Source organism: Streptomyces sp. NPDC055966 (genome assembly GCF_042269865.1).
GTDB lineage: Bacteria > Actinomycetota > Actinomycetes > Streptomycetales > Streptomycetaceae > Streptomyces.
In genome coordinates, this window is sequence record NZ_JBHJYK010000041.1 from 1 (window position 1) to 45558 (window position 45558).

Here is a 45558-nt window from a genome sequence, read left to right on the forward strand (position 1 = left end):
TCGGCCAGTCTGACGCACATGACCACACGACCACACGGCGAAGGCCCGTGCGCCCCGCGATGGATTCACGGGGCGCACGGGCCTTTTTGCGTTCCGGCCCAGTTTGGAGACTCACACTGGTTGCTTCTCCTGCTCGGCCAGCTCCCGGAGCAGCACGCTGTACGCCTCCGGCTGCTTCTCACGCAGGATCGTCAGCCACACCCGCGCGCCCTGCACGAAGGCCGCCGGCTCCATCTTCAAGTGCAGGTGTGCGACGACAGAGAAGGCGTCGTCGTACGGCAGCCGACGGGGCTGCTCCGCCTGGCCCTGCTGGGAGCTCTCGGTGTCCTGAGCCAGTGGGGTATTAACGGCGTTAACCGTCGACGCGGACGCGGAGCCTGAAGCCGACGCATCATCGGCGGTATTAACACCGTTAACGGTGGAAGCCGCACCCCGCTCCTCACTCGCCAGCCTGCGCCGCTGCCGTGGGGCCGTGGCGGCTGCTATGGCCTTCTGCGCCTCGCCCGCCGTGGAGCGCAGCGGTCGGACAGCCCGCGTACATCACCACTGCGGTGGCCGACATCCTCGGGACGGCGCCGCGAACGTTTCGTCAGTGGGCCGCCGACCACGCCAACGCGTTCACGGAGGGTTCGTAACCTCGTCGGCAGCGACCTGCGCCCCCGGCCGCAGCCCTCAGGCCGCCGTCGCCCCGTCCCTCGCCCCCGGGATGCGCCGGGCGCTGGGCGCGTGAGGCTCAGACGGCCCGAGGCATCCGGCCCGGGGCATCGTGCGTATCGACAGGGCGCACAGCCTGCGGTCCAAGTGCGCGACTCCGAGTGGCGCCTGCTGACCCGACTGAACAGCGCAGGGTTGGAACACCGCCTCTTCACCAGTCGGCGCCGTCGGTGAGCCCCAGGGCCTGCGCGCTCTTGCCGAGTCCATCCAGATCACCCACCGCGACAACCACAAGTCCGCCCTGGCCCGTCCGGCCGCGTGACGGCCCGTTTCCGCCGCTGGGGCCACGCACCGGTCTCCTCCACCCCGGCCGCCAGAGGGCCGTCGCAGAGTTCACCGTGATGCTCACCGCCAGGAAGAAGCCGACCCCATGGACCGGTACGGGCGACGTCGCCGCCGAGCACGGGTTCATCGTCGCCTGGGGTCTGCGCGTCGTGGGGATCGAGGACCCCATCGAGGGCCACCTGTATGCGGTCGGCTTCGTCTTCCTCGGGGACCAGTGATGGGTCGGCGTCATGGAGGCCGCTGCTGCCAAGTACTGCCGAAGGCGTCTGTAACTGGACTTGCAGCATGGCCTGTTCATGCCGGGTCGCTGGTCTGGTTCGCTGTGCACGGCGGCACCGGAATCCTCTCCTCACTGTGCAGTTGGACACTTCCCACAGTGTGTTGCCGACCCTAGTTTCGTGATGGGACGCACGGGTGCGTGCGTGCAGCGAAGGGATCAGTCATGCCCGGTCGGGCTGGGGGAGTCGCGCCCAGGAACGCTCGGGTTCGGCGGCGCCAGAGTGCAGTGAGGTGGGGCATGAGCGTGGAGGGGCGTGTCGCCTGCTGGGTGAGGCCATGGGCGCGACCGCGCTGATCCTGTTCGGGGGACCGGTTGCCGTCGGAGCGGTTGCGGGGTATCTCAGCGGTGGCCGGCTGAGCAGGCTGCCGGGCGTGCGGCTGCGACGGCTGTGGCTGCTGTGGCTCGCGGCCGCCGTGCAGGTCGCGCAACTGGCCACCACCAGCCTTCCCGGCGCTTCCGGGCGCCATCTCAGGGCACCGCTGCTCGCGTTGGCCTTCGCCCTTGCGCTCCTCTGGCTGGGCGTCAACGCACGAGGCAGGAACCGGCCGTTGAAAGCGGGGGTGGGACTGGCGCTCACGGGTGCCGTTCTCAATGCTGTGCCGATCGCCGTCAACGGCCGGATGCCCTACAGCCCCTCCGCCGCGGCCGTCGCCGGGCTGCGCGCCGGATCCCAGACTGCCAAGAACGTGCCGGCCGGTCACGGCACCCGTCTGCTCGCCCTGGGCGACACCATCCCCGTTCCGCCTCTGCACGCCGTCATCAGCATCGGCGACGTGCTCCTGGCGATCGCCGCGGCTCTGCTCGTCGCAACCGCCATGCACCACCCGGCCCACACCGCTCAAGAAAGGACCCAGCCATGTCCCACGCCCTTCCCTGGCAGCGCCTGACGCTGATCGCGTTCACCCTGGCCTCGGTCGCCGTCCTCCTCTACACCCTCGGCGCCCCCGATATGACCGGCGGCTGACGGATCCGCCGGCGGACACACTCCGCCCCACCGACCTCAAGGAGTCTTCAATGCTGCGGCTTATCCCTTGGCAGCGTGTGGCGCTGATCGCGTTCACCCTGGCCTCGGTCGCCGTCTTCCTCTACACCCTCGGCGCCCCCGACTGGTCCGGCGGCTGACCAGTCGGCTTGCTGCACGCCCAGGCCCGCCCTCAGCCGAACATCGTCCCCCGACGCTGCCGCCTTCGAGCGTGTCCAACCAGATCGAGCCCCACCCCGGCCGACGGCATTCCCAACGCCGACCAGGACCCGACATCCGCGACCTGGGCGGACTGACACACAACACCGCGCACGGCACATGGCCCGTTCGCCCCGCGGCCGGCACGGGGCGAACGGGCCATTCTGTGTTTCCGCAGACTATGGCGGCGAGTCGTACGCGCCAGCCTGACGAGCGAGGCTTTGCTGTTGAGTGCCCCTGGCGGCGGACGCGCGGTCAGGGGCACTCCATCCAATCTTCCGGTCGCGCTGGCGCCCCGGACGTTGTCCGCGGACAACAAACGCTCCCTGATGCAACCAGAGGACCCTGACGGCCGGGAGGCACATGTCCTGTCTCAACGAAGTCAGTCGTCCATCCTTGCGCTGACCTGCATGGACTGGATTGGGTGAGACGCAAGGACTTGATCCGTTGAGACAGTTCTCGAGAGTCGGGGCCGAACGGGCTGAGTGCCGTCCCGTCTCGGGTCAGGCTGCCGTTGTACTGCTCGGGGCCCTCACTTTCTCGCGCTGGAGACGCCGAAGCCGTCCATGTAGTCGCGGACTCGCGTGATCAGTCCGTTGCGGACGTGGACTATCAGGAGGCCGGGGACGGTGAACGTGGTGAGCCTGGTCGGCAGCGTTCCCAGCACGACATGCTCGGCGACGATCACTTCGGGATCGGTGGTCTCGTAGGCCGCGACCCTCCTGACCTCCTCCACCTGGATGGGGCTGGCACTCCAGGCTGCCCTGTAGCCGGCGCGCACGGCCTCCCGCCCTTCGAAGCTCGAGGGGAAGCCGGGTGAGGAGAACGGGAACTCGTGCACCGCGTCGATGGTGTAGAGATCGGCGAGATCGTCCGGGGACTTGTCGAGCATGGCCTGGTAGTAGCAGGTCAGCACCTCGTGAGGGGTGCGAGCAGCGGCTGTATCCAGATCCGACACGGAGGTGATTCCATTCGCTCAACACTTGTTGACCCACTCAACGTAGAGTCGGTCGGACGTTCGGTCAACGGCTGTAGAGTGAATCGGTGTCCACTTCTCGCCAGTCCCGCGCCGACCGACGGCGAGCAACCGAGGTGCGCATCCTCGACAGCGCCCGGGAGTTGTTCGCCGAGAAGGGATTCGAGCGCACCACCATTCGTGCCGTGGCGGCCGCGGCGAGCGTCGATCCGGCTCTGGTCATGCAGTACTTCGGCTCGAAGCGGGAGCTGTTCAGCCAAGCCGTGCGGGTGGTCCCCGCCGCGCTGACGGCCACCGATACCGACGCACTCGTCGATCAGTTGCTGGCCTCGCTCGGCCTCAAGCTCGGCGGTCTTCCCGAAGGCACGCTGGCGATGATGCGGTCCATGCTTACCGACCAGGCTGCAGCCGATCACGTCCGTGCCACTCTCGGCCGGCAGATCGACAGCGTCGGTGCCGCCCTGCCCGCTGCCGAGGATCCCGAACTGCGCGCCGCACTGGTTGTCACCGCCTTGCTGGGCGTGACCATCGGCCACCAGCTCCTCGGCCTGGCCGCGTTTCGTGAGGTTCCTGCGGATCACATCGCCGCGTTGCTCCGCCCCGCCATCAAGGCCCTCACAGGACCGCCGGGGTGAACCCGATGCCCCCGTCGCTCGGAGCGCGAGCAGACTGTATTCAGGCTCAGCAGCGGTAGTGAGGGTGGAGCGGGCTCCCGACCAGTACCACCCCGTGAAATGACGTTCACCGCGCGACCACCGGAACGTACGCACCGGATCAACATCCTCGAACCGGCTCGTCACCCAGTCCGCAGCGGACGTCGACGGCGCCCGTGTACCGCGTCGACGCACGACAACTCGACGCGCGGCCCTGTCTGATCCATCCCAGCCGGTACGGCCATCCAGCACCCCCAGCGCCCTCGGTCGCGCGCTAAGGGCTGTCCTGCAAACGATCTTCTACGGGTTGGGGGGCGCAGTGGGCCGACCGGTGGTATCTGCTGCTATCCCGTGAGGACGAGGTTGTGCAAGCGGGCGACGCCGCGCATGGCGTGGTGGACTCCGTCGCCTTTCAGGCGGCAGTCGCGGAGGATCTTCCAGCCCTTCATGCGGGCAAAGGCATGCTCGACCCGGGCGCGGACCTTGCGGTGGGAGGCGTTGTGTTCCTCTTTCCACGCCGGCAGTCCGGTCTGACCGCGCTCACGGCGATGTGGAATCACCAGTCCGGTGCCCCGATAGCCGCCGTCCGCGATCATCGTGGTCCTGCCGACGGCGTCCTTGGCTCCGGACAGTTGCCACGCCTTGCAGTCGTTGCGGTTGCCGGGCAGCGGTCGACCGACCACGACGACGAGTCGGCTGTCGGCGTCGATCACGACTTGGTGGTTGGTGGAGTACCGATAGTTCTTGGACTGCTCGGCTACCTCGTGGTCGCGGGTGGGCACGAGGGTGCCGTCCACTATCAGCACGGCGTCCTTGAAGAACCGGCGCCGCGGCTGCAGGGACATCAGCGGGCCGAGGTGGTCGATGATCCGGTCTGCCGCCGACTTCGAGATGCCGAACAGCGGGGCGAGCTGGCGGAGAGTCAGGTTCGTCCGCCAGTAGGCGGCGACCAGCAGCACCCGATCCTCCAACGGCAGACTCCACGGTCGGCCTCTACGCACCGGGTCCGCGCCCTCGCGCCGCAGCGCCGTGATCAGCTTGCTGAACTGACGCGAGCTCAGCCCGGTGAACGGGGCTGTCCAGACGGCTCTGACGCCGTGATCACACCAGCCACAGCAAGATCGTCTCACTGCGATGTCGCGGGATCTCCGGCTGCCCGTCGCTGGCCAGGCCACATATCCTCATACGCGGCGTCCATGAACTGCACCTGTGTCCCGCGAAGTGCGGACGCGTCGGCTATCTCACCCCGGGCCCTCTCAGCAAGGCGGAAGGCATAACGGTAGGTAGCGCCCCGCAGGGGTTCACTTCTGGCGGCCAGGTCGATTTCCGCCTGCGCGAGCCAAAGGTCATCAACGAGCTGGCCAAGCTCAGCATCGCCCGGAGCGCCGCCGCCATCCGAGCGCGCGAGCGCCGTCTTCTCCACCTGTGAGGCAATGCTCAGGAACTTCAGCACCACGTCCTTGAGCTCCGCGCGGTGCGCGGCTGACAGCTGTACCTCGAGCTGCCGGGTGCTGGCTCGCGACACGAGATACTGGCCCAACAGCGACCCGCCCGCGCCGAGGGCGACGCCCGCGAGAGACATCAACGCTGGCCCCAGCGTTCCCCAAGATCCCATAGCTGGAGTCTCTCAACACTCGTTCGCGCCTGTGCGAACCTACACCGTGATCATCCAACCCGTAGCCGACAACCTTTAGCGTCGGCTGCGCAGGAGCGATCCGAGCGCCAAGCCGGCGCCCAGGCCGATCAGGGCGCCGACTGACGTCCGCCATGCGGGCGCTGCTCCGGCGACGGGCACGTCAGGTGGACGAGGTGCGACGGCCGACGGCGTTGGTGGTCCAGCAGCGATAGCGCGAGCGTGCTCCTCCTCCACGATGGCCAGGAACCGACGACCGATACGGCTTCCGGACGAGCTGGCGGTCCATGAGATCTTGGCCCTGCTCCAGTAGTGCCGCCCAGCGTCTCCGGTGAACATCCCGGCCAGCATGTCCCGCAGGAGAGGCTCGCGAATGGTCCCGATTTCGAAGCCCATCCACGCATAGTTCATCATCAGATCGGCATAGACGTGCCGCTTGCGCTCATAGGGATCGGCAATGTCCGTGGCGCCCCAAACAGGCTGGTAGAGCGCCATGTCATCAAGTTCCAGGCGGACCAGCTCAAGGTAGTAGCTGCGGATCCCCTGGACCTGCTCCGCCCTGGCCTGGCGGTTCTGAACAACCAGCGAAGCAGCGACGCCGGCCAACGCGAGCGCCGAGACGATCGCCGACGTGAAGCCGTACGCCGCGCCGACCTGACTCAACCTGTTCCAGTCCACCCCCTTGGAGCCGGAGATGTCCTCTAGCACGAAAGGCGACAACAGCAGCGCCGCCAGCACGGCCGCCGCAGCGGCGACCAGCCCCAGAGCTCTGCCCACCCGGCGAGCCACTGATACTGCAGCTACAGACCGATGACGAGCTATCAGGTAAATCACCCCCAGGCGAGCCTGCCCCAGTGACTAGGCCGAGCCAGGGGGCAGCCTACGTGCAGCCGTCATGCTCGGCATCGCCCGCAAGCTCAAGATCACCGTCGCCCGCCGGAGGGCCGCCGCCACGCAGACTGAAGATCGATTACGGGACATTGCTTAGGTTCGCTGAGACAGAAGCCCAAACGACTCGGTTCGCTGAGAAAGCGGCTCGATTGAATGAGACAGGACATCGGTCTGGCCCTGCTGGGAGCTCTCGGTGTCCTGAGCCAGTGGGGTATTAACGGCGTTAACGGTCGAGGGCCCGGCGGGGCCTGGCACCGACGCTCCGCCAGAGGTATTAACGGCGGGCGCGCTGAGGTAGTTGTGTATGAGTTCCCGCAGGCGGTGCCCGTCAAAGCTGCGGCCGTGGCCCGGGTGGGCGATGGATATGTCCAGGTCGGCCAGGAGTCCCGGGCTGCGCCGGTAGGCCTGCGGGTCGGATTCGGGGAGGTCGTCGATGAGGTGGCCGTTGCAGATGACGTCGCCGGTGAACAGTGCTCCCGTGTGTTCTTCGAGGAGGGCGATACAGCCGGGGGTGTCCGGGAAGGTGCAGGACGGTCAGTGAGCGCCCGCCCAGGTCGATCACGTCCCCGTCTCTGGAGGGGGCGGTGCACCCTGGCGCGAGAGTCCATGGAGATCGTCTCGCCTCGAAGGCGGCTGAGCAGGACGGCCAGGGCAGATGCGCCTGGACGCGGGCGACCACGCGCGGGTCGCGGGTGCGCTTGAAGTACCGGTAGCGCAGTTCCGGCGGTGCCGCGTCGCGGCCGTAACTGCTCTGCGATCACGGCCGTCATGCTCAGTATTACGGTGGTCGTGCTACTGGTCGGGGTGGACGGCCTGGACGCCGGTCCCGTCGTACAGCTCCGGCGTGAGGGTGAGCAGGAAGCGGCCCGCGGGGAAGTCCGCGGAGGGGCGTGCGGCGTGGATGGCGTGGACGGCCGCCCAGGAGTGTCCGGCGCGCAGCAGCTCGGTGGATGTGAGCGCGGCCTCCGTGTCGTAGGCCTCGATCGTGATGAACCGCAGCCCGTTGATGTAGGCGAGGAGACCGGGCCGTTCGGTGTCGCCGGCGGTGAGGGAGAGCACGGGGGCGTGCAGGGTGCCGAGCCCGCCGGAGGCCTGGACGTAGAACGCGGCCACGGCCTCGTTGTACGGGTCCTTGGGGTCGTGCAGGGCGGTGGCGGTGGTGTGGTCCAGGACGACCGCGATCTGCCCCACTACGCGGCCGCCGGGTCCTGGCCGGCGCCGAGACGCTGAAGGAGGCCGCGGGCCTTGGCCTCGGCCTGCTCGCTGGGCACGGTGCCCAGGACGGAGGCGAGCTCGGCGCGGGCCTGCTCGGCGCGCTCGGCGTACTCGGCCTGGGTCGGCCGGCCCTCGGCGAGTTCCTCGACGAGCTGCCGGATCGTGGTGCCCTCCTCGCTCGCCAGCGCGGCCAGCCGGTCGCGGGTGGCCGCGCTCACCTTGATGCTCGTTTCGTCTGCCATGCCACCACTCTACTGCGAGTAGAGGCGTGGCGCCGAGGGGTCGTGCCGCGGCTGCGGCCACGGGGTCGCAAGGGCCGCGGACCGGCACGTCCCGCCCGCCCGCCCGCCCGAGACTGTCGAGGATCTTGTCCCGGAGCCGGACCTGCTGCTGCGTGGTGCGCTGATCATCCATACCGAGCAGGGTCGACCGGGTCCCCTGTGGACACAGGACTCCTGGCAACGAGGATCATGGGGCACCGATCACAGGAGGAGCGCGGGTGCGGCTGACCATCGACACCGAGACGGGCACCTGACGAGCAGGCCATAGCCGCCGTCTTGTCACGGCGGGGGTATGAGTGAAGCCAGCGCGGTGGGCTGCCCCGCGCTGGCGGCGGCCGAGCCGAGCAGTAGGTCGGCCAGGTCATGGGGTCGCGCCTGCTCACCGGTCGGAGCCGCCACGGTGATTCGGTCCAGTCGGAAGCCTCGACCGGCCTGCCGCGTGCGGCACCAGGCAATGAGGTACCACTTGCCATCGGCGGTGAGCAGTCCAGCCGGTTCAACGGCGCGGTCGCTCTTCTGCCCGGCCGCGTCGACGTAGGACAGCCGCAGCACCGTGCTGTCGGTGAGAGCCTGCTCCACCGCGGTCCGGACCGATTCCACGGTCCGCGTCGGCAGCGCGACGATCCGGGCGGCGAGGTGCTGGGCCGCCGTCGAGGCGGGGCCGGTCATCGAGGCCACAATCTTCTGGGACGCCGTACGGACCGCGCCGGCGAAGGGGGCGGCGGCGTCGGCGGCGGCGAGCGCGGCGACCAGCGCCGCGGCCTCTTCAGCGGTGAAGCGGATCGGCGGGAGGGTCATCGCCGGGTCGATCGACCAGCCGCCGCCCCGCCCGGTTGTGGTGCGCACCGGGACACCCGCCTCCATAAGTGCCTGGAGATCGCGCTGCACCGTGCGCGTGCTCACCTCGAACCGCGCGGCGAGCGCGGCGACCGTCAACGGTCGCGGCGCCGCCGCGCGCAACTCTTCCACCAGTGCGTAGAGCCGAGGAGTGCGGTTCATGGGGCCGACGCTACCGTCACGCGCCGGCCAGGAAGTCCCGCTCCCGTTGCTGTTCGCGTGCGGTGATGGTCAACGGGAACAGGGTGAAGCCGTGCATCGCGCCCGCGACGACGCCAAGTTGCACGGGCGTCCCGGCTGCCTGCCACCGCTGGGTCAGGAAGAGAGAGTCGTCCAGTAGCGGATCTTGAGCGCCGACGACGATCCGGGCGGACGGCAGGCCGGTCAGATCGGCGTACAGCGGCGAGACCTCCGGGGCGCGGCGCTCCTCCGGACCCATTCCGGGCGTGAAGAGCTCGTAACTTCCCCGCACCGAATCGGAGTTGCTCAGCAACCGCCGGGAGCCGAACAGCCGCTGGCTCGGTGTCATCGACAGGTCGTACGGTCCGAAGGCCAGGTTGGCCGCGCGGAACGTGCCGGTGATGCCGTGCCGGTCGCGAAGCCGCAGCAGGGTCAGGACGCTCAGGTGGGCACCGGCCGACTCGCCACCGATCAGCAGCCGCCGCGTCCCGAACTCGGACTCGGCGTGGTCCACCAGCCACCGGGCAGCCGCTTCGCAGTCGTCGGGTCCGGCGGGGAACGGGTGCTCCGGTGCCAGGCGGTAGTCCACGCTCATCACGGCCAGCCGGGCTTCCACGGCAAGCCGCCACAGCTTCTCGTCCTGCCCGTCCGCAGAGCCGAACGCCCAGCCGCCGCCGTGTATGTGCAGGTACACGCCGTCGACGAGATCCGGCACGAACGCCCGGACCTTCACCCCGCCCGCGACGACGCGGTCCTGGCCCTGCGGCAGTCGCACTGGTGGCGTGTCGCCACCGAGCCGGTTGCGCCGCAGAAGTGCCAGCACGTCTGCATTCGGCGCTTGCCCACGAGGTGGACGGCTCGCGGCAGTAGCCTCGAACTGGGCGTTGAATGCCAGGGTCTCGGCGAGGCAGTCCTCATCTGTGATCGTCATGCGTCGACAGTCGCAGCTGCCTGCGACAACACCCTGTCACCCTTCCCCCGTGAACTGCATCACATCCCTACTCCCCCTACCCGCCCGACGTCCTGACCGCCAAACGCCATGAGTGCGCCCGCCTCCGCAGCGAAAGATCTGCTGGCGCGGCCGACCACTCGCCGCTCGCTAACGCAACGAGGACGTCCAAGATCAGTTTGTGACGACCGACCTGAACACCCTCTTGACCGCGCTCTACGTGAAGATCGACGACGAGATCGGAGGAACCCGGGGCATTGGCCGACCGCCCCGGATCAGCAACTCCGAACTCGTCTGCCTGGCGGTGGCTCAGTCCATCCTGGGCTTCCGCTCCGAGGCCCGCTGGCTGAGGTTCGCTCACGCGCATCTCGGTTCGATGTTCCCCTACCTGCCTCAACGCCCAGGCTACAACAAGCGGTTACGGGCGGCTCTGCCGCTGGTCAAAGGGTGATACGGCTGCTGGCCTCGGACACGGCCTTCTGGTTCGACAACGTGTGGATCGCCGATTCCACCCCGGTGGAGTGCGGCCGGTCCAGACCGACGGCCAGACAGTCCAACCTGGCCGGCTGGGCCGGATACGGCTACTGCGCCTCCCACTCCCGGTTCTTCTGGGGCTTACGCCTGTACCTGGTCTGCACCCCGGCCGGGATGCCCGTCGCCTGGGCGCTGGCCACCCCGAAGATCGACGAACGCGAGGTGCTGGCGGCCATGTTCGACCGCGAACCCCACCTGCCCGCCGACCGCAGCGGCCTGTTGCTGATCTGCGACAAGGGCTTTGCCTCCAAGGAGTTCGAGGCCGATCTCGCCAGACAGGGCATCGAGCTGCTGCGTCCATCCTTCAAACGCGAGCGGCGGCGCCGGGGAGAGCCACAGCTCAAGGCCGTGCGACAGCTCATCGAATCGGTCAACGACACCCTCAAAGGCCAGCTCGACCTGGAGCAACACGGCGGCCGCACCTTCGAGGGCGTCGCGATCCGGGTCGCCCAGCGCATCCTGGCGATGGCCGCAGCGATCTGGCACAACCACAAGACCAGCGCACCGATCACACGCTCACTCATCGCTTTCGACCACTGATCACATCGGAACTACTCGTCTAGCGGCGCACTGCCGACTGCAGCACGATTCTCATGTACTCCACGTCAATGAACTCCGCGCCTAGGCCGTGCTCCGAGGACCTGCTCGGTATTCATGGAGGCCGCGAGCACGTCTCCACCGCATCCACAGTGCGCTCGTGCGGGGAGGGCCCGCCGCCTCGCCCGTCAGTGACGGGTCTCCCACCACAGGATGAGCAGGGGTCACAGCGCCGCTTCCGAGCTTGTACGCCGCGCCCTGCAGGAACTCGCCTGCGACGTCTCGTCCCTGTCGGCGGATCCATCTCCGCAGGTGGCGGGGGCGGTGCCTTCAGCGACCGGTTGCGTGGCCGCCCCGAGGCTCGCCGACCGGGCCCCAACGACGGCGTCGGCCACAGCTGCCTCCGGCCGGAAGCCGGCGCCCAGGGAGCCGCTGGTTGGGGCACGCTCCCCAACAGCATCCGGGCGGGCATAGGTTTGACTCCAGGCGATCTTCATTCGGGGGTGGGCGTGACCGGCGGCCGTGATCTGAGGGCCCTGTTCAGTACGAACGACCGCACGGTGAGCGCGGAAGAGGCGTTCACCAACCGGCAGGCGCAGTGGGACCTGGTGGCCGACGCGCTCGCCGAGCACCTGCGGCGGATCTCCTCCCCCGGCTTCGACGTCGAAGACCTCGCGGCGTCCCGGAACAACGTGATCGTCCTGCACGGCGTCTGCGGGATCACAAGACCACCTTGTCCCGCAAGCTTGAGGCGACTCTCGCCGACGCCGGGCAGCGCCCGGCCCAGTGGGGTGAGCCCGGCTGGCCGGACGGGCGGATCCTGCCCGTACGGATCGACCTCGCCCGCTCCGCCGGCACCGACTTCGAGCAGCTGGTGCTCACGATCCGGCTCGCCCTCGCCGCCCGGGTCGGGCGCCCGCTGCCCGCCTTCGACCTGGCCCTGCGCCGGCACTGGGAGGTAAACCATCCCGGCGAGCCGATCGAGGAGTACCTGCGCCGCGGCGGGCTGGCCGCCCGGTTCGGGCAGGCCCTGCCTGAACGGATGCAGTCCGCGCTCGGTGAGGCGGCCTCGATGCTCACGCTGCCCGGCATGGTCGGATCGGTCGTCGGCCAGGTCACCGGCGCGCTGGTGCGGGCCTTGCGCGAGCGCCGCCAGACGGTACGTGCGCTCGCCGGATGCGCGCGGCTGGCCGACCTGTTGGAGGCCGAGCCCGACCTCGACGCCCTCAGCTTCTATCCGCACCTGCTCGCGTGGGAGATCGCCCGCCTCCCCGAACGCAAACGCGTCACCCCCGTCATCCTGCTCGACACCTTCGAGGACGTCGGCGACCGGACCCGCCGCGACCTGGAGCGGCTGATCCAGCGCGTGGTGTGGCTGATGCCCACCGCCTTGTGGGTGATCACCGGGCGCGGCCGGCTCCAGTGGGCCGACGAAGGCCTCCAGGGCCAGCTCGACTTCACCGGCCCGGAGGCCTGGCCCGGCCTGGCCGGCGCCGACACCCCCTACACCCGCACCCCGCTGCCCACCACCAGCGGCGGCCGGCAGGTCCTGGTCGGCGACTTCGCCCCCGAGGACTGCGACGACTGCCTCGCCCGCCGGCTCTCCCGGAACGGGCAGCCTCTCATCACCGACGACCTGCGCGCCGTGATCACCGCCCGCAGCCACGGCCTGCCGCTCTACCTCGACCTCTCCGTGATGCGCCTCCTGGAGATCCGCCGCACCGGACGCACCCCCACGCCCGGCGACTTCGACCACGACTTCCCGGCCCTGATCTCCCGGACCCTGGCCGACCTGACCCCGGACGAGCGCCACGTCCTGCGCTCGGTCAGCCTCCTGGACGCCTTCGACCTTCCCCTGGCCACCCGGGCCGCAGGCCTCGCCCACGAGGCGCCGGCCATGCGGCTGATCGAGCGCCCCTTCGTCCGCGAGAACCCCTTCGGGCTCTGGCCGTACCACCTGCACCAACTGATCCGCTCCACCATCCAAGGCGCCGACGACCACACCGACGACCGCTGGAGCCCCGCAGACTGGCAGCGCGCCGCCGAACGCGCCTTCACCGCCCTCGGCCAGCAGTGGCACGCCGGATCCGACCACGACCGGCTCCTCCTGGTCGGCTGCCTGCGCCAAGCCCTGCGCCTGGCTCGCGACCACCGCCTGGACCTGGGCTGGCTCACCGACGCGGCCTGGGCCTACATCAGCGACTCCGTCTGGGAGCCGATCGCCCCGCCCGACACCGGCGACCGCCGGGACACGGCCGCAGATGCCCTGGTCGAACTCCTCAGCACCCTCACCCGCCGCCAGCACGAACACCGCGCCCGCACCGTCGACCGGCTGACCGCCGTACTCGACGCCCGTCTCCTGCCCGCCGAACTCGAAGAGATGGCCCTGTACTACCGGGCCAAGGCCTACCGCGACACTGGACACAGCCAGCAATCACGCCGCGGCTACCAGCAGGTCGCCGACGGCAACGGCCGTCTGGCCCCCGCCGCCCGGCGCGGCCTCGCCCAGGCCGCCCGGCTCGCCGGCGACTTCCCCACCGCACACGCCGCCGCCCAGACCCTCGGACGGGAAGGACGCCACCAGCGCGTCCTGGGCGACCTGTGGTGGCTACAAGGCGAACCGGAACGTGCGGCCACCGCCTACCTCGCCGGGCGGACCGAAGCCGAGCAGCACGGCGTCGCCGGGGAAGCCGCACACAACCAGGCCCTGCGCGCCCTCGCCGTCGCCTTCTACGACCCCCACCAGGCCGACGACGAAATCGACCTCGCCCACCAGCTCCTCGCCAACCTCGACCTGCGCGCCACCACGATCAACGCGGCCATCGCCGCCCTCATCCGCATCCGCGATGCCGGCAACCTCGCGCTCGACGACCGCATCCACACCCTGCGCACCGAGCTCGACAACGCCGGCCTCACCTCCATGACACCCACCCTCGAACTGGCCGCGGCGTTTCACCAGGCCGTCCTCGACGAGACCGACGCACACGCCGCCACCCTTACCCGGCTGCGCGAACAGACCCAGAACGGCGACTACGCCTACTACGTCGACATCGCCTCCTTCATGGCCGGCCTGCCCCTCCCCGCCGACCACACTGCGCCGCAGTGGCTGGATGGCGAACAGGCCACCCGTGACCGATGGCGCACGCTCGTCACCGCCCGCCTGCACCACCTCCACAACAATCAGTAGCGGCGGAGAGACACGGAAGCCGCGTCTCCCCGCCGTCTGACCTGCACACCCTTGGTGCGGGACGGCGGCCGGCTGTGCTCCCTGACCTCGGACGCGCCTGCGGAGGAACGAGGCATCACGAGTTGGGACCTCTACGTCGAGCCCAACGCCGCGCAGCTTGTCCAGCTGGCGGAGCGGGCCGCCGCGGGAACCTTGAAACTCGCACCGGAACTCCTGCCGCTGAGCGAGGGACCGGCCGCGTTCGCCCGGGTGGTCACCGGACGGGCCGGCGGAAAGAAGATCGTGCTCACCCCATCATGACCCGACCGGGCACCGCCCGATCCCGGCTGGAGGCCGAGCTCCAGGGCCCGTTGACCTGCGGAAAGAGGATGTGGCACAGGTACTTAAGTGGCCCGAGCGGGGGAATCTGGCTGGCCGCTGACGCGCGGGGGGGAGAGCGAAGCCCATCGGTCCCCTCGGTGCAGTCACGAACAGGTCGTGTCGGCTACATGCTGTCACGTACGGACTGACCCCAGGATGCTCCGTCTGTGTGGGTGCCTGCGAAGTCGGGGTCTTCGTAGATGTGGAGCCTCTTGATCTTTTCGCCCTGGAACTCGAACACGTTGCAGAAGAGTCCGAAGGATGAGGTTCCGTCGGGGAACTCCACACCGGATGTCGTCTCTCCCTTGACGGACCCTTCGACGACGACGTAGTCGCCGGACGTGAGGACGTTGAAGTGCGCGATGTCGTGCTCGATGTCAGCGATGCCCCGGGCGAAGCCTTGGGCAAAGGCCCCGATCTGCGCCAGGCCCTTGGCGGTTCCGAACTTCGGGAAGAACATCTGCGCGTCGTCCGCGAAGAGTTCGAGGAGTGCCGGATCGGCGGCATCGACCAGACGGAAGTACTGGATGGCTGTTGCTTCGCGCTGCGCGTGGAGGTCGTTTTCGTTCATTGTTCGTTCCGCTTTCCGTGTTGCCGATGCTCATGGTTTCCATGGAGCACCGTTTCGACCTGATTCGTTTGAGGAGTCGCGTCGGCCCGTCGAGGAGTGCGAGGCATGGCACCACCTGGTCTGACGACTGGGGACGCCTGTACGCGACCAGGGAGAGAGAACCGCCGACAGCTGCGGCCGTGTTTCGGCTGACCCTCTGCGCACATGCCCGGCTGCCCGGGGCCCCTGAGTGCCCTCCGCTCAGCCGGCGTTGAACGCCTCGGCGACGGTCAGCGTGTCCTCGTACAGGTGCAGGCGAGCGATCCGGCCGTCCTCGACCGCCAGGTGCATGGCGACCGGTGTGGTGAACTCCTTGCCGCTGGCCGCGGCGGTGTGTGTGAAGACCGCCAGCAGCACCACGTCACCACCGTCGACGATGAAGCGCTCCAGCACGACCTTGCTCTGGCCGGGCGCAAAGTGCGACCACATCGTGGTGAAGTACGGCGCGACCTCCTCCCGGCGGGTGCGGCGCCCGGTCCAGGGCAGCGCGGTGCTGTCGGGGACATACCAGTCGATCTCCTCGGAGAACAGTTCCTGGATGCCGTCGCGGTCCTGTCGGCCGAGGCGCTCCAGGAACGTCTCGGCCACGGTCCGCGAGGCCTGAGTGTCTGTTGTCATCGTCCTTGTCCTTGTCTTCTATCTCTTCATAGACGTAACTATTTTGGTTACATCGATGGGCGTGGAATGCGACTCCCCTCGGTCAGGGGAAGTCGACGGTCCGGGGTCAGGCGGCTTTCAAGATGTCCCGCAGTACGTCCTCCAGCGTGGTCTTGGCCAGCTCCCTGCACAGGGCGGCCTCCACGTCTTCGTACACGGCGGTCATTGCCGGCCCGATGCCGTGGCCCACGACGCACTCGGGGTCCGGTGTCGCGCGATGCAGGGCGAAGACCGGTCCCGGTTCGATCGCCTGATAGACGTCGAGCAGAGTGATCGCCGCCAGGTCCCGCGCGAGCATCCAGCCCGCCCCCGCGCCTCGCCGTGAATCGGCCAGGCCGGCCTTGCGCAGCTCGCCCAGCAGGCGGCGGATCACCACGGGGTTGGTGTTGACGCTCGTCGCGATCTGCTCGGAGGTGGCGACCTCGTGACCGCGACGCTGATACAGCCCGATCCACGTCAGGGCATGCGCCGCAATGGTCAGCCTGCTGTTGGCACTCACCTCGGACTCGACCTCCCTCGACCCTTCGACCTCATCGTAACCATAGTTGTTACAACGGCATGCGGCAAGTCTCTGCAGGGCGGAGTCGAGAACGGGCGGCCCCGCGTACTGCGAGCCGGCCGGGAACGGGTCGCGCAACTGCGGGCGGTCGCTGTACAGGTCGCACAGCTCCACGACCCGTGCCGCCGGGCCGGGCGGATGGTCACCACCGCGGCGGCCGGCCCTGGCGCGACCCCCTTGGAGATCTCGTTGAGGGCGTGCAGGGCGCACGCGAGCGCGACAGCGGCGGCTGGGTCGCCTGCCTGCGAGGTGTCGACGTTGTCGGTGCTGGTCCAACGGCCGTACTGCTCAGCGGGCACAACAGGGTCCTTGGGCGAAGTGTCTCTCCGGCCGAGAGCCCGATGACAACCGCCAGGGGAATACCGCGGCTTCCGAATAACGGCGCTTCGCCAGTGCCTCTACCCGGGCGACGACCCCTCGGTACTCATCCCCCGCATCCCCCGCGCCGTCCTCGCGCACGGCGCCTTCTTACGGCACCCGCGCCCGGATCACCCCTGCGGATGCTAGTGGGACGGCACCTGGCGCATGGCTTGGGCACCACGCGGCGAGCCCGGCGCCATCCCGATCACCGCCATGGGGCACCCGGCCGCCCCGGTGACCGCCGTCGGCATCCCCAACCCTGACGAAGGTGCGCCCGCGACCTGTGCCCTGACACACCTGTAGTTGGGTCGTCGTCTGTGGCGCACGCCGCCGCGCCGACGGGCGACGTGCTTCTTCTAGTAGAAGAGCGCCGACCGGCAGAAGGCCGAGCTCCAGGGTGGCGGTTGCGCCGAGGTGGAGATAGGGGAGACGAAGCCCGGCGTACTTCCCGAACCGCGGGGCTGACACAGCAGCGGCCGCCTCGACGGGGGATGCGAGACGGCCGCTGGAGCCAGTGTGGCACAGAGGCCTCGACTACGGCGTAGGCCGCCGGCCTCCTCGATCAGAGCCAAGGGGGCCGCGACCCCGGTCGGTTCGGCGCCGAGTTTCGACAGCACCGGGCCGGCTGGGGGCGCCCCCTTGGCCAAGAACTCGGCGACAGTGAGAGCCCACAGCCAGGCAGGGGCGCCGCACTGGGCTACATGTGGACCTGCCACCACCGGTCTGCCTCAGCGCGAGCCACTTCGGCGTCGTACTGGCCGGCGTCAAAGTGGAACTCCGGCAAACCGCAGCAACCGTCGGTGCACTCCGGTTCCCCCAGTTCCAGACGGCGCGCCTCGCTGGTCGCCCGCAGGAGGCTGGGCCGGCCAGCAGGCAGCACGTCTGCCGCGAACGGCCCACGGCCGTCCTCGCAGACCGCCCCTTCGATCACGTCCGGCCGATCTCTGTGATCCAGAAACCCGCCCAGGCACCACCCGTTCACCTTCGGGGTGGTGCCTGCCGCATGCTGTTTTCCGGGCTCAGGCCTTGTTGACCATGGCTGCTTTTCCGGGTCCTTCGACCCGGAACGAGACCGTGTCCCCCTGATGGATCTCGTCGGGGTCGATCATGAGGTCGTCTACCGTGAAGTACAGCACGGGACCACCTCGGTCGTTCTTGATGCTTCCCTCGCCCGGTTCCGCGTCCCACTCATGGATCTTTCCTTGGTCCATGGCTGTGTCTCCTTGGCTTGATGGGGGGGGCGAGCTCCGGTCACATGCCGGGCCCGCTCCCAGCGAACGCGAACCCGGGTGCGACGGCGACCGCTGCGCGCCGAACGGGCGACGGCGGCGACCAGCCTCCGGCGGGGCGTTCAGTGCTCCCATACCTCCGGGCCGCCGCCGCGCCACTCGATCAGCGGCGAGTTCACCAGGTCCACCACGTCCAACCCCTCCAGGCCTGCACGCTCAAGAAACACGCTCAGGTCGTGCAGGCTGTATGCGGTGCCCAGAGTCTCGCTGTCGACCTGGACACGACGTCCGCCACCCTCCCCGGGCGGGAACACGATCACTCGACGCTCAGCCATAACCACAGCCTCACCCGACGGCAGGTGAGCCGCACTCGGAAGACGGATGTCAGTGGCGGCCAGTCGCCCCACGGGTCACGTCGCGGAACAGCCGCATGGCGCTGAGTCCGGGCGAGATCGACAAGTTGTGGTGAGCGGGGCCGCCTACGGCTGGTCGTCCGGGGCTGCTGCCCGAGCCGCTCGTCGAGCTTCTGCTTCGCCGTGTCGACGTGGCTCTCGTACTTGCTGCCGGTCCGCTCGTCCAAGGCGTCGCCCGCTTTCTCGACGCCCTGCTGAGCCTGGTCCTCGTGGCCATGCAGCAGACTCTTGAGCTTGTCGAGCATGGACATGACCGTCCTCCTTGGGGATGCCTGGCAGCTCCAGGAACGCCGGACGGATCACACATTCCGAGCGCCGGCGACTCCCGGTCGGTGCCGGGCCGGTGTTTCTGTATCGCCGAGTGCTACCAGCCGGTGTAGCGTCGTAAGTAGCAGTCGTGGTTCCGAAGTCCCGTTCGCCCGTGATCGCAATCGCGGGCGTTTTTGCTGTTCAACGCCTCTCCGGACCAGGGCGATCACCTCCGGATCCCGCATGGCGCGGGACCCGATACAAGCCCCTCGAAGGAGACAGCACATGGCCAAGGGCACTGTGAAGTGGTTCAACGCGGAAAAGGGCTTCGGCTTCATCGAGCAGGAAGGCGGCGGCCCAGACGTCTTCGCCCACTACTCGAACATCGCCGCCCAGGGCTTCCGCGAGCTCCGGGAAGGCCAGCACGTCGAGTTCGACGTTACGCAGGGCCAGAAGGGCCCGCAGGCGGAGAACATCCGCCCCCTGTAACACCGCACACAAGGAAGCCCCAGCCGGTGGGCACATCCCGGCTGGGGCTCCTTCGTTCCCGCCCGCCATCTACCTGGTGCAACCTTCCACCTTCGTCCCGCGCAGCGTGCCCGGCCTCGGCGGCAGCCTGCTGCCCGACGGCCAGGGCGACCAGCAGGCGGTCTTCGTCAAGAACTGGGGGACGCAGAAGCAGCGCGCCCACGTTCTGCCGCTGAGCCCAGCAGGTCGACGACACCGCCTTCGCGACCTCCACCGAGGGCACCCTCTACGTGGTGGACAGCGCCAAGGGCGAGGCGTTCGTCTCCGCCAAGGGCGGTCTCGGCACCCTCAGCCTGAAGACCGGCACGGTCACCGCCTTCGGCAACGCCGTCTCCAGCCCGAAGGGCCGGCTCTTCGTCGCCGCCGACCGCGACGAGCGAAAGTGGACCGTCCCCCGCCCCGGAAACGCCAAGGGCCCCAGATCTCTGCGAGGCCCCTGGCCTGTGTGCACCCGGCAGGATGCGAACTTGCGACATCCGCTTCAGGAGTGGGATCGAATCCTTGCCGGGTGGTGCTCGACGATGCCGCAGGGTGTTGTTTCGCCTGATCAGGACCCTGCGGCGTCGTACCTCATCCCGCTCGTGACGCCCCGTGCCGCACCATCCGCTCACGCGTCGCGCACGCACGAAGCCGCGTCCTGGGAAGCCAAAAGCCAGATGGCGGCCAGGCCATGCAGGGCGCGGTGGCGAGCGGAGCGCCCAGGGTGAACTCGCCGACCGGCCCGCTCGACCGTACCTTCCGACTGCGGAGGCACGAGGCTGCTCCTCCTGTACGTGGGGGCACGCCAGGGCAGCCGACAGTACGCAGGCTCGCGGACCGGACTCGGAATGCCGACAGCGTGGGGGCGCCCTGGTCATCACCATTCGCGGGTGCCTTCACCCTGGAACACCCGGGGTCTCACTCGGTCGTGGATCGTGGCCGACATCCTATGAATCTGCTGGTCAGCGACGCGTAGGGCATCACGGTGAGGTAGTCGGGATGCTGTGCTTGGCACAGGTGCTGCAGGTGCCGGTCCAGTCGGCCGGCGCGGAGCGTCCGGCGGCTCAGGTCACAGCAAAGCCACACCAAACGATGGGAACCCGGCCGGTCGGGAGGAACGTCCTTCTCTTGGGAGCGATCCCCACACGAGCGATCAGCTGAGGGGGAGGTGGGGAACGTGTCGTTGCGAGGCACCTGGTATCGGTGGGCGCTCGGGCTGTGGGCGCTGGTGTGGCTACTCGTGTACATGCCGGGCGGCGGCTACTCGTGGCACTACTTCGCCCACGGCAGTGCGCTGCTGTTCGACGGTTCCGGCGCGAGCCCGGCGGGCGGCCTGCACCTCTACGCGAACTATCCGGGCCTCCAGATAGGTCCGGTCGCCTTCGTCGGCGCCCAGGTGCTGCGCTCGATCGGGTCGGACAACGGGATGGTGGCGGCCCAGTTCGCGATGACAGCCGCCGGCCTGCTGGTGCTGCACACCCTGGAGCGCTGCGCGGTGCTCACACGGCCGGACCTGCTGCGACGACCGACGGCCCTGCGGCGGACCGTGCTCCTGGGCGGGGGCGTGTTCCTCGTCGTGTGGGAGTCGCTGTCCGTGCACTACGGCCACCTCGACGACGTGCTGGCGCTGCTCTTCGCCGTGCTCGCGGTCCGGGCCCTGATCGCGGACAGCCCGGCGCTGGCGGGTCTCTGCCTGGGCCTGGCCGCCGACTCCAAGCCCTGGGCACTGGCCTTCCTGCCGCTGGTCCTGGCCGCGCCCCGGGTTCGGCGGCGCCACGTCGCCGTCTACACGGCAGCCACCGTCCTGCTCGCCTGGCTGCCCTTCGTGATCGCCGACCCGGGCACGCTCACCGCCGCGCAGTACACCATCGTCAACGAACCCTCCTCCGCCCTGCGCGCGCTCGGCGTCGCCACGGCCGGGACGCCCTCGTGGGACCGCATGGCGCAGCTCGGCCTGGGCTGCGGCCTGGGCGTGCTCGCGGTCGTGCGACGCCGCTGGCAGGCGGTGCTGCTGCTGGGGGTCGGCGCCCGGATCGTGCTGGACCCGGGCGTCTACGACTACTACACCGCCGGCCTGCTCCTCGGGGCTCTGTGCTGGGAGCTCCTGAGCCTGCAGCGCCCCGTCCCGGTGTGGTCTCTGGCCGCCTTCACGGGCCTGCATCTGGCGCCGGGTGTCATCGGCGACGCACCCGTGCTCGGGACCCTGCGGCTGTGGACCGTGGTACTGCTCACGGCCGGCGTCCTGCTCCTTCCGCAGCGCTGGTGCGCGGAGGGGGAACTGCCAGGGTCCGCTGCCGACGCGATCGCCGATCCGGCAATGGTCTCCGGTGACGTCCATCGGCTCCCGAAGCGGTTCGACATGGTGTCGGCCGAGCGTTCCGACTAGTGGGTCTTGCCTGGGCCAAGGCCCAATCGCTCCCCCTGGCTGTTTCCAGCTGCGGATGCCGACGCGTTCGTGCCATTGGGCGGCGAGGACGTCGGGGTGGCGGGCCTTGGTGTTGCGCTGGCGCAGGCAGGCGTGCAGGACCGGGTCCGAGCGGTCAGCGGCGCCTGCTTCTGGCGCATCCGCCGCCACAGCGACTAGCCAGCCTGGGGGAACAGCAGGGCGGCGTCGTTCAAGGGATCTGTCCGGTTTGATCACATGATGCCGAGGGTGGCCAGCGGTCGGGTGGCGTCTCGGCCGTGCTTGCGCAGGCCCGCGGCATCACGTGATCAAACCGGACAGGCCTTCTGGCCTCGCCGCCCCGGGCGGATGCGACTGCAGGGAGAGTGCACATGATCGACGCGGGAACGGCCGCGCGGCCGGGGCGGTGGAGTCGACTCAGGAAGTCGCTGCGGGAACGAGGTGGTCGAGTCCCTGGGCGCTGCCCGTCGCGGACTCGATCGAGCGCGGCAGCATGATGCTTTCGTAGGCGCGGACGGCGTCGTCGACGCTGGATTCGGTGACGAGGGCGTGGGCGAGGTCGGAGCCGTCGAGCATGGCGAGATTGGCGCCCAGCCCGACCGGGGGCATCAGGTGCGCGGCATCGCCGAGCAGCGTGATGCCGGGAACGTGCTCCCAGGTGTGCGGGGCGGGCAGGACGAACAGGGACCGGTTGATGAACCCGCTGTCGCTGTTGCGCAGGAGGTAGCGCAGGCTCTCGTCCCAGCCGCCGAACATCGTCAGCAGGTGCGTCCGTACGGCCCGATGGTCGCCGAGATCGATACCGGCGGCCACGTGCCAGTCCTCCGGCGTGCGGAGCGCGATGTAGGCGCGGATGTGGCCGTTGCTGTTGCGCTGGGCGACCAGGGACCTGCCGGCGCCCTTCGCCAGCATCGATCCGTTGCCGACCAGTCGCGCGAGGTCGGGGTGGCGGGTGTCGCAGTGGTCGAATCCGGTCTCGACGAAGGTGACGCCGGTGTAGCGGGGTGCGGCGTGCGACAGGGCTGGGCGGACGCGTGACCAGGCGCCGTCGGCGCCGACCACCAGGTCGAACTCCTCAGCGGTGCCGTCAGCGAAGAGCAGCCGGCAGGTGCCGTCCGCCAGCGGGGTGACCCCGGTGACGGCGCGGGCCCATCGCACCGTGCCCTCGGTGAGCGAGTCCAGGAGCAGGCCGCGCAGTTGGCCTCGGTCGATCTCCGGTCGGCCGCCGTCGGCGGACGGCCCCTGCTGCGTCAGGAGGGCGGCGGTGGCGAAGTCGAGCACGCGCCACTCATCTCCTTCCGGGCGGGCGAGGGCGTGGAATCGGTCGAGGAGGCCAGCCGCACTCAAGGCGGCCTGGCCGGTGTCGGGATGCATGTCGAGGGTGCCGCCCTGCGGGCGGGCGTCGGCGGAGGCCTCGCGTTCGAAGACGGTGACAGAGCGGCCGTGTTGCTGCAGGACTCGGGCGCAGGTGAGGCCGCCGAGGCCGGCGCCGACAATCGCGATGCGGGGACCACGAGCAGGGTTCATAGGAGTGCCCCTCGAGAGGTGGGTGAGCCGCCGGGAGGTCCGGCCTCACCAAGAAAGCACACTCACCAAATAAGTGCAACGACTCAACTTTTGTAGTTACTTCACCCTGAGGTATGGTGTGCGAGTGACCGAACCGACCGGGCGCCGCGAGCGCAAGAAGGCCCAGACCCGCCAGTCCCTGGCCGACGCCGCGCTCGAGCTCTTCCTCAACCGCGGCTACGACCAGGTCGGCGTCAAGGATGTCGCCGACGCCGCCGACGTCTCGGTGACCACCTTGTTCAAGCACTTCCCCGGCAAGGAAGCCCTGGTCTTCGACCAGGACGACGACCTGGAGGCGGCGCTTGTTGCCGCCGTGCGCGACCGCACCCCTGGCACATCGATCCCGCAAGCTCTGCGCGAGCACATCCTGCTGAAGCAGACCCAGTTCGCCGTACATGCCACGGACCCGCGGTTCGCCGATTTCACGCGCATGGTGCAGGAGACCCCTGCGCTGCGCGAATACGCCCACCGCATGTGGACGCGCCACGAAGCGGCCCTGGCGCGGGCCATCGCCGAGGCTGTCGGCGCCCCCGAGGACGACGTCAGCTGCGCCGCCCTGGCTCATTTCGCCCTTGAGGCCCGCGTCTTCATCCTGCGGCACGCCGAGCCGCACCGCGCCGCCGACGAAGCCTTCGCATTGCTCGAACACGGCTGGGGGGCCTCCCACCCGGGCAGCTGACCCGGTCTGCGCGGAGCCCGGGTGCGCGTGGATGCGTTGCGCGCCCTTACAGGTTCAACCCGAGTAACTACACTGCCACGCAAGCCACCTGAACTGACATCCAGCCGAGGCTTGGACCCCGTCGGGGTTTCCACGTTCCGCACCAGTAGGACGCGGCTGGGGTGGGCGCCCCCTCTACCCCGGGACCAGCGGTGTCCTCCCTCCGGGCTCAGTTACCCGAGGGTCGCTTGGTGCCTTCCAGCACCGGGTCCTATGACCGCCGCCGTCAGCGCGGTCTTAAAGTCACGGGGCATCATCGAGGGTTCACTTGCGTTCGTCCGTCCAGCCTTCCCGTCACCTGTTGCACCCCGATGGCCGGGACGCTCTTGGGCTTGAACGCTCCCCTTCACACCTCGCCGTTACCAGCGACGCATGGGAGCGCGGGGACGGGCCTTGGACACTGGCCCGAAGTTCAGCCGATCGATACCTCCTTCACGTGGCTGGACTTACTTACCTGGAGCGACTTCGTGTCGCACACTGAGCGCTTCAGTTGGCGATGCAGGTGCTTCTCAAGGTCGAGTCCGGCAGCTGATGTGGTTCGTCTTCGCCCAGTGAGCCGTCCTGAATCCCGGTCGTCAGGGGGAAAGCGGCGGGTCGAGGCTGTGCAGATCAGAACTTGATCAACTACGCGCGTACCGGGATCGTTGATCACGCCGAGACGACAGGTCCGGACAACCCAGCCTTTCCACCAGGGGGACACCCATGCGCAAAGCACGCATAGCCCAGCTCGCCGGCATTGCAGCCGCGGTCCCGATGCTCGTGCTCGCCACCACCGGGAGCGCCTACGCCGACGGCTACGGCATCAAGTGGGCCAGCAACGAGACTCAGGACTGTCTCGCCTGGACTAACGACAACGGCAATTGGACCCTGGGCACGGTGAAGCCGGCATTTCCGGGATCTGGGAGCAGCTACTGCGTCGACGACAACCACCAGATCGAGTGGGACGACACCCAGGGGAACCTCGAGAACCAGGACGGTTCCTACTGGAGGGAGTCTCCGGGCGGCCACGACGACATGTGTCTGACGGCCTATGGGACGGGCGGCGGCCTGGGCCAGGCGTATCTGGAGCCGTGCTCCAGCCCTGCCAACTACTACGAGCAGTGGAAGGAGCAGTGGACCGGGTCGGGCTTCAATCTCGTCAACCGTGAGACCGGCTACTGCCTGGACAGCAACAGCAGCTTTGAGGTCTACACCCTCCCGTGCAACGGCGGTCAGTACCAGCTCTGGCACTGAGCTGACCGCTGTCGGACCACGCGGCTGGTCAAGTTCGAGGTGAGGATGGCCCCGCCCGGTTCGCCGGCGCGGGGCCATCTGCTGCCACCAGGGCAATCTCCCAGGCGCTCTGGCAGGCTGCCTGAAGGTAAGTCTTCAGAGCCTTCGCGATCTTCGAACGTGCTGGTCGGAGGTTCTGGCGCGCGACGGCCGAAGATTTCAGTGTGCACAGTGAGCCGCGCGGCCGGTAGCCTCACCTCGTGCACGTCCGGTCCATGCAGGAGCCTGAGTCCGCGTCAGCACGACGCGACCGACGGGCCGAGGACATACTCGCCATGCAGCGGGCGGCGCGCGCCGGCGGCAGCGGCTCGCTGTTGCGCTGGCTGGCCGGACGCACCGGCGCCGGGGTACTACTGGTCGACCCGGACGGTGCCGTCCCGGCCTCCGCCGGCGGTTGCCAGGCGCCGGACCTCGCCCTCGCCCGGCGGGCCGCCGACGAGCTGCACGACCGCGGTCTGGACTCCCTCATGCTCGACGCCGGCTGCCGCACGGTCGTGATCGTCTCCATGGACGGCACCTCCGGGGGCCGCGCGCACCAGGGCGACGCCGCGCCGGTGCTCGCAGCGGTCATGCCGCGGCCGGTACCTGACGGCCTGCCCGTGCTGCTCGCCGACGTGTCCTCGGTACTGGACCTGTGCTGGCGGCTGGAGCGCACCGAGGCACGATGGCGTCGCCTGGAGCGCGCCGAGGCGCGCAACCGCGAGGCGGTGCTGCATCTGCTGATGAGCGGTCACGTCGCCACCGCGCGGCAGATAGCCGGCCTGCTGGAGCCCGCGCTGCCGGACGTGATGCGGTTCCATGTCGTGGAGTCTCCGACGCACCTGCGCGAGGACGTGGCGCGCCGGTGCACCGCGCTGGCACCTGGTGCCTGGGTTGTCCCCTGCCCGGTCTACCCCGACCACGTGCTGGTCCTCGCCCCGGCCGAGTCCGGCGAGGCGGCCTCGGCCCTCGCCTCGACGCTGACCGGAGCGTTGGACCACTGCCTGGTGGGCGTCAGCGACAGCGTTCCGCTGCACGAGACTGCCACCGGCTACGAGCAGGCCTTCCGCGCCCTGGTCACCGCGCGCGGCCACGCCGACCGCTGGGCGACCTTCGTGCACCGCACGGATCCGGTCCTGGTCATCGGCCCGGAACTGCGGCACTGGGCCCGGCAACTGCTGGCCCCGCTCCACTGCCACGTGGCGCGGCGCCCGCAGGACCCGGACAGCGCGGAACTGTCCCTCACGGCCGCCTTCTGGCTCACCTTCTCCGCGCGGGCGGCCGCGCTGCTCAAGATCCACCGCAACACCGTCTCCGCCCGCCTGCGCCAGGTCGAGATCCTGCTCACCCTCGACCTGGACCGCCTCCCCGACCAGGCCGTCCTGACCCTGGCCCTGCGCGCCGAGGCACAGCGTGCGGAAACACTGGACGCAGCTCCGCCGCCCGGCCCACCCGCCCAGCTCGACGACCTGCTGACGAGCCCCGCCGTACTGGCCTGGGCACGCGGCCTGCTGCGCCCCGTCGACGAGTCGGGCCTCGGACCCACGCTGGACACCTGGCTGCGCCACGACGCCCGCCTCGCCCCCACCGCCGCCGAACTCTCCCTCTCCACCACCGCCGTCCGCAAACGTCTCACCCGAATCGAGGACCTCCTCGAACGCCCGCTGCTGCGTCCCCCCAGCGACCGCTACGACCTCTGGCTCGCCCGACGCGCCCTGTTCCTCACGGGCCGGGACGCAACGGTCGGGGACGCGAAGGGGTCCCCCTGCCGCGAGGCGGAGGGTACGGATGTTTCCGGTGCGCGTACTACGGCAGCGTCGCACCCTCGCGGCTGATGCTCGGAACCCCGCGGTCGTAAGCGCTCATGCCGAGAACGCGCAGCGCAGGGCCTCACCCCCGGTGTACGCGTGGACAAAGGCCGCACGGATGTCGTCGGGTACTCCACGCCCAAGCGTCCCTGAGCCGAGGAACCAGTCGATATACGGGGCCTCGTTGCCGGCCAGGACGGTCTCGGCGAGGCCGGGGACGGCGTGGAAGCCGAACCACCACGGGGCACCGAACGTTCCAGGTCACAGCACGACCTCCGCCGCAGATCTGTCTGGGCTACTTGACCAGCCGGAAGGCGGGGTGCCCAACCCAGGCCCGCAGAAACTCCGCCGTTCCCAGCGCCATCCAGTGGTCGTCCGCGATCCCCAGCACCCCCGGAAGGCCGGCGACGACCGACGCCTGTCCGTCCAGCAGTGCGGCTTCGGCCACGCCTCCGATGACGTTCATGACAGCGGCGGTCAGCAGGGCCGTGGTCACGTGGTCGATCTCGCGATTGCAGCAGGCGCTGACATTGACGGCATGGGTCGGTCTGAAGCCGAGGATGGCCTCCACCTCGGGCTCGTCCGCATGCTCAGCCTCGAAGGTGCTCTCGTCGCCGCCACCCGGGCCCATCACGTAGACCAGGAAGGGCCGCCGCCAGTCCTCGCGCTGCGGATTGAATCCCACCAGGGCTGTGAGCTCCTCGCCACCATCAACACGCGGAGCTCCCGCAGCGCAGCCCGGGAGAGGGGCTCCGCCTGCAGGCGGAGGCGTGGCCGAACTCGTGAAAGACGAGCGAGGGATTCGCCGACTCAGGTCACTGTCCGGTCCCATCCGGTTCTTCGGATGACGCTCCTTCGGACTGCGGCCGGATCAGTGTCCCGATGCCGGCGCAGAGCAGGTCCAGGCTGCGGGTGAACTTCTCGTCCGGCCCGTGCGCGGCCGCGGCAGCCACCGTCCGGGGGAAGCTTTGATGGAGGGCGGCGACGTCCTCGGCGGTGACCGGCACCGCGGGTGGATCGCTCTGTTCCTGGAGCACGTAGCCGGTGACGTGGCTGAGCACGGTGTCGGCGGCGGTGCCGCAGTCCTCTGGGGGCACTCCGGCCTCAGCGAGAGTGGCGAGTAGCCGTTCCATCAGCGAGAGCGCGCCGGGGCTGAGGGTCTTCGGGCTGCCGGCGAGCATGATCGCCCCGCCGGGGTGCTGCCGGATGCTCTGCCGCAGGGCGACGGCCTGCGCCGTGACCCGCGCCGACCAGCCTGCCTGCGCGGGCAGTCCGGCCAGGGCGGCGGTGCCGGCCTCGTATGCCTGCCGGACCACCCGGTCGGCCATCAGCTGGAGCAGCGCGGCCTTGCTGGGCACGTGGTAGTAGAGGCTGCCGGCGTGCACGTCGAGCCGGTCCGCGACCTGGCGCACGGAGAAGCCCTGGTAGCCGGTCTGGGCGAACACCGCCATCCCCGCGTCGATGATCCGGTCTGCCGTCAGCTTCACGGCCGCAGTCTAGCGAGCCGTGCCAGCTTTCAAACAGTGTTTGAAAATTGCCCGGGTCGCACTAATGTCGTGATCAGCGAAATCGCACACGGCTCGGAGGGGGGTGGTGACGATGGACATCGTGCTGTTCAACGTGACCACGGCGGCACTGATGGTGCTGATGTTCAACGGCGGCCTGGCTCTGGTCGGCCAGAGCACACTGCAACGGCGGCGGATCCCTTGGGCGGCCGTCGGCCTGACCGGGCTCGCGCTCGCCGGGGTGGCCCTCCAGCTCTGCTGGTCGGGGGCGATGGGCGCGCTGGACGCGGACCCGTCGAAGTCAGGGTGGTGGCGCGTGGTCACCTCGGTCTTCATGCAGAACGGTGGCTTCGGCGGGGCCGCCTGGAACATCGCCACCCTGGCTGCCGTCGCGGCCTTCGCCGACTGGTTCTGGGGCGCGCCGCTGACGCTCGGCCTGTTCACCGCGGGCATCCTGCTGCCGGAGCAGATCGACAAGCTGTGGGGCCAGACCTCCCACAGCACCGACCCCCGCAACTTCGCCGGCAGCTCCGGCGCCACGTACTTCCTGGGCGCGACGCTGGCCGCGGCCCTGCTGCTGCGCGGCGGCGCCGACGAGAACTCCGCCAAGGCCGCTGGACAGGGTGCCGAGCAGGTCTGCGACGACGAGGGCGCGAGCCGCGGCAAGGCCGTCCGTAAGAACCGGCTGCTCGCGTTCGGCGTGCCGGTACTCGGGCTGGCGATGTGGTTCGCGCAGGAGAACGGGCACGGGCTGGTCTCCTGCTACGGCTTCGCCCTCGGCGCACTCGCCTGGGCCGCGTTCCGTACCGTCCTGCACCCGGACCGCGACCTCCGGCAGCCGCCGCGCACGACGGTCGCCTCACTAACCGGACTCGTCGGCCGGCGGACCCGCGGCGCCGACTAGCCGGCATGCCCCGCCCTCGCCCCACCCCGCCCGCGCCATTCCACCGTGACCACGAGGGAGACAGCATGTCGGAAAACCTGCGCCGGGAAGTGTCGAAGCTCGTCGACCAGGAGGTAGCCAAGATCCTGGAACAGACCGACCGCGACGTGACCCGTACGATCAACCATGCGCTGGGCGTGAGCGAGGGCTCCCCGGCGTTCGACACCGCCCGCTGGCAGGCCCGGCTCGGCGAGCTCCTCGCCGTCCACCACATCCCCGGCGCCGCGCTGGCCGTGCTCGCCGACGGCGAGATCCACGAACTGGCCGCCGGCGTCCTGCACACCGGCACCGGCGTCAAAGTGACTCCGGACTCCGTGTTCCAGATCGGCTCCGTCAGCAAGGGCTACACCGCCGCCATGGTGGTCCTGCTCGCCGACGCCGGGAAGCTGGACCTCGACGCGCCGGTCGCGGACGTCCTGCCGGACTTCGCGGTCGCCGACGCCGCGGCAACTCGGACGATCACGCCGCGCCAGCTGCTCAACCACACCAGCGGCATCGAGGGCGACTACGTCAACGACACCGGCCGGGGCGACGACTGCCTGGCCCGCTACATCAAGGGCGCGCAGACCGTCGGCCTGACCAACCCGCCCGGCGTGACCATGTCGTACTCCAGCACCGCCTACAACGTCCTCGGCCGGATCGTCGAGGTGGTCACCGGCCGGACCTGGGACGAGGCGCTCAAGGAGCTGCTCCTCGCCCCGCTCGGGCTGGAGCACACCATGACCCTGCCCGAGGAGGTGCTGCGCTTCCGCGCCGCCATGGGGCACATGGGCGAGCCGGGCGAGACCCCCGTCCCCACCCCCCAATGGAACATGCTGCCGCGCTCGGCCGGCCCGTACGGCGGGATCAGCGCGACCGCCGCCGACGTGGCCCGGTTCGCCCGGGTCTTCGTGGACGGCGGCACCGCGCCGGACGGCACACGGGTGCTGCCGGCCGCCGTGGTCGACGCGATGCTGACCCGCGAGGTCGAGATGCCCGACCAGTGGTTCCTCGGCGCCCACTGGGGCCTGGGCTGGGGCTTGTTCGAGTGGGACGGCGCGCGCGGCTTCGGCCACGACGGCAGCACCTTCGGCCAGCTCGCCTACCTGCGCGCCATCCCGGAGAAGGGCCTCGCCATCGCGCTGCTGACCAATGGCGGCGGCGCCGCGCCCAAGGTCTTCGAGACGCTCTGCCGCGAGCTCTGCGCCGAACTCGCCGGGGTCACCATGCCCGCGTTCGCGCCGGCCACCGAACCCCTGGCCGTGGAGACGGAGCCGTTCCTCGGCAGCTACAAGCGCGAGGGCTTCCTCATGACCATCTCCGACGGCAACGGCGGCCCGGGGACACTGCGGCTGAGGTACGAGGGCGCGGACGGCCTGGCGGGAACCTTCGACCCGCTGGTCTGGCATCTGACCCCGGTCTCCCACACGCCGGCGAAGACGGTGTTCGCCGGCCGCCGCAACGAGAAGGACGCCTGGATACCCGTTGTGTTCTACGCCCTCGCCGACGGCAGCCGGTACGTCCACTTCGGCGTCCGGGCGACGGCCAAGTCCGCCTAGGCATCTCCGGGCGTGTTTCCGGGGGTACTGCCAGGGTTTCCCTGCCGTCCCCCGAACACCGGTCGGCCCAGCACTCCAGTCGCGCTTTGTCATTTGTCCAGGGCAGCGCGCCTGCTTCGAGTTCAGCGGGCTGACATCGCGTCAGATCGACGGTGGTTCGTGACTCACCCGGTCGGGATGCGTTGGGCCTGCCAGGGAGCCGGATATCGAAGCAGGGCTGTAGCTGGCTCCGTGCCCGCACCGTTCGCCTTGCCCGGGTACCGGGCCGTGAACCAGTTGCTCAGGGTTGGCCACGCGGGTGGGGAAAACCCCCTGCTGAGTGGGGTGGTGGTCGCAATGCGCCGAGCGTGCCGGGAACGGCAGAGTCCAGCCATGAACATTTCCCGGTTCGACGGAAGATCAGCAAGGCGCGCCGCGCTCGCCCTGATGTGTGCCGTGACCGTACTGGCGGGCGCTGGGTGCGACGACAGTCAGCGCTCTTCCTCGTCTGCTCACCAGCATCCCGCAGCGCGCGGTTCGGTGGTCTCCGTGACCCCCGTGGCGGACCTGGACGCGAAGGAAGTCGCGGGCCGCCTGGCCAAGGCGGGTATCGATGCCACACAGGTCCGCTACGGCGTGCGCGCTCACCGGATCGTGTATCGCACCGTCGATTTCAAGGGCACACCGACCACGGCCAGCGAGCTGGTCACGATGCCGAAGAACGACGAACGCAGCCTTCGGGTCGTCTCCTGGCTGCACGGCACTGAGGTGTACCGAGGAGAGGTGGCCTCGGTGAACGACCAATCACCCGACCGGGCCACGGCGCTGCTGTTCGCCTCGACCGGGCGCGCGGTATCTGCCCCGGACTACCTCGGCCTGGGAAAAGGCCCCGGAATCCATCCGTACGGGAACCCGAAAGCAACCGTTACCGCTTCGGTGGACGCGTTGCGGGCGACACGTACGTTCGCCCGCAGGGAGGGCCGCAGTCTCGACCAGCGCGTACTCGTCAGCGGGTTCTCCCAGGGCGGCCCCGCCACCATGCTGGTCGGGCGGGCCCTGCAGCAGGGCGTCGATCCGTATTTCCGTCCAGGTGCCCTCGCCCCAGTCTCCGGCCCGTTCGACCTGAGCGGTTTCGAGGCCGCCGCGGCAGACGACAAGGTCGAACGGTCCTCGCTCTACCTCGCCTATTTCGCAACCACGTGGAACCGGATGTATGGCCTGTACAGCGCCCCGGACCAGGCGTTCCGAGCCCCTTACGACAAGACGGTACAGACGCTGTTCGACGGCGACCACAAGGCGTCGGAGCTGGCGGCCGCCCTGCCCAGGACCTCGAAGCAACTGTTCACCGAAGAGTTCCTTCAGAAGGTGCGTCACCCCACGGGGGATCTGCGACGCAAACTGGAGGTGATGGACACCACGTGTGACTGGCGGCCCGACGTCCCGGTGCACCTCTTTCACTCCAGGGGCGACAAGGACGTCTCCTTTGCGAACTCCCTGCGCTGCCAGCGCCAGCTGACTGCTCATGGGGCCGACCAACAGCTCAGCGATGTCGGCGAGTTCGACCACAGCACAACCGTCCTGAAAGCTCTGCCACAGATAGTGCGCGAGTTCGCCACGACCCGCTGAGCAGACCCACCACCGGATGGCGGCCCATGCGCACATGCCAAGCGTGCGGCATCGGCAGAGCCGACGCCGCTCTCAGCTTGACTCTGTCGGGGATCCTGGAGTTTCCCGGTGCAGCGACATGACCGACGGGCATGATCGGGGCTGTTCCGCAGGCCGATGTAGCTGTTGAGGTGTGCGTTGTCCCTCCGTTCCCGTTCCGGTGAGCAAGTCCCGTCTCTGACCGCGCAGATCGCGCGGGCGAGCAACCCGGACGGTCCGTCTTCCACGTTCACCTGCATGTCTTCCCCCGCTTCGCAGGTGACCCATTTCGCATTGATGCTGACTGGCGCGTGCAGGAGAGAGACCAGCTCGACAAGACGGCTGATGCTGTGCGTGGCGGCCTCGCTGCCCTCGACACCAGGCACCGCTGACGACGATCGTCTCCGGGCCGGACACGTTCTTCGGCCTTGAGGCCAAGGCAGTTCGTCGAGTGGCCCTACGCACGCTTCCCGGGGCCACTTCAAGACGTCCCAATGACTAACCGATACGTCTGCGGCCTTCCACCCCTCGGCGGAGGCGAGCGCCGAAGTCACCAGCCTGCTCGCGCCCGGTGACAGCAGGCGCTGAGCAGCGGCTTGAAGTTCCCTGGCTCACTGCTACGAGCGCGACCGGGGCTCGGGGCGCACGACGCGGAAGGGCTGTCCGTGCAGATCGGTGACCACGACCCCGGACTTTCCATTGCAGATCCAGTGCACGCCGATGCGCCACCGGAAGTCGCCTGGCTCTTCGGTGATCACATGGATAAAGAAGTGATCGGGATCGAGGGGTGTGACCGTGTAGGGGAAGTCCGGTACGCCATCGGCAGGTCTCGGCGAGGGCGCCGGCTCGGTGGCGTTCGCACGGAGTCCCACGTTGAGGCTCACGCGGAACTCTCGCAGTTGCCGGGGGGACATCGGGGCGGCAAGTGGAGGCCCAGCGAGGTGACTGACGTGCGGAGGAGCGTCGCACGACTCCATGCGCACGTCTAGTTTGTTGATGATCGCTGTACGGTCACCGGCGGCCTCGACGATCAGGTGGACGACTGCACCGTACAGCTCCACCACGTTGGCGGAGTCGCGCCATCGCTCCGTGGTCGGTGGCAGAGGGCCTATGTACCCTTTGATGCGAAAAGGCTGGGAAGCGTGAACGGTGATGGGATCTTCCGGTGTCCGGGCCAGCACCGCCTCGCCGCCACGCGTGATGACCTTGTCGACGTTGCGGGTGACGAGTCCCGTGACGGCCGCGCTCGCACCCGCGAGGACCGCCGTCAGCACCCACTTCTCCACCCCCGCGACAACTACAGCTACGACAGCGGCAGCAAGAGCTAGCGCAACTGCACAGATCCGTATAACTAGTTGACGAGACAGCACTGCATCCCCCCTAATGCCCAGGATGCCCGATCGCCTTCAGACGAATCACTCGCCCGGGTCAAGCCCTCAGGTCACTCCTCCTCAGGCGCGCCGGGTTGGCGCAGGGGGCCGCATCCTGCCAGGCAGGTCGGGAAGCTGGAATGAGTACCGGCCAAGCATGTCGATGGGGTGCCGCACGAGCGGCGAGAGGCGTACCGCGTCCTCGTCGCGGACGTCGAAGCCGTCCGCCCGCAGCTGGTTCACCGCGGCGTATGTACCGCGTGGTGAACAGCACGAGGCGCCTCGCCACACCCGACGAGTTCGCCGCCCTCGTCGCCGACTGCATCACCTGACACCGCCTCGGCCCGCGAAAGCCGGCCCGCAGCCGCCCTGAATGTTCCTGGCCTCCTGCAGGCGGAGTATTCCCTGTTCAGAGCCAGGGGGGAGTGGGCGAACCGTCCGGGTCCAGCCCGTACGGCCACCGCCTTGTCTCGATGCCGAGGAGAGATTCGCCAGTGTCGGCGGCCTGCCAGTAGAGAGTTTCAGCGCCCTCCTGGTCCCCGGCGACGTAGTCGGCGTCGGCGGCCTGCCGGGCCAGGGTTTCGGCACCCTCCCGGTCCCCGACTCTCTCCCGCAGCCCCGCCAGGCGGAGCAGGGCATCCGGGTGACCGGCGTCGGCGGCCTTGCACCAGAGGTGATAGGCCCACTGCAGGCGCTGCCGATCGACGGCGGCAGTGGCGAGGTTGTGGAGGTCATCGGGGTCCGTGAGATGAGTGTGGGCAGCGTGCCAGACGGAAGCGGGCGGGCAGAGCCTTCGGCGGGTGGTACGACCGTGCTCTTCAAGGTAGTCCGCGAGGCGGAAGACCGGCCCTGACACCGGAAGGGGCGTCGTGGCCGCTGCCGGAAGGCCGAGAGGGCGTCGCGGGTGGCGGGGAGTGGTACGGCGCAGGGGGGCTTGGTGCGCGGGGCAGGCGAGTGCGGCGAGGGCAGCTTCGGCCCAGTCTTCGGTGAGCTGATCGTGGTCGGTGAGGTAGTCGGCGGCGGCATCGATGAGGAAGGCCTGTGGAAGGTGGAGTCCGGCGCCGAGGCGACGGGCGTCCATCGCGACCTTCAGCAGGGCTTTGACGGGCGGGGTGCCTTGTTCGTAGCGGCGCACGAGTTCGGGTGCGCCCGCGAGGTCTTGGGGGACCCGGCCGTGGGTGCGGGCACAGGTGAGGGCGTCTGCCAAGAACGGGTCGCCGCCTAGGGCAAGGGCGGAGGCGGCATGGAGCGCTTCCTCGTCGAAAGCGTCGGGGAGAGTGAGGGTGCGTCCGGTCAGGAGCTCGCGGGCACGGCTATGCGGGTCAGGCTCCCCAGGGCCGGGCAGGATCGTGTAGGAGTCGGCGTACTCGGGCCACAAGGTGCCCAGGACGAGGACCGGCCCGCGGTCCGCGTCGGTGAGCAGCGTGTGTAGTGCGGCCCCGATGCGCTCCTTCCTGAAGGTGGCCGAGGTGGTGCTGGGCCTCGTTGAGCCACACCACCGTACGGGGCGCCACGCGGTTGAGGTCGGCGAGCGCGGCCTCGGCCCGGGTCGGATCGTACGGGTGCCACAGCCGCCACCCCTCGGCGGCGAGTGGTTGGACGGCCTCCCAGCACGCCCGCGTCTTGCCGGTCGAAGAGGATCCGACCAGGACCAGCATCCGACTGCGACCCCCCGCAGCCTCGCCCACCGCCTCCGCCAGGACCTGGTCGTGGGAGCGGCGCACATAGCCGGGCATCGCCCGCTGCGCCCGGGCACCCGAGCAAGCTGCGACGGTGACAGTTCCGGCGGGATGGACCTCCAGGTCGTGAGGATCCCACTGGCCGATCGGCTTGCCGAGCTCCTCATCCCGCACAAGACCGGTCTCACCCGCGGCAATCCGCCGCAGCTCCAGGAGATGCTCGGCCGGCAAGCCCAGTTTGCCGGCCAGTGCCACAACCGTCGCGGCGGAGGGAACAGCCCCGCCAAGCTGGAAAGCCGCCTGTACGGTCGTGCGCCCCAGCCCCGTTCGGGCGACGAGCTGGGTCTTGGACAGCCGCTTGTGGGCCAGAGCGTCTTCCAGCCGCTTGCGCAGCTCGGTGAGCGCCACCTCACGCTCATCGGATTCCCCGCCCACATCTACCCCCAGCCCATGTGTGTGTTCAACGGTGTTCATCATCGTCCGGCCGGACCACGGCGAACACCGTTTCCACGACCTTCGGTCACGTCAACATCCCACCTCTACAAGGAGATTGCCGTGAACCGCATCACCATCGTCCTGCTCACCGCAGCCCTGGTCGTCGTCCTCGCGCTCCTGGCCGCCGCAGCCGCAGGCACCCTCGAGTACAGCCGGATCCAGCGCGCGTACCGGGCCTACATCGACCACGGCAAGGACTGTCCCGTCTGCGCCGTCGACACCAGCGTGTGCACCACGGCAAGCGACCTGTGGACGGCCTACCGCGAGGCCCACGAGGAGTAGCCCCTCGTGCCCGGCGTACGCCGATCGCGTCGGGCACCGAGGTGTCCAGCGCCGCCCGTCCCCCAGCACCCCAGGCTCAAGGGGGCGGGCGGGTCGCCAAGACCCCCGTCCGCCTACGACACACCTCGATTGCAGCGTGGCGAGTTGCGGGTATCCGCGCCGCGTCGGATGGATCTGCACGGGCAGCCTCCCGCTGCAAACCGCTCAGCCGGGGGAAATGAGATCCAGACATCCGGCCGTCCGGAGCAGACCGGTGTCCGTGGGGAATCCGCAGTGTGTCGGGACCTGTTTCAGACATGTGGGCGTCAACGCCGTATGCGGGTGGTCTTGGCCGTTATGTCGCGACGCGAATGATCTGGGGGACATCAGGCGGACGCCTTCTGGGCTCGCGGGGAAAGTTCTTGGCGCGCGTCGGGGGAGGCAGACGCCGTGGCGATTGCTGTGAGCCGTTCCCCAGGGGCGGCTTGCGCGACAACCCACAGGAGTGAATGTGTCGAAGTGCCGTAGGGCCCTGGTGGCGGCTGCCGTCGTATTGGCTGCGGGACTGGCAGGCAGTGCGCCGGCTCAGGCGAGCAGTGCCCGCGCAGATGGCCCTTCTTACAGACTCGTCGATGAGGGGACCGGCGACTGGGCGAAGAACTTCCCTCCCTCAGGGCAACGGCCGCCGTTCGCGACGAGCGTCGTGCTCGACAAATACTTCGCGTCCATCTACGAGAGGTGGAACGTCCAGCGATTCGAGGACGGGTATTCCATCCAGGACGCCGGCACTGGATTCTGGGCCACGCACCGGGAGGGACAGGTGCTCGGTACCTCAGAATTCGACCCCGGCAACTCGGTCTGGTCGATCCAGCCGGCAGGCCCCGGGGTCTTCACCATCGGCAAGCGGGGTCAGGACTTGCTGTGGACCGAGGTCGACCATCACGTCGAGCTGAAGCCCGCCGACGGCTCGCCTGCTCAGCTCTGGAAGTTTGAACGGCTCGACTACTGACGCCTGTCGCACGGGGCGGGTCTGCGGGCCCGCCCCGATCACGTCGTGAACACGGAACGCGGCAGTGCGAGCAAAGCAGCCGACGGCCGGGGATCACGGGGGCAGCGCCGTCGTACTGCTGCGGGCTGTCCGGGAGCGCTGGCGCGTGAGGCGCCCTGAGCGCCGCTCTCGCCGCCGATCACCGGTCCGGCATCACTCCCCCACCGGCCCGGATGGGCATCATCTCGGACTGGACCGGGCCCTTGCAGGGGCTTTCACGCGCCCGATCCCCAAGTCGGCGGGTGCCCAAATGCGTTACCTCGTCCGCCAGCTCAAAGGCCCTGTCCGCAAGTCGAAATTACTCGGCGTCTCCCAGCGCACCGTCGAGCGCTACTGAAATACGAGATCCGCCGGCCCGTGCCGACCTCGCCCAGCGCCTAGCCGACGGCGTGCGGGCCCGCTGGCAGCCTCGCGCGCGCGAGCAAGCCCGCCGCCAGGCCGCCACGAGCAGCGGCCTCGTCATCGAGACCCAGGCCCGTTTCGGCTTCACCGCGGCACCCAGCACGTCCGACGACGCCCGTTTGCGCGTCGTGAACACTGAACGCAGCAGCGCGAGCGAAGCATTCGACCACCGGTGACGGGGGCAGACCGGCCCCGGACTGCACCTGTGCGTCGACCACAAGGAGTGCCGCGCCCATCGCCCCGGTCGCCTTCTGCCAGTGCTCACCGGAAGTGACGACGAGCAGTGCCCCGCTCAAGCCGGGCGAGAACTCGGTACGCCTCAGCGGTCGCCGCGACCGTAGGTGTATCGCGGATGCGCAGCGCCACAGTCGTGGCAGCCGTATTCGCGCCTCCATGCGACGGACCGTTTGAGGTATCCCGAGCCTCGGACCGCACTGAGGTGGGTAGTGGGTGAGCCTGGTGTCCGCGAGGTCGGTGGGGCTTTGCTCCTTTCGTACTTCGCGATGCTCAGGCACTGAGCTGCCGGCTGACAGCTTGGTGAGCCAGCGTCCATAGCGCTCGGGTTTTCGGCGAATCCTCGACCAGGTCCTCCACGCGTTGCCACGCGCATCGCAGTCTCGTGAACGCCTCGCTCCGGCTTGCGTCCAAGGCTCCGCAGGCGCGCAGGGTCTCCGCTGCCTTGGCGACCCGTCGTCTGCCCGCCCGGCCGTCCCGCAGCCCTTTCCACAAGTGCGTCATGCGGGCCTTCTCAAGCAGGTCGACGGCGTGGGCCAGCGGCATGGTGACCTTCCCGTTGAACAGGTCCTCTCCCGCCCGCTTGGTCGCCGTTCCTCCGCGTACCACGCCGTCGAGGTCCAGGACGTCGTCGATGACCTGGTAGGAAACTCCCACCGTCTCCCCGAACGCCCCGAGAGCGGCCTGCACGTCCTCACCGGCGCCGGCGAGCAGTGCTCCCGTCTCCATGCACGCGCGCACCGGCGCGCCCGACTTCAACCGGTGCGTCAGCCGGACCAAATGCTGTACCTCACAGCCACAGCCTGCCGCCACCGCGGCGTCCATCTCCGCGCGGTGCCCTTCCAGGTCCAGGCCCTGGCCGGCGTGGGCCGAGCGCAGCACGCCCAGGCAGGTCTCCGTGACGGCGGCACGCAATACGACATCATCGGGAACCGTGTGCCGAAGGGCCTGGTCGAAGGTGAAGTACGCCGCGGTTCCGGCATTCACGGCAGTGGCAATCCCGAAGACGGCATGCGCGGGTGCCCGGCCACGCCGCAGGATGGCCCGGTCCTGCACGTCGTCCACGATGAGTGAACCGGTGTGCATCAGTTCCATCGCCGCCGCGAGGGGGGTGTACCGGGAGACGTCGCCACCGAGGAGGTCGATCACAGCCAGGAGCAACCGCGGGCGCAGCCGTGCACCGCCAGCGTCCACGAGATACCGCACGGGGCGGATGAGCGCACTGTGCAGCCGCCGGTCCGCCTGTTCGGCGACCTCTGCCGGAACGTCCCCCAGCTCTGCCAGCGCGCACAACTGCCGCGTCACGGCCGCGTCCGGACGCACCGCGTACAGGTCGTCCAACGCCTCCTCCAGACGTGCTGCCCACGGACGCTCCGTCCGACCCGGCAACGAATCGGCCCCGGGCTCCCCGCTTCGCGGAGGAACCAACCCAGGCGCGGACACCGCACCGACGAAGTTGCTCACCCTCGACCTTTCCAGATGCTTGGCGCGTGTGAGACGTCTGGGCGATCACCGGGAACTCGCCGAGCTCAGCCGCAGTCGACCTCTCACCACAACGAGCACCCTTCCGAGTAGGAACGTCGCAGCTCCGTGCGGATGATCACTGTTCACAAGATTCGGTGATACTCCGTGCCGCACCGCCACGTTCTGCAAGGTCAGCCGTTACGGCCCGTGTGACTTCTTCATGTGGGGTGGCCCGTGCCGGGCGGTGATCTCGTGCTGCGCGTGCGCGACGTGCACAAGAGCTATGGACGGCGCTCCGTCCTGCGCGGTGCGAGCCTGGATCTCTCCGCCGGCCGACTGGTAGGGATCGTCGGCGAGAACGGCGCGGGCAAGAGCACGCTCCTGCGGATCCTTGTCGGCGATCTGCCGATGGACAGCGGGATGGTGGCACGCGGGGGAAAGATGGGCTACTGCCCGCAGAAGACCGTCCTGCACGAGGCGTTCACCGTCGACCAGCACCTGCGCTACTTCCAGGTCGCCTACGGCCTGGACCGTCTCGACCGGGCACTGGAACTGCTGGAGACACTCAACTTCGCCGAGTACCGCCATCAGCGCGTCCACACGCTCAGCGGCGGCACCCGCCAGAAACTGAATCTCACCCTCGCGCTCATGCACAACCCCCGGCTGCTGCTCCTGGACGAGCCTTATCAAGGCTTCGACTGGGAGACATACCTGCGGTTCTGGGACGTCGCCCGAACTCTGCGGGAGAGCGGCTGCTCGGTCCTGGTGGTCTCCCACCTCGCCTACGACACCGAGCGCCTCGATGCCGTATACCAGCTCACAGGCGGGTCCCTGCACGACGCTGGGCAGCTCGCCGGCACTACCCGCGGGGGCGCGGCATGAGCCGAGTATGGCTGTGCTTTGTCACCGCGGTCCGCTTCGCCGTCCTCGCGCAGTTGCGCAACCGCCTCGCGCTGGCCCTGGTCGTCTTCTTCATCCCCCTGTGGCTCTCCCTCGCCTACACCGTGAGCGCCAAGACGCCCGTTCCCTTCTTCCTGCGTGCGGCCGACCGGACCATCACCGTCGACGGCAACATCCTCATCCAGCTCACAGGGGCCCTGCACTCCCTGGCGCTGATCATCGGATTCATGATGTTCCTCGCCACCTCCCAGTCCGCGGAGTTCGACAGCCGACTGGTGATGGCCGGCTACCCACGCCTGTGCCTGGTGACGGCCAAGTACGCCACCCTCCTGCTGACCGCGGCACCGGTCGCGCTCTACGCCACCTTCTGGGTCCGGGTGTTCTGGAAACCCGAACGGCTGGACCTGCTGGCCGCCGCGCTGTTCGTCGGCGGCCTCATCTACGGAGGAGCCGGCATCATGCTCGCCGCCGTCCTGCGCAGCGAACTCGCCGGGACCCTCCTGGTCATCATGGTCAGCTTCCTCGACGTGGGCTTGCAGAACCCGATCGCCAATCCAGCGGCCGACAGCCCCGTGATCCGACTCCTGCCCACCTACGGTGCGATGCAGTCCGCCACCAGCGCCGCACGCCTGGGCACACTGCCCTGCTCCTACCTCGCCCTCGGAGCGTGCTGGGCCCTTGCCATGACGGCAATCGGCACGACGACGTTCGTCCTGCGAAACCGCCACCGCTCCACCGGCAACATCCGCCCCGAGATTCCCAGGCCACGAGGACACAACGACATGACCGGACCACTCCCCGACACACGACGTACACGGTGAACGACAACAGCACGAACCCCCAGCCCACGACCGGCGAACCGACACCGGCCACCACAACCCGGGGCCCGGCCTTGCTGCGGCCTCACCAGCCAACCAGCCGCCGAGCCGGCGCCGCACAGGCCACCACGCGTTCCGTACCGGCGCCCAGGACCGAAGCACCGACCTCACCCACCACGCCGACCTCCCGCCCCGCACCACCCGCCTCACACACGGGTTTCGTGCTGCGGTTCCTGAACCGGATCGCCACCAGCCGCTGGGCCAACGGGCCGATGAGAGCCATGGTCCCCGTCGACGCGCTCCTGCAGCGCCGCACCATGGGACGTCTCAGTATCGGACGGACAGTAGGCCTCCACTCACTCCTGCTCACCACCACCGGTGCCCGCACCGGACAGCCCCGGCAAGTCCCGCTGTTCCACGTGCCATACGGGCGCGGCTTCGCCGTCATCGACTCGAACCTCGGCGCAGACAACCACCCGGCATGGAGCGTCAACCTCCTCAGGCACCCGCACGCCACCGTCGTCACCCTGGGGAAACAGCTCCCTGTCATCGCCCGTGAGACCCAGGGACACGAGCGCGAGGAAATCTGGCAGACGATCCTGTCCGTGTCACCCGGCTACGCGGCCTACGACGCACGCTGCAACCGCAACCTACGGATCTTCCACCTACAACCCGTACCCGATGGGAGACACACCTCGTCCACGCGCTCGCCGCGGCCGAGACAGCCGACACCCGGCTGAGGGCCCTGGTGTACGTCTGTGACCAGGGGTGGTCACAAGGGACGGGCACACTCGGGCGGCGACACGGATCGCGAGCACTACTGCCGGACCGCGGCAGGCGCCGACGGTGTGCGCCGGCGCCTGCCTGCCCTCGGGGGTCAGTCGATGCTGTACTCGCCGGTGAACGCGGCCTCCTTCACACCGCCGAACGGGGCGCCGATGGTGCACTTGCCCGCACCACCGAACAGACTCGTCGAGAACGTGCCGCTGAAGCCGTGCCCCTTGAACAAGCCCTCGGTCACGTAGCCGGACACGGTCGCGTCGTTGAGGACGGTGCGGTCGATGGTCAGGTTGACGACGCTGCGCAGCCTGTAGCCGTCCGTGGTGCTCCACTCGATCGTTCCGGTGCCGCTGCCCGTGCCGCCGCCGGACAGACACGAGAGAGTCACGCCGTCGAAGTCGGCCGTGATCCGCGCGCTAGCGATACTGGCCTCGGTGTTGTCGTTGCACTGGCCGTCCTGGCCCTGGTAGGAGACGTGCTGCTGACGCGGCCACAGCTGCACGCCAGGACTGAAGTGGGTCTCGCCGGACGCCGAGCACGAGACGCTCACGTTCGGCGCGGCACTCGCGCCCGCCGGAGCGGCGAGGGCCGCGCCGGCGGACAGCGCTCAAAGACGTCGGTGCACATGCCAACGGCACCCACTCCCCCGGCCCGGCCCATCCGCCAACTCGGCGCTCCCGCACGCCTCTTGCTCCGCGGACACCACCGCCGGTAGTCGTAGGAACAACCGCACCGGACACCGCCGGTTAAAGATCGTGAGGCTTCTCGGCGGCAGCAGCCGCAGAGCGTCACGGAATCCAAGTAAGCTACCGAAGCTCGATCGCCGGTTACCGAAAAGTCATATTCGGTGCGGTACGGCTCCGTCCTGCCAGCGGTAGAGGTCGCGCAGCAGGGAAATCTCAGCGCCGTGATGGATCAGCTCCCTGTTGACGTGCAGGACGATGCCCTCCATGGGAAACCGCTCGGGACCCACCGTGGGCGGATTCTCCAGGTCAGCGTCCGAGAGCGCGCGGACCCCCGCGTTCCAGCTCCCGTACATCTCATCGAGCTGTTCCAGCGCCTCGTCAGCGGTCCCCGCATAGGCGAATGTCCGGGAGTCGACGTCCTGGCCGCCGAAGTGCCATCCGACCCGATAACCCAGGCACGAGACGACGATGTGCGCCAGCCGCCAGGCAATCGTGGTCACCGGCGCCGGCACCGGGTCAGGGGACGCGGAGTCCATCGTCCACTCCCCCGAACCTGCCGACATCGGTGCGGCCGACGTACCACGAGGGCGGATGCTCCAGCAGCCGCGCACCGGCTCCCAGAAGTACTCCTCATCGGTAAGACCGTCCAGCCGCGGCCGCAGGTTCTTGCGCCAGTGCCAGTCCAACTGCTCCGCGAGCCGCTCGCTTCTCGTCATTTCCGCACACTACATACAACGGAGACCTGGACTCATGCGCGAAGAACCGTCCGAGTCCGCGTACTTCGGCGAACCCTTCCTCTGGACGGCCCTTTTCCGACGCGACACCTACCGGTGGTTCGTCAAATCCGGTGGCGGTGCGGGTTGACGGCATCCAGGAGCCCGATCACGAACTCGCCAGCGGTAGCCGGCCGTGGGTCCTGCCCAGCCGCTACACGCTCCAGGAGCTCGCGCGCGCGTGCCCGGTACACAACTTCCGTGCTCACACAGCGCGCGGCGGCACCGCTGTGTCGATCGGCTGTGCACCAGCCTGAGACCGGGCGGCAGTAGGTCACGGTGTCAGGACGATACGCCCGAAGACCTCGCCGGCATCCATCCGCCGGTGGGCGTCTGCTGCGGCTTCGAGCGGGAGGACGGCGTGGACGACGGCGCTGAGGTCGCCCCGCGCCGCGGTCTCGAACTGGTCGGCTCGTACCCGGGCCAGGTCAGCTCGCGGCACCGTGTCCAGGCTGAAGGTCGCGACCGACACCGACTGCCGGAACCGGCTCAGCAGCGCCGGCCCAAAGTCCGCCGGAGGAGGCCCGGCGACGAGGCCGACCAGCACCAGTCGACCGTTGGGTGCGAGCCGCGCGAGGAACGAGGACAGCGCTGGCCCGGCGACGATGTCGACGATCACATCGAAGTCGGCCGGCTCGGGAGCGCGCGTACTGTTCCCGTCACGGTCGAGCACGTGTGTCGCGCCGTGCTCCATCAGCCGCTCGCCCCGCTCGGCTGACGACGTAGTCACCGCGACTGCCCGTGCGCCGGCTCGGGCTGCGATCTCGACGGCTGCGATGCCGATGCTGCCGGCCGCGCCACGTACCAGCACGGTCTCGTCCTTGGCGAAGTGCGCCTGCTGCAGGGCGAAGTGCGCCACCGGGGCCGCGCTGCCGAGTGTCACCGCGTCGACGGGCGTCAGGTCGGCGGGAAGTGCCGTGACGTTCTCGATCCTCGCGACCGCCTGCTCGGCGTAGCCGCCAGAGACGCCGGTGAACGCCCAGACGCGTCGGTTGAGCCACGACGCCTCGACGCCCGCTCCCACGGCCGTGATCGTCCCAGCCACCTCGCTTCCCGGCACCAGACCGTCGCGAGACATGGCCGGGCCGAGTGCGCCCAGCGTGCCGCGCCGGATCACCGCGTCGACTCCGCCGACCCCGATCGCCGCGGTCCGGATGACGACCTCGCCTGCGCTTGGGCTGGGGACCGGGACATCGACGACCTCCATGCCGTCCGGGCTGCCGAAGGTACGGATTGAGACTGCTCGCATGCATCGCTCCTGGCTGGTTCGAGCCGGATGGCTCCCGTACGATCGAACGTAACGGACGCGTGCGTCCACTTGCTGTTGTGAGAGAGATCGCCTGAAAGATGACTCACCTGCTGCGTGTCGACGCGAGGGAGAATCGCGACCGTGTCCTCGCCGCGGCCCGGGAGCTCTTCGCGGAGTCCGGGCTGGAGGTGACGATGCGACAGATCTCCAGGCGTGCGGACGTCGGGCCCGCGACCCTGTACCGCCGGTTCCCGACGAAGCAGGACCTGGTGCTCGAGGCGTTCGAGGAAGAGCTCGCCGAGTGCAGCTCAATCGTCTACGACGGCACCGCCGACCCGGATCCGTGGCGCGGGTTCTGCGACGTCGTCGAGCGCATCCTGCTCCTCAACGCGCGCAACCAGGGCTTCACGGACGCGTTCATGTCGGCGCACCCCGACGTCGTCGACCTCGCGGCACACCGCGAGGAGCTGGGCCGCGTCGTCTCGACCGTCATCCGCCGCGCGCAGGCTGCAGGTCGACTACGTCCGGACTTCGTGTTCGATGACTTCGTCGTCATCCTCCTCGCCGGCCGCGGACTCACCGCCGCACCCGCCTCCACGCGCGACGCAGCAGTACGCCGTTTCGCGGCTTTCGTGATCGACGGCCTCCGCGTCGCCGACACCGAGGCAGGCACTTAGGGCTCGTAAAGAATCAACACGGTGGTTTTGTCTCTGTCGTGAGGGCGATGCCGTGTGCGGTTGCGTAGACGTGGAGGCCGGTGAGGGTGG

45 protein-coding genes and 4 pseudogenes are annotated in these 45558 nt (G+C 69.1%); 22 read left to right on the top strand and 27 right to left on the bottom strand.

Translation table 11 applies throughout. The features are described from left to right. Positions 1 to 111 precede the first annotated feature (111 nt). Complete coding sequence (locus ACFC8N_RS46070) at positions 112 to 240, bottom strand: hypothetical protein (protein WP_376295650.1); 129 nt, start codon at positions 238 to 240, stop codon at positions 112 to 114. 815 nt (positions 241 to 1055) lie between these two features. Between ACFC8N_RS46070 and ACFC8N_RS46075 the strand changes: the two genes are divergently transcribed. Both ACFC8N_RS46075 and ACFC8N_RS46080 read left to right on the top strand, forming a co-directional pair. Continuing rightward, a complete protein-coding gene (locus ACFC8N_RS46075) occupies positions 1056 to 1217 on the top strand; it encodes a hypothetical protein (protein WP_362821856.1) in 162 nt (53 codons plus the stop codon). A gap of 337 nt (positions 1218 to 1554) precedes the next feature. Beyond that, the gene (locus ACFC8N_RS46080) at positions 1555 to 2166 is read left to right on the top strand and encodes a DUF5317 family protein (RefSeq protein WP_376295651.1); all 612 of its coding nucleotides are present in this window, start codon (positions 1555 to 1557) and stop codon (positions 2164 to 2166) included. An 825-nt stretch (positions 2167 to 2991) separates the two neighbouring features. Here ACFC8N_RS46080 and ACFC8N_RS46085 read toward each other — a convergent pair. Next, complete coding sequence (locus ACFC8N_RS46085; protein ID WP_376295653.1) at positions 2992 to 3417, bottom strand: nuclear transport factor 2 family protein; 426 nt, start codon at positions 3415 to 3417, stop codon at positions 2992 to 2994. An 86-nt stretch (positions 3418 to 3503) separates the two neighbouring features. Between ACFC8N_RS46085 and ACFC8N_RS46090 the strand changes: the two genes are divergently transcribed. Continuing rightward, positions 3504 to 4070 (top strand): TetR/AcrR family transcriptional regulator, encoded by a 567-nt coding sequence (locus ACFC8N_RS46090; protein WP_376295654.1) that lies wholly within the window; start codon positions 3504 to 3506, stop codon positions 4068 to 4070. A 362-nt stretch (positions 4071 to 4432) separates the two neighbouring features. On the opposite strand, the pseudogene ACFC8N_RS46095 reads toward ACFC8N_RS46090, so the two are convergent. The 7 genes and pseudogenes from ACFC8N_RS46095 to ACFC8N_RS46125 all read right to left on the bottom strand — a co-directional run bounded on the left by ACFC8N_RS46095 (position 4433) and on the right by ACFC8N_RS46125 (position 10056). Further along, a pseudogene (locus tag ACFC8N_RS46095) lies at positions 4433 to 5202 on the bottom strand (transposase). 12 nt (positions 5203 to 5214) lie between these two features. Further along, entirely contained in the window at positions 5215 to 5670 is a 456-nt protein-coding gene (locus ACFC8N_RS46100; RefSeq protein ID WP_376295655.1) for a hypothetical protein, read from the bottom strand. Positions 5671 to 5778: 108 nt separating this feature from the next. After that, positions 5779 to 6498 carry a DUF6082 family protein gene (locus ACFC8N_RS46105; protein WP_376295657.1) on the bottom strand — a complete coding sequence of 240 codons (720 nt, stop codon included), beginning with the start codon at positions 6496 to 6498 and terminating at the stop codon, positions 5779 to 5781. 906 nt (positions 6499 to 7404) lie between these two features. After that, positions 7405 to 7803 (bottom strand): hypothetical protein, encoded by a 399-nt coding sequence (locus tag ACFC8N_RS46110; RefSeq protein ID WP_356035748.1) that lies wholly within the window; start codon positions 7801 to 7803, stop codon positions 7405 to 7407. Further along, positions 7803 to 8069: a hypothetical protein gene (locus tag ACFC8N_RS46115; RefSeq protein WP_356035745.1), complete on the bottom strand. Its 267-nt coding sequence runs from the start codon at positions 8067 to 8069 to the stop codon at positions 7803 to 7805. The genes ACFC8N_RS46110 and ACFC8N_RS46115 overlap by 1 nt, the downstream gene beginning before the upstream one ends. Before the next feature lie 318 nt (positions 8070 to 8387). Continuing rightward, complete coding sequence (locus tag ACFC8N_RS46120) at positions 8388 to 9107, bottom strand: helix-turn-helix transcriptional regulator (protein ID WP_376295658.1); 720 nt, start codon at positions 9105 to 9107, stop codon at positions 8388 to 8390. A 16-nt stretch (positions 9108 to 9123) separates the two neighbouring features. Next, positions 9124 to 10056, bottom strand: a complete 933-nt coding sequence (locus tag ACFC8N_RS46125; protein WP_376295660.1) for an alpha/beta hydrolase — start codon at positions 10054 to 10056, stop codon at positions 9124 to 9126. A gap of 199 nt (positions 10057 to 10255) precedes the next feature. Between ACFC8N_RS46125 and ACFC8N_RS46130 the strand changes: the two are divergent. The 3 genes and pseudogenes from ACFC8N_RS46130 (at position 10256) to ACFC8N_RS46140 (ending at position 14632) form a co-directional block, all read left to right on the top strand. Next, positions 10256 to 11148 (top strand): annotated as a pseudogene (locus tag ACFC8N_RS46130) (IS982 family transposase). Between the two features lie 730 nt (positions 11149 to 11878). Next, positions 11879 to 14332 carry an ATP/GTP-binding protein gene (locus ACFC8N_RS46135; RefSeq protein ID WP_376295662.1) on the top strand — a complete coding sequence of 818 codons (2454 nt, stop codon included), beginning with the start codon at positions 11879 to 11881 and terminating at the stop codon, positions 14330 to 14332. 54 nt (positions 14333 to 14386) lie between these two features. Continuing rightward, positions 14387 to 14632, top strand: a complete 246-nt coding sequence (locus ACFC8N_RS46140; protein WP_376295663.1) for a zinc-binding dehydrogenase — start codon at positions 14387 to 14389, stop codon at positions 14630 to 14632. Positions 14633 to 14816: 184 nt separating this feature from the next. On the opposite strand, the gene ACFC8N_RS46145 is transcribed toward ACFC8N_RS46140, so the two are convergent. From ACFC8N_RS46145 to ACFC8N_RS46155, 3 genes are all read right to left on the bottom strand, one after another. Next, a complete protein-coding gene (locus tag ACFC8N_RS46145) occupies positions 14817 to 15263 on the bottom strand; it encodes a nuclear transport factor 2 family protein (RefSeq protein ID WP_071386727.1) in 447 nt (148 codons plus the stop codon). A gap of 240 nt (positions 15264 to 15503) precedes the next feature. Next, positions 15504 to 15920, bottom strand: coding sequence for a nuclear transport factor 2 family protein (locus ACFC8N_RS46150; RefSeq protein ID WP_376295665.1), 417 nt, complete (start codon positions 15918 to 15920; stop codon positions 15504 to 15506). 106 nt (positions 15921 to 16026) lie between these two features. Then, positions 16027 to 16458, bottom strand: a complete 432-nt coding sequence (locus tag ACFC8N_RS46155; RefSeq protein ID WP_362821901.1) for an Rrf2 family transcriptional regulator — start codon at positions 16456 to 16458, stop codon at positions 16027 to 16029. 585 nt (positions 16459 to 17043) lie between these two features. Here ACFC8N_RS46155 and ACFC8N_RS46160 point away from each other — a divergent pair. Then, positions 17044 to 17181, top strand: coding sequence for a hypothetical protein (locus ACFC8N_RS46160; RefSeq protein ID WP_376295667.1), 138 nt, complete (start codon positions 17044 to 17046; stop codon positions 17179 to 17181). A 716-nt stretch (positions 17182 to 17897) separates the two neighbouring features. Here the strand turns inward: ACFC8N_RS46160 and ACFC8N_RS46165 are convergent. The 3 genes from ACFC8N_RS46165 to ACFC8N_RS46175 form a co-directional block, all read right to left on the bottom strand. Beyond that, complete coding sequence (locus tag ACFC8N_RS46165; RefSeq protein WP_356035722.1) at positions 17898 to 18089, bottom strand: hypothetical protein; 192 nt, start codon at positions 18087 to 18089, stop codon at positions 17898 to 17900. Between the two features lie 140 nt (positions 18090 to 18229). Then, a complete protein-coding gene (locus ACFC8N_RS46170; protein ID WP_356035719.1) occupies positions 18230 to 18442 on the bottom strand; it encodes a hypothetical protein in 213 nt (70 codons plus the stop codon). Next, positions 18424 to 18771, bottom strand: coding sequence for an antitoxin (locus ACFC8N_RS46175; protein ID WP_376295669.1), 348 nt, complete (start codon positions 18769 to 18771; stop codon positions 18424 to 18426). Before ACFC8N_RS46175 ends, ACFC8N_RS46170 begins: the two co-directional genes overlap by 19 nt. A gap of 283 nt (positions 18772 to 19054) precedes the next feature. On the opposite strand from ACFC8N_RS46175, the gene ACFC8N_RS46180 reads away from it, so the two are divergent. The 3 genes from ACFC8N_RS46180 to ACFC8N_RS46190 all read left to right on the top strand — a co-directional run bounded on the left by ACFC8N_RS46180 (position 19055) and on the right by ACFC8N_RS46190 (position 21662). Beyond that, on the top strand, positions 19055 to 19258 hold the full coding sequence (locus ACFC8N_RS46180; RefSeq protein ID WP_376295671.1) for a cold-shock protein: 204 nt from the start codon (positions 19055 to 19057) through the stop codon (positions 19256 to 19258). Between the two features lie 272 nt (positions 19259 to 19530). Then, positions 19531 to 20004 carry a hypothetical protein gene (locus tag ACFC8N_RS46185; RefSeq protein WP_376295672.1) on the top strand — a complete coding sequence of 158 codons (474 nt, stop codon included), beginning with the start codon at positions 19531 to 19533 and terminating at the stop codon, positions 20002 to 20004. 449 nt (positions 20005 to 20453) lie between these two features. Next, positions 20454 to 21662 carry a hypothetical protein gene (locus ACFC8N_RS46190; protein WP_376295673.1) on the top strand — a complete coding sequence of 403 codons (1209 nt, stop codon included), beginning with the start codon at positions 20454 to 20456 and terminating at the stop codon, positions 21660 to 21662. 435 nt (positions 21663 to 22097) lie between these two features. Here ACFC8N_RS46190 and ACFC8N_RS46195 read toward each other — a convergent pair whose 3' ends face one another. After that, the gene (locus tag ACFC8N_RS46195; protein ID WP_376295674.1) at positions 22098 to 23207 is read right to left on the bottom strand and encodes an FAD-dependent oxidoreductase; all 1110 of its coding nucleotides are present in this window, start codon (positions 23205 to 23207) and stop codon (positions 22098 to 22100) included. 124 nt (positions 23208 to 23331) lie between these two features. Here ACFC8N_RS46195 and ACFC8N_RS46200 point away from each other — a divergent pair, with 124 nt between their 5' ends. From ACFC8N_RS46200 to ACFC8N_RS46210, 3 genes are all read left to right on the top strand, one after another. Then, complete coding sequence (locus ACFC8N_RS46200; RefSeq protein ID WP_356035708.1) at positions 23332 to 23925, top strand: TetR/AcrR family transcriptional regulator; 594 nt, start codon at positions 23332 to 23334, stop codon at positions 23923 to 23925. A gap of 741 nt (positions 23926 to 24666) precedes the next feature. Next, positions 24667 to 25197 carry a hypothetical protein gene (locus ACFC8N_RS46205; RefSeq protein ID WP_356035705.1) on the top strand — a complete coding sequence of 177 codons (531 nt, stop codon included), beginning with the start codon at positions 24667 to 24669 and terminating at the stop codon, positions 25195 to 25197. Between the two features lie 254 nt (positions 25198 to 25451). Continuing rightward, positions 25452 to 27050 (top strand): helix-turn-helix domain-containing protein, encoded by a 1599-nt coding sequence (locus tag ACFC8N_RS46210; protein WP_376295675.1) that lies wholly within the window; start codon positions 25452 to 25454, stop codon positions 27048 to 27050. 33 nt (positions 27051 to 27083) lie between these two features. Here the strand turns inward: ACFC8N_RS46210 and ACFC8N_RS46215 are convergent. The 3 genes and pseudogenes from ACFC8N_RS46215 to ACFC8N_RS46225 form a co-directional block, all read right to left on the bottom strand. After that, positions 27084 to 27272 (bottom strand): annotated as a pseudogene (locus ACFC8N_RS46215) (alpha/beta hydrolase); the annotation flags it as partial. Positions 27273 to 27318: 46 nt separating this feature from the next. Next, the gene (locus tag ACFC8N_RS46220) at positions 27319 to 27708 is read right to left on the bottom strand and encodes a DUF6368 family protein (protein WP_376295676.1); all 390 of its coding nucleotides are present in this window, start codon (positions 27706 to 27708) and stop codon (positions 27319 to 27321) included. A 130-nt stretch (positions 27709 to 27838) separates the two neighbouring features. Then, the gene (locus ACFC8N_RS46225) at positions 27839 to 28510 is read right to left on the bottom strand and encodes a TetR/AcrR family transcriptional regulator (protein ID WP_376295678.1); all 672 of its coding nucleotides are present in this window, start codon (positions 28508 to 28510) and stop codon (positions 27839 to 27841) included. Positions 28511 to 28622: 112 nt separating this feature from the next. Between ACFC8N_RS46225 and ACFC8N_RS46230 the strand changes: the two genes are divergently transcribed. From ACFC8N_RS46230 to ACFC8N_RS46240, 3 genes are all read left to right on the top strand, one after another. After that, a complete protein-coding gene (locus ACFC8N_RS46230; RefSeq protein WP_362821876.1) occupies positions 28623 to 29432 on the top strand; it encodes a hypothetical protein in 810 nt (269 codons plus the stop codon). 65 nt (positions 29433 to 29497) lie between these two features. Next, positions 29498 to 31009 (top strand): serine hydrolase domain-containing protein, encoded by a 1512-nt coding sequence (locus ACFC8N_RS46235; protein WP_376295680.1) that lies wholly within the window; start codon positions 29498 to 29500, stop codon positions 31007 to 31009. A 372-nt stretch (positions 31010 to 31381) separates the two neighbouring features. After that, on the top strand, positions 31382 to 32614 hold the full coding sequence (locus tag ACFC8N_RS46240) for a hypothetical protein (RefSeq protein WP_376295682.1): 1233 nt from the start codon (positions 31382 to 31384) through the stop codon (positions 32612 to 32614). 635 nt (positions 32615 to 33249) lie between these two features. Here ACFC8N_RS46240 and ACFC8N_RS46245 read toward each other — a convergent pair. The 4 genes and pseudogenes from ACFC8N_RS46245 to ACFC8N_RS46260 all read right to left on the bottom strand — a co-directional run bounded on the left by ACFC8N_RS46245 (position 33250) and on the right by ACFC8N_RS46260 (position 36089). Continuing rightward, on the bottom strand, positions 33250 to 33906 hold the full coding sequence (locus ACFC8N_RS46245) for a hypothetical protein (RefSeq protein WP_376295684.1): 657 nt from the start codon (positions 33904 to 33906) through the stop codon (positions 33250 to 33252). Between the two features lie 177 nt (positions 33907 to 34083). Beyond that, positions 34084 to 34291, bottom strand: a pseudogene (locus ACFC8N_RS46250) (Tn3 family transposase); the annotation flags it as partial. 120 nt (positions 34292 to 34411) lie between these two features. Next, on the bottom strand, positions 34412 to 35209 hold the full coding sequence (locus ACFC8N_RS46255; RefSeq protein WP_376295685.1) for a hypothetical protein: 798 nt from the start codon (positions 35207 to 35209) through the stop codon (positions 34412 to 34414). Positions 35210 to 35324: 115 nt separating this feature from the next. Next, positions 35325 to 36089 carry a helix-turn-helix transcriptional regulator gene (locus ACFC8N_RS46260; RefSeq protein ID WP_376295686.1) on the bottom strand — a complete coding sequence of 255 codons (765 nt, stop codon included), beginning with the start codon at positions 36087 to 36089 and terminating at the stop codon, positions 35325 to 35327. Between the two features lie 147 nt (positions 36090 to 36236). On the opposite strand from ACFC8N_RS46260, the gene ACFC8N_RS46265 reads away from it, so the two are divergent. Next, positions 36237 to 36458, top strand: a complete 222-nt coding sequence (locus tag ACFC8N_RS46265) for a hypothetical protein (protein ID WP_376295687.1) — start codon at positions 36237 to 36239, stop codon at positions 36456 to 36458. A 514-nt stretch (positions 36459 to 36972) separates the two neighbouring features. Next, positions 36973 to 37446 carry a hypothetical protein gene (locus ACFC8N_RS46270; RefSeq protein ID WP_356035678.1) on the top strand — a complete coding sequence of 158 codons (474 nt, stop codon included), beginning with the start codon at positions 36973 to 36975 and terminating at the stop codon, positions 37444 to 37446. A gap of 948 nt (positions 37447 to 38394) precedes the next feature. On the opposite strand, the gene ACFC8N_RS46275 is transcribed toward ACFC8N_RS46270, so the two are convergent. Beyond that, a complete protein-coding gene (locus tag ACFC8N_RS46275) occupies positions 38395 to 39585 on the bottom strand; it encodes a polyprenyl synthetase family protein (protein WP_376295688.1) in 1191 nt (396 codons plus the stop codon). 234 nt (positions 39586 to 39819) lie between these two features. On the opposite strand from ACFC8N_RS46275, the gene ACFC8N_RS46280 reads away from it, so the two are divergent. The 3 genes from ACFC8N_RS46280 to ACFC8N_RS46290 all read left to right on the top strand — a co-directional run bounded on the left by ACFC8N_RS46280 (position 39820) and on the right by ACFC8N_RS46290 (position 42043). Next, entirely contained in the window at positions 39820 to 40467 is a 648-nt protein-coding gene (locus ACFC8N_RS46280; protein ID WP_376295690.1) for an ABC transporter ATP-binding protein, read from the top strand. After that, a complete protein-coding gene (locus ACFC8N_RS46285; protein ID WP_376295691.1) occupies positions 40464 to 41306 on the top strand; it encodes an ABC transporter permease in 843 nt (280 codons plus the stop codon). The genes ACFC8N_RS46280 and ACFC8N_RS46285 overlap by 4 nt, the downstream gene beginning before the upstream one ends. 218 nt (positions 41307 to 41524) lie before the next feature. Further along, complete coding sequence (locus ACFC8N_RS46290; protein ID WP_376295692.1) at positions 41525 to 42043, top strand: nitroreductase/quinone reductase family protein; 519 nt, start codon at positions 41525 to 41527, stop codon at positions 42041 to 42043. 137 nt (positions 42044 to 42180) lie between these two features. On the opposite strand, the gene ACFC8N_RS46295 is transcribed toward ACFC8N_RS46290, so the two are convergent. The 3 genes from ACFC8N_RS46295 to ACFC8N_RS46305 form a co-directional block, all read right to left on the bottom strand. Continuing rightward, on the bottom strand, positions 42181 to 42585 hold the full coding sequence (locus ACFC8N_RS46295) for a hypothetical protein (RefSeq protein ID WP_376295693.1): 405 nt from the start codon (positions 42583 to 42585) through the stop codon (positions 42181 to 42183). A 336-nt stretch (positions 42586 to 42921) separates the two neighbouring features. Further along, positions 42922 to 43485 carry a DinB family protein gene (locus ACFC8N_RS46300; RefSeq protein WP_376295695.1) on the bottom strand — a complete coding sequence of 188 codons (564 nt, stop codon included), beginning with the start codon at positions 43483 to 43485 and terminating at the stop codon, positions 42922 to 42924. Positions 43486 to 43816: 331 nt separating this feature from the next. Then, complete coding sequence (locus tag ACFC8N_RS46305) at positions 43817 to 44791, bottom strand: zinc-binding dehydrogenase (RefSeq protein ID WP_356035665.1); 975 nt, start codon at positions 44789 to 44791, stop codon at positions 43817 to 43819. A gap of 98 nt (positions 44792 to 44889) precedes the next feature. Between ACFC8N_RS46305 and ACFC8N_RS46310 the strand changes: the two genes are divergently transcribed. Then, positions 44890 to 45468, top strand: a complete 579-nt coding sequence (locus ACFC8N_RS46310; RefSeq protein WP_356035663.1) for a helix-turn-helix domain-containing protein — start codon at positions 44890 to 44892, stop codon at positions 45466 to 45468. The last annotated feature ends 90 nt before the right edge of the window (positions 45469 to 45558 follow it).

Bases quoted from the DNA above. Each gene is read 5' to 3' on its own strand.
- ACFC8N_RS46145 (WP_071386727.1), bottom strand. From the start codon at position 15,263: ATGAACGAAAACGACCTCCACGCGCAGCGCGAAGCAACAGCCATCCAG.
- ACFC8N_RS46210 (WP_376295675.1), top strand. From the start codon at position 25,452: ATGCAGGAGCCTGAGTCCGCGTCAGCACGACGCGACCGACGGGCCGAG.
- ACFC8N_RS46125 (WP_376295660.1), bottom strand. From the start codon at position 10,056: ATGACGATCACAGATGAGGACTGCCTCGCCGAGACCCTGGCATTCAAC.
- ACFC8N_RS46310 (WP_356035663.1), top strand. From the start codon at position 44,890: ATGACTCACCTGCTGCGTGTCGACGCGAGGGAGAATCGCGACCGTGTC.
- ACFC8N_RS46305 (WP_356035665.1), bottom strand. From the start codon at position 44,791: ATGCGAGCAGTCTCAATCCGTACCTTCGGCAGCCCGGACGGCATGGAG.
- ACFC8N_RS46195 (WP_376295674.1), bottom strand. From the start codon at position 23,207: ATGAACCCTGCTCGTGGTCCCCGCATCGCGATTGTCGGCGCCGGCCTC.
- ACFC8N_RS46230 (WP_362821876.1), top strand. From the start codon at position 28,623: ATGGACATCGTGCTGTTCAACGTGACCACGGCGGCACTGATGGTGCTG.
- ACFC8N_RS46075 (WP_362821856.1), top strand. From the start codon at position 1,056: ATGCTCACCGCCAGGAAGAAGCCGACCCCATGGACCGGTACGGGCGAC.
- ACFC8N_RS46080 (WP_376295651.1), top strand. From the start codon at position 1,555: ATGGGCGCGACCGCGCTGATCCTGTTCGGGGGACCGGTTGCCGTCGGA.
- ACFC8N_RS46235 (WP_376295680.1), top strand. From the start codon at position 29,498: ATGTCGGAAAACCTGCGCCGGGAAGTGTCGAAGCTCGTCGACCAGGAG.
- ACFC8N_RS46285 (WP_376295691.1), top strand. From the start codon at position 40,464: ATGAGCCGAGTATGGCTGTGCTTTGTCACCGCGGTCCGCTTCGCCGTC.
- ACFC8N_RS46240 (WP_376295682.1), top strand. From the start codon at position 31,382: ATGAACATTTCCCGGTTCGACGGAAGATCAGCAAGGCGCGCCGCGCTC.
- ACFC8N_RS46150 (WP_376295665.1), bottom strand. From the start codon at position 15,920: ATGACAACAGACACTCAGGCCTCGCGGACCGTGGCCGAGACGTTCCTG.
- ACFC8N_RS46175 (WP_376295669.1), bottom strand. From the start codon at position 18,771: ATGTCCATGCTCGACAAGCTCAAGAGTCTGCTGCATGGCCACGAGGAC.
- ACFC8N_RS46115 (WP_356035745.1), bottom strand. From the start codon at position 8,069: ATGGCAGACGAAACGAGCATCAAGGTGAGCGCGGCCACCCGCGACCGG.
- ACFC8N_RS46120 (WP_376295658.1), bottom strand. From the start codon at position 9,107: ATGAACCGCACTCCTCGGCTCTACGCACTGGTGGAAGAGTTGCGCGCG.
- ACFC8N_RS46160 (WP_376295667.1), top strand. From the start codon at position 17,044: ATGGCTTGGGCACCACGCGGCGAGCCCGGCGCCATCCCGATCACCGCC.
- ACFC8N_RS46180 (WP_376295671.1), top strand. From the start codon at position 19,055: ATGGCCAAGGGCACTGTGAAGTGGTTCAACGCGGAAAAGGGCTTCGGC.
- ACFC8N_RS46300 (WP_376295695.1), bottom strand. From the start codon at position 43,485: ATGACGAGAAGCGAGCGGCTCGCGGAGCAGTTGGACTGGCACTGGCGC.
- ACFC8N_RS46100 (WP_376295655.1), bottom strand. From the start codon at position 5,670: ATGTCTCTCGCGGGCGTCGCCCTCGGCGCGGGCGGGTCGCTGTTGGGC.
- ACFC8N_RS46205 (WP_356035705.1), top strand. From the start codon at position 24,667: ATGCGCAAAGCACGCATAGCCCAGCTCGCCGGCATTGCAGCCGCGGTC.
- ACFC8N_RS46170 (WP_356035719.1), bottom strand. From the start codon at position 18,442: ATGGCTGAGCGTCGAGTGATCGTGTTCCCGCCCGGGGAGGGTGGCGGA.
- ACFC8N_RS46165 (WP_356035722.1), bottom strand. From the start codon at position 18,089: ATGGACCAAGGAAAGATCCATGAGTGGGACGCGGAACCGGGCGAGGGA.